Here is a 56,348-nt window from a genome sequence, read left to right as displayed (position 1 = left end):
CAGGCCGCGACCTGGCTGGACGACAACGGCGGCATGGACAACGAGTTCAAGGTCAACCTGTACGATGGCCAGGAAAACGCCTACCTGGACCTGACCTCCGGCCGCCTCGACGCCATCCTCGCCGACAAGTACGCCAACTACGACTGGCTGAAGTCTGCCGCTGGCAAAAACTTCGAGTTCAAAGGCGAACCGGTGAACGACAGCGACAAGGTCGGCATTGCCGTACGCAAAGGTGACGATGAGCTGCGTAACAAGCTCAATGCCGCACTGAAGGAAATTGTCGCCGACGGCACCTACAAAAAGATCAACGACAAGTACTTCCCGTTCAGCATCTATTGATTCGCCCCGACCGGCACGCCCTTGCGGCGTGCCGGTCCCTAGAACGACCCTACCCATGAATATCGACCTGCACGGATTCGGTCCGGCCCTGGCGGCTGGCACCTTGATGACCGTAAAACTGGCGCTCTGCGCCTTGCTGCTGGGGCTGGTCCTGGGCCTGCTCGGTGCCCTGGCCAAGACTTCCCCGGTCAAGCCGCTGCAATGGCTTGGCGGCTTCTACTCGACCCTGGTTCGCGGCGTGCCCGAACTGCTCTGGGTCCTGCTTATCTATTTCGGCACCGTCGGCCTGATGAACAGCATCGGCGAGGCGCTCAACATGCCGGGCCTTGAGCTCAGCGCCTTCGCTGCCGGCGTCATCGCCCTCGGCCTGTGCTTCGGCGCCTACGCCACCGAGGTGTTCCGCGGCGCCATCCTGGCGATCCCCAAGGGGCACCGTGAGGCGGGCCTGGCACTGGGCTTGTCCAAGGCGCGCATCCTCTCGCGCATCATCCTGCCGCAGATGTGGCGCATCGCCCTGCCCGGCCTGGGCAACCTGTTCATGATCCTGATGAAGGATACGGCGCTGGTATCGGTCATCGGCCTTGAAGAAATCATGCGCCACGCGCAAATCGGCGTGACCATGACCAAGGAGCCGTTCACCTTCTACATGGTTGCGGCCTGCATCTACCTGGGCTTGACCGTCGTCGCCATGACCGGCATGTACTTCATGGAAAAACGCGCCGCTCGCGGCTTTGCGAGGGCCGAACAATGAATTGGGAAGTCATCATCAAATGGCTGCCACGCCTGGCCCAGGGCGCGACCCTGACCCTGGAGCTGGTGGCCATCGCCGTGGTTGCCGGGTTGATCCTGGCCATCCCGCTGGGCATTGCCCGCTCGTCGCGGCACTGGTACGTGCGCGCCGTGCCGTTCAGCTACATCTTCTTCTTCCGCGGTACGCCGTTGCTGGTGCAGCTGTTCCTGGTCTATTACGGCCTGGCCCAGTTCGAGGCGGTGCGCAGCAGTGCGTTGTGGCCTTACCTGCGCGATCCGTTCTGGTGCACCGTGCTGACCATGACCCTGCACACGGCCGCCTATATCGCCGAAATTCTGCGCGGTGCGCTGCAGTCGATCCCCAAGGGTGAGATCGAAGCGGCACGGGCACTGGGCATGTCGCGCGCCAAGACCCTGATCTACATCATGCTGCCGCGCGCCACGCGGATCGGCCTGCCGGCCTACAGCAACGAGGTGATCCTGATGCTCAAGGCCAGCGCCCTGGCCAGTACCGTCACCCTGCTGGAGCTGACCGGCATGGCGCGTACCATCATTGCCCGGACGTACCTGCCGGTGGAGATCTTCTTTGCCGCCGGGGTGTTTTACCTGGTCATCTCGTTTGTCCTGGTGCAGGGCTTCAAACTGCTGGAGCGCTGGTTGCGGGTAGACGCCTGCCAAGGGCGCTAGACCTCACCCCCGCTCCGACCCTGTAGGAGCGGGCTTGCCCCGCGAAGGGCTGCACAGCAGCCCCAACCCCAGCCGACAACAACCATGACCCCACCCTCCATCCCCCACAGCGACCGCTTCCAGGCCCTCGACCAGTTCCTGACCGAGCACCAGCACCTGTGGAAACCCAGGCCATTCACCGCGCTGCGCCTGGATTGGGAAGCCGAACACCCCGCACTCTCCGCCCACTTGCGCCAATGCAGCCTGAGCGACGCCGAAGCCGAGCGGGTGACGCAAGGCGTGCCCGCCCCCTTCCCCCAACTGGCCCAACAAGCCCAGCAACTCTGCACCCTCGACGCACTCCCGGACGCTGGCCTGCCAGCCGCCGCCCACCGCCTCGACGTTGGCGTGCCCGGCCGCAAATGGCAGCAGATCGAAGCCTTCACCCGCCGGCTGGCCTTCAACGCGCCAACCCGGCACTGGCTGGACTGGTGCTCTGGTAAAGGCCACCTCGGCCGCCGCCTGCTGCAACCCGGCCAGCACCTGACCTGCCTGGAATACGACACCGAACTCGTGACCGCAGGCCAGGCCCTGAGCGACCACCACCACCTGCCTGCACACCATGTGCACCAGGATGTCATGGCCGCAGACAGCGCCGGCCACCTGAATAGCGACAAGACCGTGGTCGCCCTGCACGCCTGCGGCGACCTGCACGTACGCCTTCTGCACCTGGCCAGCGAGCAAGGCTGCCGGCAAATGGCCGTGGCCCCTTGCTGCTACAACCGCATCCAGGCCCAGCAGTACCAGGCGTTATCCACCGCCGCGCAAGCCTCCAGCCTGCACTTGTCGCTGGACGACCTGGGGTTGCCGTTGAGTGAAACCGTCACCGCGGGCGCCCGCGTGCGTCGCCAACGCGACACCTCGATGGCCCGCCGCCTGGGCTTCGATCTGCTGCAACGCCAGCAGCGCCAGTGTGATGATTACCTGCCCACTCCCTCGCTGCCGGTGGCCTGGCTGGACAAGCCTTTCGAGGCGTACTGCCGGGGCCTGGCCGAGCTCAAGCACGTGCCCCTGAGCGGCACGCCGGACTGGGCTGCCCTGGAAGCCGCCGGCTGGCAGCGCCTGGCCGAAGTGCGCAACCTGGAACGTGTGCGCAACCTGTTCCGCCGCCCGCTGGAACTGTGGCTGATACTCGACCGTGCGCTGTTTCTGGAAGAACAGGGTTATGCCGTACGCCTCGGATTGTTCTGTGACTACCCCCTCACCCCGCGCAACATCCTCATCCTGGCAGAACGCGACCGTTAGCCGCAGCACAACCTGTGGATAACTCTGTGCACAAGCTTTTGATGAATGGTTGGATCCAAGCGCTATTTCAAGCGTTTGGCTTATTCCTTCGTACAGCTCAAGGCCAGCAAAAACAGGCGTTTGCGCAAAGACCAGCGGTGTAGCAGCTCGGCATGCCTTTCGCGCAAGTTGGCAATGCTACTTGTGCATAAACTTTTCTTGTGCGCCCGCCTAGGGCCGCAAAGCGGCCCTGTGGGTCAGCGGAATTTGTTCTTGGCCAGCTCGATATCGTTCATCAATGCCTTGGCCATCGCCGTCAGGTAATCGGCCGCACCCAACAGCTTGTGGTCGTCTTCCATATCACCCTCCCTGAGCAGATGCTTGATGTAGCTGAGCAGCACAGAGACCTGTTCATAGGCATCGTCGATCGCAATACCGGGCTGCACCCGCAACAGGCCAACGGGTGGGTCGCCGACGTCCAGGAAGGTTTCCAGGCCGGCTGTGGTGATGGGCTTGGGGTTATCGTTCATGCGATTTCCCCCTCCGCGCTCATGCGTTCACTGGCGTGCTGCAGCAATATTGCTGCCGACTCGGCGGCCTGAGCGGTGTGGGCCAGCCGGCTAATGCCAGGTTCGCCGGCGTGGGCGCGGCAGTGTTCGTCGAGGGTTTGGGCCACAGCGCGGATGAGCTCGCGGGCCTGGGTGAGTGCGTCGTGTGGGGAGATGTCGCTGTGGATAGAGAAGTAGGGGGTGTGGATGAGCGGGCGTGGTGGGTCGGGGACGATCTTGATCATGGCGAACTTCCATTTTTTCTCAAAAAGGAACTACCACCCGATCTTTCTCACGGATTGAAGGTGGCAGCCGTACGCGGGGTGAGAAACCGAGGAGAAAAAACGCGAAAAGACTCGGCCAGACCGAAGTCTGCCCGCGTACGGCCACCATTACAGTGCCGCCATTTCTCAATCGGGTTCTCACACCCGGTCGCCGAAGCGACCCAGAAACGGTATCCGTGAGGCATTTCCCCGACAACAGCGATACTTCAGCAGCGCGCGTAGGATAGGTCCGAAGCATGCAAACCCGGAAGCATTTGGTTTCAGGTTCAGAAATGCCCTACAGCTGATAGCTGCCTTGATTGTAGGAGCGGCCTTGCGTCGCGAAAGGGCTGCGAAGCAGCCCCAGCAATGTGTGAACAAACGTCGATACCTGCGTTGGTTCGCAAACCTGGGGCTGCTTCGCAGCCCTTTCGCGACGCAAGGCCGCTCCTACACACACACGCACGCAGCACGCGCGACGGTTGAAGACGGTCGATCAGCGCCCGCAAAGCTCGCACTGCACACCTCCCCACGGTGTATCATTCACCCCCACATCATTAAAAAGAGACGTCGCGCGCTGCCCGCCAGCCCCGCGACCTTCTGGCGTTGCGCCAGAACCGACAATGGACTAACGGACTTCCTCATCGTGACCCAAGCCAAACCCCTAGCCCTGTTGACCTTCGCCATGGCCCTGACCGCCTGCGCCAGCGACACCCCAAGCCACCCTTCCAGCCACCTGGGCTGGGACACCCCCGGCATGCAACTGGGCGGCGACAGAGGCCTGCCCCTGCGCGTCGAGAGCCCTTGCCGCAAGCGCGGCTGCGACAACGACAAGCTGTTCTTCAACCCCGGCAAAACCGAACCAAGCGTCAACACGATCCACCGCGGCTGGTAAGAAAAATCTCCTTTTAAGCCGGTGACTTAGGTCATTTGCAAACAATCGCAAGGAAGTGGTTTACAGGCGCCAAACGATCGTTATAATGACGCCCCATTGCCGGTATAGCTCAGATGGTAGAGCAACTGACTTGTAATCAGTAGGTCCCGGGTTCGATTCCTGGTGCCGGCACCATACGCAGTATCAAAGAAGGCTCACCGAAAGGTGGGCCTTCTTTGTTTGTGTGTTCGCTCCCCCGCCCCGCAATTACCCCAGGGGGAAGCAAGCGTGACCTGTCAGGCTGCCTTTCTGCTCCAACGTCTCCCAGCCCAGACAAGCCAACGCCAGTGTGCGTGGTACCGCTTCACGACCGCTACTGTAACGGCTGATACTGCGCGCACTGACGCCCAGTGCTTCGGCAGCCTGGTCGAGCGTCATCCGATGCCGCAACCGCCAGCGAATGAATATCCGGGTGTTCTCATCCGGGGCGTTCTGGGCAAGCGCGTCCAGCAGTAGGGTGTCGGCACCGATCTGAATATCCAGCGCCGGCCATTCCACAAACCAGCCTCCATCCCCTAACGTTACGTCTTCGAACGCTTTGCGCTTAGCCAGTGGCGCCAACCCCGGATACGCTTTAAGCGCGTCGCTCATATCCAGGGTAAACCGCTGCCCATTGGTAAAAGTCAGCTCAAGGCTAGCGCCCGACCGAGGCTGAACCGCCCGCAGGCGGGGACGTTTCATCAATGCCATTTCATCCACTCCTTCTTGTGTCAGATAGCGCCCCTATCACCTCCAGTCAGTGATACTGCTCGGACCGACTTTCGCGATCACATGCCGATCGCAGAAACGATAAGTTGAAACCTTACCGCAGACGCAGCCCGCCTTGATTTCAATCAAGGCTGAAAGCGCTGGAAGGCATAGCTTGGGCTCAGCACCCCACTTGCGAGAATGGACGCTATGGCCAAGAAATTCCCCACCAACCCCAGCCACCCTGAACGCATCTGCTGGGGGTGCGACCTGTATTGCCCCGCCAAAGCGGTGGCCTGCGGCAATGGAGCCGATCGCACTATGCATCCGGTGGAGTTGTTCGGGGAGGACTGGGACCGTATGGAGGACCGGTTGGACAAGCCGGTTCGCGAGGCTCAGCAGGCGCAATCCAACTGACCGCAGGGGGCCGCTTTGCGGCCCATCGCAGGCAAGCCAGCTCCTACACAAAACGCGCAACACCACAGGCACAGCGCTGGCCTGCGATGGGCTGCGCAGCAGCCCCAGGTGCCTCCGTCAGAACGCCGTACTCACCGTCAACGACAGGTTCCGCGGATCCCCATAGATCGCCCCCGCGTAGAACCCATAGCGGGTGTAGTAGTGCTTGTCGAACAGGTTATTGGCATTGAGGCTGACACTCGTATCGTCAGTCAGCTGGTACTTGGCCATGGCATTCCAGATCGCATACCCCGACCAGTTGACGTCGGTAGCACCTGTGCTAACACCATTGCTCGGCTGCCCAGCCGGGCTGGATACCGCGCGAATGTTGCTCTGCGCGGTAACCCCTGCGCCAAGGGTCAAGCGGTCCAGCAGGCCAGACAGTCGATACGTGGTCGAAGCCTTGAACAGGTGCGACGGGTCGCTGCGGCCATCACTGTCGATACGGCGGAAGTGCAGGTACGTGTAGCCCGCGTAAACGTTCCAGTTCGGGGTCAGTGCACCGGCGATTTCCAGGTCGATGCCGTCGGTTTCCTGGCCAGAGCCGGCTTTGTAGGCGTCGTTACCGGTCGGTGTGGTCAGGTCGCCGTCCAGCACGGCCTTGTTTTCCTGCTTGGTGCGGAAGTACGCCGCCGAGGCATTCAGGCGGCCATCGAACCATTCGCCCTTGATGCCGGTTTCGTAGCTTTGCCCGCGAATCGGCTCGACCTTGCTGCCGCTGCTGGTCTCGGCAGTCTGCGGGGTGAAGATGTCGGTGTAGCTGGCGTATAGCGAGTAGGTGTCGTTGAGGTCGTACACCGCGCCCAGGTAGGGGGTGACGATGCCGTTTTCTTCCTGGCTGGTGCGCACGCCCGCATTGCTGCGGGTGATTGCGGAGTAGTTGCTGGTGCGCACTCCGACGATCACCGACAGCGGGTCGGTGATGCTCAGGCGAGTAGCTGCATACATGCCCTGCAAGCGGGTGGTGGTCTTGCTGTGGCGGCCGGTGCGCGAGGCGATCATGTCGTAGTCGTCATCCACGCCATTGCGCCAGTCGGTCAGCGGGAAACCGTTGTTGGCGCGGAACTGGCAACCCAGCGCCGCAGCACTGACGCGGCCGTCGCTGACCATGTTGCAGGTGTATTCCGGTGACCAGGCCACGGTGCGGCTGTCGTTGTAACCGACCATCGCCTGATGGGTACGGCCGAACAGCTGGAACGGGCCGGACAGGTCGATCTGCGCCGACTGCTGGGTGGTGTCGCTGCCGCTGTGCAGGCCGTTGAGCACGGCGCCGCTGCCGTCCTGGTCCCAGTAGCCGCCGAAGGTGCCGCGGCCCGCCGAGTTGACCTTGGCCAGGCCGCGGTGGTTGAGGGCCTCGGCGGTGCTTTGGGCGGCCTTCAGGTCCAGCGTCCAGTCGTCGTCGAAGCGATGCTCGAGCGAGCCAAACGCCGTGCGGGTGGTGTACTCGCCAAAGCTCCAGCTGGGCACCACGTTGGTGCTGCGCGGCAGGTCGGTCTTGCTGCCGTCGCGGTACCAGATCGGGATGTTCGCACCCCAGCCGCCGCCGACGACCTTGTTGTATTCGTACTGGTAACCGGCACCCAGGGTGGTGGCGTCGTCGAGGTCGAATTCGAAGTTGGCCAGCGCAGCGCGGGCGCGCTCGGACTGATTGTCGCGGAACGAGTTGGCGTCCTGCTGGGTCATTACAAACCGCGAACGCAGGCGGCCGTCCTCGGACAATGGCAGGTTCAGGTCGGCGCCGAGGCGGCGTTTGTCCCAGCTGCCGTAGGTCGCATAAGCGCTGCCGCCGAAGGTCTTGGTCGGGGCCTTGCGGATCAGGTTGACGGTGGCCGAGGGGTCGCCGGTGCCGCCCAGCAGGCCGTTGGCGCCACGCACGATGTCGATGCGCTCGTACAGGTCCATGTTCAGCGCGTTACCACCGCCGCTGAAGTCGGAGCCACCCTGAAACTGCAGGCCATCGACCTTCCAGTTGCTGATCGAATAACCTCGCGCCCGGTAGTCGGTGCGCCCGCCGACTTCGGCTTTGCTGGCCGTCACCCCTGGCGTGGTTTCCAGCGCCTGCTCGATGGTGTGGATGGCGCGGTCGTCCATCTGCTGGCGGGTAATGGTGGTTACCGACTGCGGCGTTTGCCGCGGCGTCAGCTTGAGGCCGGTTGAACTGCGGCTGCTCTCGACCGTGTACCCTAGCTGGCCGGCTTCATCGGCAGGCACCAGCGCGCTGTCCTCGATCTGCGTGGCATCCAGCTCCAGTGGCTTGCTGTCGGCAGCCATGGCGCTGCCGCTGATGGCCGCGGCGATGAAGAAGGCGAGCGGGGTGAGGTGACTTGCGCCTCGGCCGATGGAAGAGAAGTCGTTCATGATGCTCCGAGGTTTCATTTGGGAAGGTTTCGTATTCGCAGATGATTTTTTGTTACGATTCTAGGGATCCGCCCTTGGGGCTCCAGGCCCGGCTTGTACGGGGATGTAATTGAACGTAACGAGCGCCTCCGGCCCTCACCGAACAGGTGTTTTTAGCAATGAGTACAACGCTGCTGGTTGTCGACGATGACGACGAAATCCGCGAACTTCTCTGTGATTACCTGACAGATGCCGGTTACACCGTACTGGCCGCCCCTGATGGCGAGCAGATGCGTGAGCAACTGGCTGCGCACAAAGTGGAGCTGGTGGTGCTGGACCTGATGCTGCCCGGCGAGGATGGCTTGAGCCTGTGCCGTCAGTTGCAAGCCACCCCTGGCCTGGCGGTGATCATGTTGTCTGCCAAAGGCAGCACGCTGGACCGCATCATTGGCCTGGAAGTGGGCGCGGACGACTACCTGGCCAAGCCCTTCGAGCCACGCGAGCTGATTGCCCGGATCAAGGCCGTGCTGCGTCGCCCCCAGCGCCTCGATACACCGGCGGCAAAACCGGCTGTCGAAGCGCAGCAATTTGCCGGTTTTCGCCTCGACCACGTGAAGCGCCTGCTCACCCGCCCGGACGGCGAGACACTGACCCTGCCCCGCTCCGATTACCGCGTGCTGCGTGAGCTGCTTGAAGCCAACAACCGTGTGGTGTCGCGCGATCATCTGACCCGCAGTGCGTTCGGCCGTGACCACCTGCCCGATGACCGCTCGGTAGACATGTGCGTCAGCCGCCTGCGCCAGCAACTGCGCCGCGCGCCGGGCGCCGTCGCGCAGATCCTCACCATCCGCAACGAAGGCTACCTGCTGAGCCTCGCCCGCAGCGAGGCGGATGCCTGAGGTGCGCTGGCTCCGCCGGCTGTGGCCGCGCACGCTGTTTGGCCAACTGCTGCTGATCATGGTCAGCGGCACGCTGGTGATCCAACTGATGTCGAGCAGCATCTGGTTCGATGTGCGTTTCGCGCAGGTGCTCGAAGCCCCGGTGCGGCTGATCGCCGCCCGCAGCGCGCCCCTGATTGCCAAGGCCGACTGCCATGCCGGCGCAGTGCAGGCGCCAGCCCATTATCAGCTGCGCTGTGCCGAGGCCTTGCCCGCGCAGGAAGGGGACGAACGCAGGGGGCGCAAGCGCATTGAATTGCTGCTGCACCAGGCCCTCAAGTACGAACTTGGCCATGCTGTGGACGTGCGCCTGATGAAGGTGCAACTGACTGACGAACTGGGCCAGCCGATTGTCTGGCGCAGCCTGTTCGGCTTGCGCACGGCCCAGGCGCATATTCAGTTTGCCGTGCCGCTGGCCGATGGGCATTGGCTGACCATCGATGGCCAGGAGCTGCAGGGCTGGAGTGGCGAGTCTGCCTGGGCGTTGATCAGCGACTACCTGCTGCGGGTGTATGCCCTGCGTATCGTTGCCGTGCTGCTGGTGTGCCTGCTGGCGGTGCGCCTGTGCCTGCGCCCGCTGCAGCGCCTGGCGGACGCAGCGCGAGGGCTGGGCAGCAACCTGGAGCAGCCACCCTTGGCGCTGGATGGGCCGCAGGAAGTGCGCCAGGCGGCGCAGGCTTTCAATGCGATGCAGCAACGGTTGATTGCGATGGTCAACGACAAGGCCTACTTCCTCGCCGCCGTTTCCCACGATTTGCGTACCCCGTTGACCCGCATGCGCCTGCGCCTGGAGCGCCTGCCAGACGATGAGCAGCGCGAACGGCTGCGGCAGAACATCACGCAGATGGACGACATGATCGGCCAGGTACTCGACTACCTGCGCGCCGGCGAGCAGCAGAACCTGCAACAGGTGGACCTGGACCAGCTGGTGGCGCGCCAGTGCGCAGACTTGGCCACCGCCAGTGAGCCGCTTCCCGTTGAGGGCCAGGCTGGCACCGTGCGGGTCGATGCATTGCTGCTGCAGCGGTGCCTGCAGAACCTGCTGGTCAATGCCTTGCGCTATGGCAAAGACGTTTCGGTCACGCTTGAGCGCGTGGCCACGGGGGTTTTTATCCACATCGATGACTGCGGGCCGGGGATTGCACCCGGCTTGATGGCGACGGTTACCGACCCGTTCGTGCGGGGGGAAGGGTCGCGCAATCAGGCGTCTGGCGGGTATGGCTTGGGGTTGAGCATCGCCCAGCGCATCGCGGCCAGTCATGGCGGCGAGTTGCTGCTGTACAACCGCGACGGCGGCGGCTTGCGGGCCAGTGTGCGGTTGCCCGAATGACCTGCCATCACGGCCTTGCGTCGCGAAAGGGTCGCGCAGGGCAAACCTGCGATCAGGTAACAGTCTTTTACCGATTCACCAGGTTTTCCGCAGCCTGCCTTTGCCTATCCTAGGCCCGGTCATCCTGCCTGCGATGGACCCATGAAACATTCACTGCCCAGCCGCTACGCCTGCCTCGTCACCTGCCTGCTGTTCACCTTCGCCAGCCTGCCGCTACTGCCCCAACAGGCCTGGCTCTGGCCGTTCACCGTGCTCACCGCCCTGCTCAGCCTGGTCGGCCTCAATGACCTGCGCCAGAGCCACCATGCGGTGCGGCGCAACTACCCGATCCTGGGCAACATCCGCTACCTGATCGAAACCATCCGCCCGGAAATCCGCCAATACCTGATCGAAGGCGACGACGACAAGCTGCCGTTCTCCCGCTCCCAGCGCTCGCTGGTGTACGCCCGGGCCAAGAATGAAAGCGCCGAAAAAGCCTTTGGCACACTCAACGATGCCTACAAGCCGGGCTTCGAATTCATCAGCCATTCGATGCTGCCGGTGGTCACCCCCGATCCTGCTTCGTTCCGCATCGCCATCGGCGGGCCGCAATGCCGGCTGCCCTACTCGGCCTCGATCTTCAACATCTCGGCCATGAGCTTCGGCGCCCTCAGCGCCAACGCCATCGCTGCCCTCAACCAGGGCGCACGCCTGGGCCGCTTTGCCCATGACACCGGTGAAGGCAGCATCAGCCCTTACCACCGCGAACATGGTGGCGACCTGATCTGGGAGATCGGCAGCGGTTACTTTGGCTGCCGCACCGAAGAGGGCCTTTTCGACCCGCAACGTTTCGCCGAGCAAGCCCGCTCGGCGCAAGTGAAGATGATCGAGATCAAGCTCAGCCAGGGCGCCAAACCCGGCCACGGCGGCATCCTGCCAGGGCACAAGGTGAGCCCGGAAATCGCCGCGACCCGGGGCGTGCGCGAAGGCCAGGACTGCATTTCCCCGGCTGCGCACAGCGCCTTCCGCACGCCGGTCGAATTGCTCAAGTTCGTTGCCAGCCTGCGCGAACTGTCGGGCGGCAAGCCAGTGGGCTTCAAGTTCTGCCTGGGGCACCCGTGGGAGTTCATGGGCATTGCCAAAGCCATGCTGGCCACCGGCATCACCCCCGACTTCATCGTCGTCGACGGCAAGGAAGGCGGCACCGGCGCGGCGCCACGCGAGTTCAGCGACAACATGGGCGTGCCCATGCGCGAAGGGCTGATGTTCGTGCACAACACCTTGGTCGGCCTGAACCTGCGTTCGAGCATCCGTATTGGCGCAGCGGGCAAGATCGTCAGCGCCTTCGATATCGCCAGCGTGCTGGCCATTGGTGCCGACTGGGTGAATTCGGCGCGCGGCTTCATGTTCGCCATCGGCTGCATCCAGTCGCAAAGCTGCCACACCAACAAGTGCCCGACCGGGGTTGCCACCCAAGACCCGCTACGCCAGCGCGCGCTGGTGGTACCGGACAAGGCCCAGCGCGTGGCCAGCTTTCATCGCAACACGCTGCACACCTTGGCCGAGATGCTGGCGGCCGCAGGGCTGGAGCACCCAAGCGAACTCAAGCCCAAGCACCTGGCACGGCGTGTCAGCGCCAGTGAAATCGGCTTGTTCTCGGATTTGCATACGTTTCTCAAGCCTGGCGAATTGCTCAGTGGCTCGATTGAAAGCGAGTTTTATGCGCGGATGTGGCGGATGGCGCGTAGCGACAGCTTTGCACCGGAGACGGGGGAAGTTGCAGGGGTGGCGGCAGCGCCGGCTATACGCCGCAAAGAAACAGCGCCGGCTTGAACAACCGGGGCTGCAAAGCAGCCCCAGCGGGATCAGATCAGAAGATGCTGATCGGGTACTCGACGAATACGCGGACTTCGTTGCCGTCGTCGTTGTAGCCGTTCTGCTGTACCGCATTGTTGGTACGCACGAACGAGCTACGCAGCTTGATCGACAGGTCCTTGGCCGGGCCGTCCTGAACCACGTAACGGATCTGGTTGAAGATCTCGCGCTCTTTACCTTCACCGAAACCTTGCGGGTTGGCGACGTTGCGGGTGTTGATGTTGTCACCCACCACGTAGGCCAGCTTGTAGGTCAGGCCCGGAACGCCATAGGCGCCGAAGTCCAGGCCGTAGCCCAGCTGCCAGGAGCGCTCGTCTTCGGCGTTGAAGTCGGACCAGTACGAGTTGGCCAGGTAGATGGTCGAACCACCGTCACCCACGCCACCGGCGTTCTGGTAGAAGCCGTAGTTGTAGCCGGTGCTGCCGGTGCTGCGCTGATGCGCGAGGGTGAACGAGTGGGCACCGTACGCGTAAGTGGCAGCCAGGCTCCAGATGGTGTTGGAGTCGCCGTTCAGGCCAGCGGCCTGGACGTACTGCTTGTCGATGTCCGACTTGTAGCCGTTGAAGTCCAGGGTCAGCGACTGGTCGCTGGCGATCGGGAAGACGTAGTTCAAGCCCAGGTAGTGCTTCTTCATCACGTCTTCGTTGTCTGCGGTGTACAGCGAAGCGGTGAAGTTGTCGGTGAACTTGTAGCTACCGCCGAAGACGTTGATCGACTTCAGGCCACCACCGTCACGACGCTCGGCGCTCTTGCGCGCTTCCTGGGTGAAGCGACCGGCGTTCAGCTCCAGGCCCTCGATCTCTTTCGAGGTCAGCAGGGTGCCGGTGAAGCTTTCTGGCAGCAGACGTGCATCGTCGTACTGCAGCACAGGCAGTGCCGGCATCTGGTCACCGTACTTCAGCACGGTGTTGGAGATGCGGAATTTCACGGCAGCGCCGCCACGGGCAAGGTTATGCGGCGAGCTGGCGTTGCCCTCGGCATTGGTGGTTTCGTGCGGTTTGAAGAAGTCGACGCCGCCACCACCGTTGTGGCCCTTGCCGCCGTCCAGACGCACGGCATACAGGCCGAATGCGTCGACGCCGACACCGACGGTGCCCTGGGTGAAACCGGAGGAGAAGTTGGCGATGACGCCTTGGCCCCATTCGATCTGGTCATCGGTACCGTGCTTCTTGTCACGGTTGATGTAGGCGTTGCGCAGCAGCACATTGGCGTGGCTGTCTTCGATGAAGCCCTTGCTGTCGGCCTGCTCATTGGCCTGTGCCTGGGTCGCGGCGATCATCGCCAAGGCGACCAGGCTGATCCTGGTTTTCAACATGTTATTTTCCTTATTTCTTAATCAAAAACGCTCTGCAATATGACGCCAGGAACCAACGCCCCTTCGTAGGTTCGACGCTATGCGGATCCAAACTGGAAGGCTTTGCCGGCAAGCGCACGGTGGCCTTCAACAGCAGCATGGCCATGTCATGGCCAGCAGGCGTTGGCCGAATCCTAGCGGTGTGCGATTACAAATGTCAAAAAATCGTGAAATGCAGGTTGATATAACCAAAATAACCGGCAGGTCTGGTGCATTTCCATGCCTGTTCGCGCTATCGGTGGGCAATTTTTCTCTTGTCAGGTAAGTCACCTGACGTTGTGGGAGCAATCTTGGGCCGGGGGATCATACAAAGTGCCTAGTTACAAAGTGATACATATGTAAAGACAACCCTTTACAAATACCCAAGCAACAGTAAATAGCAAGCATTACCATTCGCACCTTCTTTTCACCTGCCTCGGTCCGGATGTGTCCATGCTTGTACCCTGCCGCCTTTCCCCCCTGTCGCTGGGCTTGTCGCTGCTGTTCAGCGCCAGCCTCGCCAACGCCGCCACCACTACCCTGCCGGAACTGTCGGTCACCGCCGAAAGCGAGCGTGAACAGGACAACCCGCGGGTAAAGGAGGTGAGTACCGCGACGCGCACCTCGACGCCGGTGCGCTATGTACCCCAGGCCATCGACACGGTGAAAACCGCCAACGTGCTGGATTACGGCAGCAACACCTTGGGCAAGGCACTCGAGGGTATCCCCAACGTCAGCAGCGGCGCCGACACCCGTTTCGACAGCGTGCGCATCCGCGGCTTCGATGCCAGCAACGACTTCTATCTGGACGGTGTTCGCGATGACAGCCAGTACATTCGCGACCTCAACAACATCGAGCGTGTCGAAGTGCTCAAAGGTCCGGCCGCAGTGCTGTACGGCCGTGGCAGCCAGGGTGGCATCGTCAACCGCGTCAGCAAGGCGCCCGAGCACGGCCGCCGTTCGAGCATCGAGGCGCAAGGCGGCAGCCAAGACCTGCGCAGCCTGTACGCCGACCTGAGTGCCGACCCCAGCGACACCATCAGCCTGCGCCTGAACCTGGGCAACGAGGACAGCAACAGCTTCCGCGATGGCATCGATGGCAGCCGCCAACTGTTCGCGCCCTCGATGAGCTGGCAACTGACGCCGGACCTGAACTGGCTGGTGCAATACGAATACAGCCGCTACAACCGCACGCCCGACCGCGGCATCCCTGGCGTCAACGGCCGCCCGGCAGACGTAAGCCGCAGCACCACCTATGGCGATACCCAGCGCGACTACATCGACGACCGCGCCCAGTCGCTGCGCTCGCGGTTGAACTACCAGCTAAACGAAGCCTGGCAACTGCGCCACACCCTTGGCCTGTTCAAGCTCGACAGCGAGTTCGACAACACCTACGCCACGGGCTACAACGCCAGCAACAACACCGTCACCCGCCAGCGCTGGCAGCAAGACCTGAACACCCGCAACCTGTTCAACAACCTGGAAGCCGAGGGCGACTTCAACACCCTGGGGCTGGAGCACAAACTGCTGGTGGGCCTGGAGTTCGGCAGCCAACGGCGTGACCCGACCCTGTACACCGCCCCGACGGGTACGGTGCCGAGCCTGGACGTGGGCAACCCCAACCGTAACCTGCAGCACAATGGGCCGCTGCTGGTGTCGAGCAACAACCACACCGTTGTCGAAAGCCGTGGCCTGTACCTTCAGGACCAAATCCGCCTGAACGATCAATGGCAAATCCTCGCGGGCGTGCGCTTCGACCAGTTCGAGGTGGAAACCACCAACAAGATCAAGGGCATTTCCGAGCCGCAGGACAGCAACACCACCAGCCCGCGCCTGGGTGTGGTGTATACGCCGTGGCGTGATCACTCGTTCTATGCGTCGTGGAGCAAGACCTTCTCGCCCGTGGGCGGTGGCCTGATCGGCATCACCCCGGGCGCGCCGGGCAACACCAACGACACCGGGCCAGAGATGACCCGGCAGAAGGAAATCGGGGTCAAGAGCGACTGGCTCGACCAGCGCCTGACCACCACCCTCGCGGTGTATGAACTGGAGCTGTACAACCGCCGCACGCGTGACGCCAACAACCCGGAAATCATTGTGCTCACCGGCTTGCAACGCTCGCGCGGCATCGAGCTGACCGCTACCGGCAACATCGTCGGCAACTGGTACGTGCGCGGGGGCATCGGCCTGCAGGATGCCACCATCGTCAAGGACAACAACAACCAGGAAGGCAACCGCATCAACGACGTGGCCAAGCGCAACGCCAGCCTGTTCGTGACCTGGAAGCCGGAGCTGGGCTGGTACGCCGAGACGGGGCTGACGCTGGTGGGTGACCGTTATGCCGACAACCAGAACACCACGGTAATGCCGGGTTATGGCCGCTGGGATGCGCTCGCCGGCTACCGCACGCACGATTGGGATGTGCGCGCGGCGTTGAACAACATTGCCGACAAGACCTACTACAGCTCGGCGACCAGCGCCGCGCAGATTCAACCGGGTGACCCGCGCAGCCTGGTGGTGACGAGCACTTACCGCTTCTGATGTTTACTGCCTGCACCGGTGTCAGGGCCGGTGCAGGCTAGCCCGATACGGTCAGTGCCACACCGCCATCAGCGCTTGCATCTCCGCGTCACTGATCAGCCCTTGGGGGTATCGCCCGGCAAGCAGACGTCGTGGGTCGGTCGTCCTGACCTGTTTGCTTCCATGGTGCTTCAACCACTGCGCCAGAACTTTGAGCGATTGATGATTCACTGCCGATGGGCACAAAGCCGACTCACTTGCTGCGTTCATTTCCACACGTACTCCCTTGCCCGTGAGCGGCTAATCTACGTAGATATTGTTACAGATCCAAGCGCCCGGCCAAGCCGAGCTATCTCGTTGAAAAACAATACAAAACATATGCCATTCGCGGCGCCGGACGTCGCCTGAAATAAAAAGCCCGTCAGATGACGGGCCTCTTCGTTCAGCGTGGCTTCAGCGCTTGAGCGGCGCGGGTTGCTGTTGGGTCAGGCAATGGATATTGCCCCCGCCCAGCAGCAGCTCACGGCCAGGGATCATCACCACTTCGTGGTCCGGGAAGATCTTGGCCAAGATCGCTCTGGCCTGGGCATCTGCAGGGTCATCGAAACTTGGCGCGATGATGCCACCGTTGACGATCAGGAAGTTCACATACGAGCCGGCCAGACGTACCGACGGGTCGCGCTCCTGGCTACCGGCCACCTGGTCGACACCGTCACATTCTTCGGCAGTGGCATACAGCGGGCCCGGAATCGGCATCTTGTGCACCACGAACTCACGGCCTTTGGCATCGCGGGTGTTTTTCAGCACCTCCAGCGCGGCGTGGCAGCGTGCGTAGTTGGGGTCGTTGGAATCATCGGTCCAGGCCAGTAACACTTCACCTGGGCGCACGTAACAGCAGAAGTTGTCGACGTGGCCGTCGGTTTCGTCGTTGTACAAGCCGTCCGGCAGCCAGACCACGGTGTCGACCGCCAGGTGCTCGCGCAGCACCGCCTCGATCTGTTCGCGGCCCAGGTGCGGGTTGCGGTTGCGGTTGAGCAGGCATTCCTCGGTGGTGATCACGGTGCCTTCGCCGTCCACGTGGATCGAGCCACCTTCCAGCACGAAGCCCTCGGTCTGGTAGCGCTGACAGCGCTCCATTTCCAGTACCTTGGCGGCCAGTTCCTCGTCACGGTTCCAGGGCGCGTAGAGGCCGCCCTCGAAACCGCCCCAGGCATTGAAGCCCCAGTCCACACCGCGCACTTCGCCGTGGTCGTTGATGACGAAGGTTGGGCCGGTATCGCGCACCCAGGCATCGTCATTGCTGATTTCCACCACGCGGATGTTCGGCAGGTCGAGTTGGCGACGGGCGTTTTCGTACTGGCCAGCGGAAACCCCCACGGTCACCGGCTCGAAGCGGGCGATGGCCTTGGCCAGCGTCACATGCGCAGCCTGCGCCGGTTTGCCACCCAGGCGCCAGTTGTCCGAACGCTCCGGCCAGACCATCCAGACTTGGGTCTGCGGCGCCCATTCAGCGGGCATATGGAAGCCGTCGGCACGGGGGGTGGAGTTGAGGGTTTTCATGGTTAACCTCTGCGTAGGCCCTGAGCCGATGTGCACTGGGGCGTTGGTAGTGTGTGTGTGTAGGAGCGGCCTTGCGTCGCGATGGGGCGCAAAGCGCCCCCGGCTATCGCAAATTTATAACCGATATATATCGGCATTAAAAGCAAAAAAGCCTGTCTAATTGAACCATCCAACCAATTACACCGATATCAATCGAAATAACCCCAAGCCTTCCCGCCAAACCCATGATATTTGTCTGCCACCACCCTAGCCGACGAGCTAGGCTGCATGCCATAGAACTTGGTTTTCCAGAGGCCATTTGAGATGCGCATACTCGTCACAGGCGGCGCCGGCTTCATTGGCTCGGCGCTGGTCCGCCACCTGATCGACAACACCGAACACGAAGTGCTCAACCTCGACAAGCTGACCTACGCCGGCAACCTCGAATCGCTGCAGAGCATCGCCAACAACACCCGATACGAATTCGTCCAGGCCGATATCGCCGACTCGGCAACCGTCAGCGCCGTGCTCGAACGCTTTCAGCCTGGGGCGATCATGCACCTGGCAGCCGAGTCCCATGTGGACCGGTCGATCGACGGCCCGGCCGCGTTCATCCAGACCAACATTGTCGGCACTTACGCCCTGCTCGAAGCCACCCGCGCCTGGTGGAGCCAGCTGCCGGCCGAGCAGCGCCGTGCGTTCCGTTTTCACCATATCTCCACCGACGAAGTCTATGGCGACCTGCATGGCGCCAACGACCTGTTTCACGAGACCACGCCGTATGCGCCCAGCTCCCCCTATTCGGCGAGCAAGGCCGCCTCGGACCACCTGGTGCGCGCCTGGCACCGCACCTACGGGCTGCCGGTGCTGATCACCAACTGCTCGAACAACTACGGCCCTTACCATTTCCCCGAAAAGCTGATCCCGCTGATGATCCTCAATGCCTTGGCCGGCAAGCCACTGCCGGTGTATGGCAATGGCCAGCAAGTACGTGACTGGCTGTTCGTCGAAGACCACGCCCGGGCGTTGCTTGAAGTAGTGAGCCACGGACAGGTCGGCGAAACGTACAATATCGGTGGCCACAACGAGCAGAAGAACCTCGACGTGGTGCACGCCATCTGCGCCCTGCTCGAAGAGCTGGCGCCGCAGCACCCGCAAGGCGTGGCCCGCTATGCAGACCTGATCAGCTACGTCCAGGACCGCCCCGGCCACGACCTGCGCTATGCCATCGATGCCAGCAAGATCGAACGGGAACTGGGCTGGGTACCGCAAGAAACCTTCGCCAGCGGGCTGCGCAAGACGGTGCAGTGGTACCTGGACAACCTGCAATGGTGCCGTCATGTCCAGGATGGCAGCTACCAGGGTGAACGCCTGGGCAATACCGACATCAAGGAGCTCATTGCATGACCAAGGGCATCGTCCTGGCCGGAGGATCCGGCACACGCCTGCACCCCATCACCCTTGGGGTTTCCAAGCAACTGCTGCCGATTTACGACAAACCGATGATCTACTACCCGATTTCGGTGCTGATGCTCGCCGATATCCGCGAAATCCTGCTGATCTCGACACCTCAGGACCTGCCCCAGTATCGCCAGCTGTTCGGCGACGGCAGCCAGTTCGGCATCCACATCAACTATGCCGAGCAGCCCTCGCCCGATGGCCTGGCCCAGGCATTTCTGATCGGCGAGCAGTTCATCGGCGATGACTCGGTGTGCCTCATTCTTGGCGACAACATCTTCCACGGCCAGAGCTTCACCGAACAGTTGCAGCGCGCGGTCAACCACCCGAGTGGCGCCACGGTATTCGGCTATTGGGTCAAGGACCCGGAGCGCTTCGGCGTGGTCGAGTTCGACGAGCAAGGCAATGCCCTGTCCATCGAAGAGAAGCCCCTCAAGCCCAAGTCCAGCTATGCGGTGACGGGCCTGTACTTCTACGACAACGACGTGATCGAAATTGCCAAGGGCATCCGCCCCTCCGAGCGGGGCGAACTTGAAATCACCGATGTCACCAATGCCTACCTCAAGCGCGGCGACCTGCGCGTGGAGCGCTTTGGCCGCGGCTTTGCCTGGCTCGATACCGGGACTCACGAGAGCCTGCTGGATGCCTCGCAATATGTGCAGACCATCGAGAATCGCCAGGGGCTGAAGGTGGCCTGCCTGGAAGAAATCGCCTTCAACAAGGGCTGGATCACCCGTGACCAGTTGCTGGCCAAGGCTGAAAAACTCAAGAAGACCGGTTACGGTCAGTACCTGGGCAAACTGGCTAACGAGTCTGCATGAACATCATCCCCACCGAGATCCCTGATGTACTGATCATCGAACCGACGGTATACGGTGACAGCCGAGGCTTCTTCTTCGAAGCCTTCAACGCCCGTGAGTTTGCCAAGCAGACCGGCGTTGCCGTGGACTTCGTCCAGGACAACCACTCCCGCTCCCTCAAGGGCGTGTTGCGCGGCCTGCACTATCAGGTGGAAAACACCCAAGGCAAACTGGTGCGCGTGGTACAGGGCGAGATCCGCGATATTGCCGTGGATGTGCGCAAGAGCTCGCCAACTTTCGGCCAGTGGGTTGCCGTGCACCTGTCGGCCGACAATCATCGCCAATTGTGGATTCCACCTGGCTTTGCCCACGGTTTTGCGGTGGTCAGCGAAACGGCCGAGTTCCTCTACAAGACCACCGACTACTACAACCCAGGCGCCGACCGTTGCATCCGCTGGGACGACGCGCAGCTGGCCATCGACTGGCAACTCGAAGGGCCGCCGGTGCTGTCGGAAAAGGACAAGGTCGGCGTACCGCTGAGTGAGGCGCAACTGCTGCCATGAAGATTGTCGTATGTGGCCGTAACGGCCAGGTAGCCCAGGCGCTGCAGGCGCAGCTGGTAGGCCTTGGCGAGCTTCACGTGCTCGGGCGCGAGCAACTGGACCTGGCCCAGCCCGAGGCCCTGCGTGGCCCGCTGCGCCAGCTGGCCCCCGACCTGATCATCAATGCGGGTGCCTACACGGCGGTCGACCAGGCCGAGCACGAGCCAGAGCGCGCCTTTGCGATCAATGCCCACGGCCCTGGCGTACTTGCCGAAGAAGCGGCACGGCTCGGCGCGCCGCTTATCCACTACTCCACCGACTACGTTTTCGACGGCAGCAAGGCCACGCCCTATACCGAACAAGACGCCCCCAACCCCCTGGGGGTCTACGGCCAAAGCAAACTTGCAGGCGAGCAGGCGATTGCCGCAGTGGCCGGCCAGCACTTGATCCTGCGCACCAGCTGGGTTTATTCGCTGTACGGGCGCAACTTTCTGCTGACCCTGCAGCGCCTGCTGCAAGAGAAGCCTCAACTGCGGATTGTCGACGATCAGATCGGCGCACCGACCTGGGCCGGCAGCATTGCCGCCAGCACCCGTGTATTGGTCGAACGTTGGCAGGCCGGGCAGGCGGGCGCCTGGGGCACCTACCACCTCACCGCGCAAGGCGAGACGTCCTGGTTCGGCTTCGCCCAGGCCATCGCCGAGCAACTCAAGGCCCAAGGCCTGCCCTGCGCCGAACTGCTGCCAATCCCGTCCAGCGACTACCCCACGCCGGCCCGCAGGCCGCTCAACTCACGCCTGGACTGCTCACGCCTGGCCCACGAATGGCACATCCGCCTGCCGCACTGGCAGCAGGCGCTGATCGACTGCCTCAAGTAGCGCATAATTGCGTCAGACTTTTCTGGCGCACTTACGTGATGATTGCAAAACCCACGCCCCCACGCCGTCCCCGCTGGCGCAGCCTGGCCCTGCTGGCCCTGTGCCTGGCCCCGCTGCTGTGGCCGCTGCATCACCTGGCCGAGCGCTACTACCAGGAAGAACTGGCCTCACAGAACCGCCAGACCCTCGACCTGTACGTCGCCAACCTGCTCGGCACCCTGCACCGCTACGAAACCCTGCCGCAGATCCTCGGCGACCTGCCGGCCCTGCGCGGCGTGCTGGCTGACCCGTTCCGCCTGGAAGCGGTGACCAACGCCAACCGCCTGCTCAAGAACATCGTCCAGCAGACCGGTGCCGAGGTCATGTACCTGATGGACGTCAGCGGCAACACCCTGGCCGCCTCCAACTGGGACAAGCGCGACAGTTTCGTCGGCCGTAACTTCGCCTTCCGCCCTTACTTCAACGAGGCCATGGCCGGCCACCTGGGGCGCTTCTTCGGCCAGGGCACCACCTCGGCCAAGCGAGGCTACTTCTTCGCCGCAGCGGTGCGGGACCGCGAGCGCATCGTAGGCGTGCTGGTGGTCAAGGTCGACCTGGACCACACCGAAACCCTCTGGGGCCGCACCCCAGAGCAACTCTTGCTGACCGACCATAACGGCGTGGTGATCCTGACCTCACGGCCCGACTGGCGCTTCCGTGCCACCCGCGCGCTGACCGAGGCCGAGCGCCAGGCGATCATCGCCATCCAGCCGTACCCAACCCAGGCCCCGCAGCCGCTGCTGCTCAGCCAGAATGCGTGGATCACCCAGACCCGCGACATCAAGGAAACCGGCTGGCAAGTCAGCATCCTCGCGCCACGCATGCTGGTCGACCGCTCGGTGCAGACGGTGATGGCCATCGGCGCCGGCACGCTGCTGGTGATGATGCTGCTGGCCGGCCTGGTGATGCAGCGGCGGCGCCACTACATCGACCGTATCGACTTCGAGGCCCGTGGCCGCCAAGAGCTGGAAAAGCGCGTGGCCGAACGTACCGCCGACCTCGAAGGCCTCAATACCCGCCTCAAAAGTGCCGTGCTGGAACGTGAAAATGCCCAGCAGGAAGCCGTGCGGGCCCAGGACGAACTGGTCCAGGCCGGCAAGCTGTCGGTGCTGGGCACCATGTCGGCGAGTATCAGCCACGAGCTCAACCAGCCGCTGGCGGCCATTCGCAGTTACGCCGAGAACGCCGAGATCTTGCTTGACCATCAACGCACCGACGACGCCCGCGGCAACCTCAAGCTGATCGGTGAACTGACCGGGCGCATGGCCTCTATCATCGCCCACCTGCGCGCCTTCGCCCGCCGCGACCGCCACGCCCCGGAGAGCGTGGCCCTGCAGCCGGCACTGGACGATGCCCTGGCCTTGCTGGCCAAGCGCCGCCGCGCGATGGCCGTCGAGCTGATCCGCGACCTGCCAGAGGCCACGTTGTGGGTACAGGCCGGCGAAACCCGCCTGCGCCAGGTACTGGGCAACTTGCTGGCCAACGCCCTCGACGCCCTGACCGAAAAGGCCAACCCGCGCCGTCTGTGGCTGAGTGCCGAACAGCGCGATGGCTACGTCTACCTGTTCATCCGCGACAACGGCCCTGGCTTCAGCCGCCAGGCGCTGGAGCATGCCAAGGAGCCGTTCTTCACCACCAAGACCCGCACCCAGGGCCTGGGCCTGGGGCTGGCCATCTGCGAAAGCCTGATGCGCGCGCTGGGCGGTGAACTGCTACTGGCCAACCACCCTGAAGGCGGCGCCTTGCTTACCCTGCAACTGCGCGTGGCCGCACCCGGCGCTACCCTGCCCAATTCGGAGGACCCCTCGGCATGACCCCCGAGACACTGATCGACAGCCAAGCCCAGGTCATTCTGGTCGACGACGACCCCCACCTGCGCCAAGCGCTGAGCCAGACCTTGGACCTTGCCGGGCTCAAGGTGGTGGCGCTGGCCGATGCCCAAGGCCTGGCCGAGCGTATCGAAGCCGACTGGCCCGGTGTGGTGGTCAGCGACATCCGCATGCCTGGCATCGATGGCCTGCAACTGCTGGAGCAACTGCACGGGCGCGACAGCGAGCTGCCGGTGCTGCTGATTACCGGCCACGGCGATGTGCCGTTGGCGGTACAGGCGATGCGCGCCGGTGCCTATGACTTCCTTGAAAAACCGTTTGCCAGCGACGCCCTGCTCGACAGCGTGCGCCGCGCCCTGGCCCTGCGCCGCCTGGTGCTGGACAACCGCAGCCTGCGCCTGGCCTTGAGCGACCGCCAGCAACTGGCCACGCGCCTGGTGGGCCAGTCGCCGTCGATGCTGCGCCTGCGCGAGCAGATCGGCGCCTTGGCCGGTACCCGCGCCGATGTGCTGATACTGGGTGAGACCGGTGCCGGCAAAGAGGTGGTGGCCCGCGCCCTGCACGACCTGTCCAGCCGCCGTGACGGGCCATTCGTGGCGATCAACGCCGGGGCACTGGCCGAGTCGGTGGTCGAGAGCGAGTTGTTCGGCCACGAACCTGGCGCCTTCACCGGTGCGCAGAAGCGGCGCATCGGCAAGTTCGAATTCGCCAATGGCGGCACGCTGTTTCTCGATGAAATCGAAAGCATGAGCCTGGATGTTCAGGTCAAACTGCTGCGCATGTTGCAGGAGCGGGTGGTCGAGCGCCTGGGCGGCAACCAGCTGATCCCGCTGGATATCCGCATCATTGCGGCCACCAAGGAAGACCTGCGCCAGTCCGCCGACCAGGGGCGCTTCCGCGCCGACCTGTATTACCGCCTGAACGTGGCGCCGCTGCGCATACCCCCGCTGCGTGAGCGCGGTGACGACATCCTGGTGTTGTTCCAGCACTTCGCCGATGCCGCCAGCCAGCGCCACGGCTTGACGCCGCACACCCTGCAGCCCGCCCAGCGCGCCATGCTGCTGCGCCACGCCTGGCCTGGCAATGTGCGGGAGCTGCAGAACGCTGCCGAACGCTTTGCCCTGGGCCTTGAGCTTGCCCTCGACGGCCAGGCACCGGCTGCGACAACGCCGGCGCCGGTGGTAGTGGCCGGCAACCTCAGCGAACAGGTCGAGCAGTTCGAGCGCTCGCTGATTGCCGCCGAGCTTGCCCAACCCCACAGCTCCATGCGCAGCCTGGCCGAGGCACTGGGCATTCCACGCAAGACCTTGCATGACAAGCTGCGCAAGCACAGCCTCAGTTTTGACGGCGGCAGCGGCGGGCACGACGACCAGGAGGACAACCGTCCATGAGCACCGACAGCCAGTACCTGCAGGGCGTACTGCACAGCGACATCCCCCTCACGCGGGAAATGGGCCTGGAGGTCATCGACTGGCAGCAGCACACCCTGCGCCTGCAACTGCCGCTGGCGGCCAACGTCAACCACAAGAGCACCATGTTCGGCGGCAGCTTGTACTGCGCTGCGGTACTGGTGGGCTGGGGGTGGCTGCACCTGCGCTTGCGCGAGTTGGGCATCGATGACGGGCATATCGTCATCCAGGAGGGGCAGATCAGTTACCCGTTGCCGGTCACCGGTACGGCAGTGGCCCGCTGTGCGGCGCCGGATGAAAAGAGCTGGGCGCGCTTCGTGACGATGTACCAGCGCCGTGGGCGGGCGCGGCTGACGCTGGAGACTACCGTCAGCAATGCCGGCAGCGACGAACCGGCCGTGCAGTTCAGCGGGCAGTACGTTCTGCACCGCTGATTGCCTGCACGCACCCTAGTTGTTGTAGGCGCGGCGCGACAGGTCGATCAAGGCCTGGCGCCAGCTGGCAGCGCTGGGCAAGGCCAGGAAAAACGGGTTCAGCAGTGACTCACGCGGCGGATAGCGGAACGGCTGGCCGTCCAGCTCGATGACCTCGCCACCGGCACCTTCGACCACACCCTGCGCCGCAGCAGTGTCCCACTGCGAAGTCGGCGCCAGGCGCGGGTAGCAATCGGCGCTGCCTTCGGCCAGCAGGCAGAACTTCAGCGAGCTGCCGATATTGGCCAGTGCCAGGTCCCCCACCGCAGCCCCCAGCCCGGCCAGCAGCGCTTCTTGCTCCGGGCTGGAATGACGACGGCTGGCGACTACGGTGAAACGGCCATCGGCAGGCGGTGCATTGCGTACCTGGATCGGCTCGGCCGCTTCACCCGCCTCGGCACGCCAGGCACCCAACTGGCGGCCGCCAAAGTAACAGCGCCCGTTGGTCGGCATCGACACCACGCCAAACACCACCTCAGCGTTTTCGATCAGCGCGATGTTGACCGTGAACTCTTCACTGCCTGCAATGAATTCCTTGGTGCCGTCCAGCGGGTCGACCAGCCACCAGCGGCTCCAGCCCTGGCGCTCGGCCAGCGAGATGTCGCAGTCTTCCTCGGACAGCACCGGGATGTGCGGCGCCAGCGCCAGTAAGCCATCGGCAATGACCCGGTGCGCCGCCAGGTCTGCCGCAGTGACCGGTGAATCGTCGGCCTTGTTGCTGACCGCCACATCGGCGCGCCAGAACGGCAGAATCGCCTGGCCCGCCACCTGGGCCAGCTTGACCACTTCGTGCATCAGCTGCAGGTCGTTCATAGCTCCAGCAGCCCCCGCTGGCTCAGCAGGTCGCGCGCCAGGTACAGCGCCGCCAAGGCGCGGCCCTCGGTGAACTGCGGGTGCATGGCCAGGGCCGACAGCTCGCGCAGGTTGACCTTGTCGACCCGCATCGGCTCCGGCTCATCGCCTTCAAGCTGCTCTTCATACAGGTCGGTCGCCAGCACCACCTGGATCTTCTGGCTCATGTAGCCAGGCGACAGCGACAGTTCGGTCAGGTGCTCCAGTTGCCGCGCCCCAAAACCGGCCTCTTCCTTGAGCTCCCGGTCTGCCGCCGCCAGCACGTCCTCGCCCGGTTCGATGAGGCCCTTGGGCAACGACAGCTCGTATTCGTCCGTGCCGCCGCAGTATTCCTCGACCAGCACAGCATGTTCGGCGTCGAGCATCGCCACGATCATCACCGCCCCGTAACCGTTGCCCCGGCCGACCAGTCGCTCGTAGGTGCGCTCGGCACCATTACTGAAGCGCAATTGCACGGCCTCGACGCGGAACAGGCGGCTGCTGGCGACGATTTCGCGGTTGAGGACGGTGGGTTTCTGGCGCATGGGGCAGCTCCTGGGCGTGAACGGGTTACTATACCGTGGCTAGCCGACTGAACGAGAGTTTCCCATGTCTGTTCTTCCCTGGTCTGCCATCGATACCGTCCTGCTGGACATGGACGGCACGCTGCTCGACCTGCACTACGACAACCGATTCTGGCTGGACCACCTGCCCCAGCGCTATGCCGAGCTGCATGGCGTCAGCCGGGCCATGGCAGAAATGGAGCTGCAGCCGCTGTTCGAGCGCAATGCCGGCACGCTCAACTGGTACTGCCTGGACTTCTGGAGCCGTGAGCTGAAGCTGCCGATCCGCGAGCTCAAGCGCGAGATCGCCGACCTGATCGCCCTGCGCCCGGATGCCGACACCTTCCTGGCCGCCATCCGCCAGGCGGGCAAGCGCGTGGTGATGATCACCAATGCCCACCGCGATTCGTTGTCACTGAAGTTGGAGCGGGTAGAACTGGCGCCGTACTTCGAGCGGCTGATCAGTTCGCATGACTATGGCTACCCCAAGGAAAGCCCACAGTTCTGGGATGCGTTGCAGGCGGATATCGGCTTCGACCCGGCGCGCAGCCTGTTTATCGACGACACCCTGGCCATTTTGCGCAGCGCACGGCAGTTTGGGGTCGGGCACTTGCTGGCAGTGAGGCAACCGGACAGCCAGGCAGCGCCGCGCGATACCCAGGAGTTTGCCGCGGTAGAGGATTACCGGGATTTGTTGTCGGGTCTTTGAGGGCCTCTTCGCGGGGCAAGCCCGCCCCCACAGGTAAGCAAAACCCTTGAGCATTGCAGGGTGCCTGTGGGAGCGGGCTTGCCCCGCGAAAGAGCCAGCACGATCTATCAGTCCGGAATGCGCAACACCTGCCCCGGATAGATCTTGTCCGGGTGCGACAGCATCGGCTTGTTGGCCTCGAAGATCTTGTTGTACTGGTTGGCATTGCCATACACGACTACGGCAATGGCTGACAGCGTGTCACCCTTTTTCACGGTAACGAAGCGCGCCGCCTGAACGACCGGCCCTGTTACGGTGATCTGATCATCAACGCTGGCCACACCGTTGATGTTGCCCGCCGCCAGAATGATCTTCTCTTTCTCCTCCTGGCTGGCAACCTCGCCTTTGAGGATGATCGTGTCGCCCTCTACAGTGGCGGTGATGTCCGGATTACCCAGGCCGACGCTTTCCACGTGCTTTTTCAACTGGTCCTCGGCATTGGCATTACCGGGGGTCAGCAGGTCGATCAACTTCTCGCCGGCTTCCTTCACGAAACTGAACAGGCTCATTGCGTTCTCCTTGTTGATAAAACCTCGGAGCCAGGAGTCTAGGCCAGGATTACCCGATATGCCCCTGCCGCGGCCAATCGACGCGGTCTATCAAGGCATAGACCCTAGCGATTAGACGAGACCGTCCCACAGGCCTAGGCTTGGGCTATCAAATCGCCGCCGGTAGCCAGCCCCGATGAACAGCAAACCTCCGGTCTGCGCGGCCTCATCGCCTTTGGCCTTGCCCGCCGCCAGCAACACCTACGATTATGCCCAGCTCGGCGACGCCGAGCGCGCCAGTACGCCTCTGGCCGAAGAAGTGGCCTTGGCCATTGCCTACAACGGCCTCAACCAAGCGGTGATGCTGGTCAGCCCTACCGACCTTGAAGACTTTGCCGTCGGCTTCAGCGTCGGCGCCGGGCTTGTCGAAGGCACCCACGAGATCTATGACCTCAAGCTGTCCGGCAGCGGTTCGGCCCTGTACGCCGACCTGGAAATCTCCAGCCGGGCCTTCTGGAACCTGAAGAACCAGCGCCGCCAACTGGCCGGCACCAGCGGCTGCGGCCTGTGCGGGGTCGAAGCACTCGAGCAGGCACTGCCCGAGCTGGCCGAACTGCCCGGCGCGCCCTTGCCGCCTGCGCACTGGCTGGCAGGCCTGCGTGGGCGTATCGACGCCTTCCAGCCGCTCGGCCAGCATTGCGGCGCGGTGCATGCGGCACTGTTCATGGACCGTAACGGCGAACTGCTACTCGGCCGCGAAGACATCGGCCGGCACAACGCCCTCGACAAACTGATCGGAGCCCTGCTGCGCCAAGGCATCGACAGCACCGGCGGCCTGGCCATCGTCACCAGCCGCTGCAGCCTGGAGCTGATCCAGAAGGTGCTGCGTGCCGGCATCCAGACCCTGGTCAGCCTCTCGGCACCCACCGGCCTGGCCCTGCAATGGGCGCGCAAGCACAACCTCAACCTCATTCACTTGCCCAAACACAGTGCACCGCGGGTCTACAGCCCAGCGGCGGAGTCGTAACAGCCGTGACCTCGTACCAGCCCCTCCCTGACAACGCCCCAGCCGCCCCCCCTCGCTACAAGCCCTACCACGGCCCCGCCGGAGGCTGGGGCGCGTTGCGCAGCGTGGCCAAGGCTTGGGTCGGCAGCGATAACGCGCTGAAGAACATCCGCGCGCTGCTCAAGACCAACCAGAACGGCGGCTTCGACTGCCCCGGCTGCGCCTGGGGCGATTCGCCCGAAAGCGGCATGGTCAAGTTCTGCGAGAACGGCGCCAAGGCGGTCAACTGGGAAGCCACCAAGCGCCGCGTGGACGCCGCCTTTTTCGCCCGCTACAGCGTCAGCGCGCTGCGCGAGCAGAGCGATTACTGGCTGGAGTACCAGGGGCGCCTGACCGAACCGATGGTCTACGACGCACTACAGGACCGCTACCAGCCCATCAGTTGGGATGCCGCCTTTGCCCTGATCGCCCGCGAACTGAACAACCTGGCCACCCCTGACCAGGCCGAGTTCTACACCTCGGGGCGGGCCAGCAACGAAGCCGCCTACCTCTACCAGCTGTTCGTGCGGGCCTACGGCACCAACAACTTCCCCGATTGCTCGAACATGTGCCACGAAGCCAGCGGCGTGGCCCTGGGGCAAAGCGTCGGCGTCGGCAAGGGCACGGTCACCTACGACGACTTCGAGCATGCCGATGCGATCTTCGTCTGGGGCCAGAACCCGGGCACCAACCACCCACGCATGCTCGACCCGCTGCGCGATGCGGTGAAACGCGGCGCCCAGGTGGTGTGCGTAAACCCGCTGAAAGAGCGTGGCCTGGAGCGTTTCCAGCACCCGCAGAACCCGCTGGAGATGTTGACCAACAGCGACCGGCCGACCAACACCGCGTTCTTCCGCCCGGCCCTTGGTGGCGATATGGCGCTGCTGCGCGGCATGGCCAAGTTCGTCCTGCAGTGGGAACGTGAGGCCCAGGCCAACGGCGAACCTGCTGTGTTCGACCATGCTTTCATCGCCGAGCATGGTCACGGCGTCGATGACTACCTGGCAGTGGTCGATGCCACGCCGTGGGCGCATATCCAGACGCAATCCGGCCTGGCCCTGGCCGACATCGAGCTGGCCGCGCGCATGTATTGCCGTGGCAAGCGGGTGATCATGTGCTGGGCGATGGGTATCACCCAGCATCGCCATTCGGTGCCGACCATCCAGGAAATCGTCAACCTGCAGATGCTGCGCGGCAACATCGGCGCGCCTGGCGCCGGCCTGTGCCCGGTGCGTGGCCACAGCAACGTGCAGGGCGACCGCACCATGGGTATCAACGAGCGCCCGCCGCTGGCACTGCTCGACGCCCTCGAGAAGCGCTTCAACTTCCCCGTGCCGCGGCACAACGGCCACAACACCGTCGAAGCCATCCACGCCATGCTCGACGGCCGTGCCAAGGTGTTCATCGGCTTGGGCGGCAACTTCGCCCAGGCCACGCCAGACACCGCGCGTACCGCGCAGGCGCTGCGCAACTGCGAGCTGACCGTGCACATCAGCACCAAACTCAACCGCAGCCACCTGGTGCACGGCAAGCAGGCATTGATCCTGCCGTGCCTGGGCCGTACCGATATCGACCTGCAGGCCGACGGGCCACAGGCGGTGACCGTGGAAGACTCGTTCAGCATGGTCCATGCCTCCAACGGCCAGTTGAAGCCGCTGACGACGCAGATGCGCTCGGAGCCTGCGGTGGTTGCCGGTATCGCTGCCGCCACCCTGGGCAAGCAGCCGGTCGACTGGCACTGGCTGGTTGCCGACTACGACCGCATCCGCGACCTGATCGGCGACACCATTGCCGGCTTCAGCGGCTTCAACCAGCGCCTGCGCGAGCCGGGTGGCTTCTACCTGGGCAACAGCGCCGCCAACCGCGAATGGCAGACCAGCACCGGGCGCGCCAATTTCAAGGCCAACTTGCTGCCGGACACCTTGCTTGATGAGCGCGTGCGGGCCAGCGGCCAATTGCCCGACCTGGTCATGCAGTCGATGCGTTCGCACGATCAGTACAACACCACCATCTATGGCCTGGATGACCGCTACCGAGGCGTGCGCGGCCAGCGTGAGGTGCTGTTCGTCAACGAGGCCGACATCATCCGCCTTGGCTTCCAGCCGGGGCAGAAGGTCGACATCGTCTCGTTGTGGGGGGATGAGCATGTGCGCCGTGTGCACGGCTTCACCTTGCTGGCCTTCGATATCCCGGCCGGGCAGGCGGCGGCCTATTATCCAGAGGTGAACCCGCTGGTGCCGTTGGAGAGCATTGGCGATGGCAGCCATACGCCGACGTCCAAATTCATTGCCATCAAGCTGGAACGTGCGCGGGACGACGGGCGTATTCTGTAGCGCTCGAAAGGCTTACGGCAAAAACGAAAAAGCCCTGTTCCGTAACGGTTCAGGGCTTTGTCATAAGTACCTCTGACAGCCAAAAAACAATAAAGTTTCACCTAGAAAACAGTAACTTAGAGAATTGTGTACAACTCGTGCTACTCGTCGGATTTCAATTGCCAGCCGCCCTCCATAGCCTCAAATTCGCCTCGTCATCCTTATGAGGCTCTCTTGATGAAGAAGTACTCCTCGATTCTGTTGTTGTCTTTCAGCTTGCTCAGCGGCGTTGCCATGGCCGGTGGCAATACCGAGGCCGGCATTGGCGGCGCATTGGGTGGGGTACTCGGCTCCGTAGTGGGCAACTCCATCGGTGGTAGCACGGGCGGCGCTATTGGTGCCGGCCTGGGCGGCGCAGCCGGCGGTGCCCTGGGTGCCGACAAACGCCAGCGTGGCGAGGCCGCCATCGGTGGCGCGCTGGGCGCCGCAGGCGGCAACGTGGTTGGTCGCTCGGTGGGCGGCACCACCGGTAGCTATATTGGTGCGGCAGCCGGCGGCGGTGCCGGTGGCGCGCTGGGTAACTACATGGGCAACAAGGCCGACGACGACGAACGCCATGACGATCGCCGCTACCGCCGTAGCTACGACGACCGTCGTCACTATGACCGTGGCAACCATTACGGCCACCGCAAGCACAAGCGCCACTGGCGCCACTGATGCCTGAGGGCTTGGCCCTGGCAGCAAAAGCCCCGCCCCGCCCGGCGGGGCTTTTTTATGCCTGCGGGGCGAGCTGAAGGCCGCTGAGAATGGCCTGCAGCGCCTCAGGCAGCGGCACAGGCCGGCCGCTTGAGCGCTCGATGAACACCTGCACCACCGTCCCCGCCGCACACGCATCCCTTTCGCCAGGGCGATACAGCGCCAACCGGTATTCCACGGTACTGCCGGCCAACCGCGTCACCCCCAGGCCCACCTCAAGCACATCCGGAAAACCCGGCAGCGCGAAAAAGTCCGCAGCCGAACTGACCACGAACGCCGCCAGCGCACCTTCACGCAGGTCCAGCTCAGCTTGCTCGACGAGGAAGGCCTGGATGGCGGTTTCGAAAAAGCCATGCACGGTGGCACCGGCGATGTGGCCGTTCAGGTCGTTGTCCTGGGGGCGGGTGAGGATGGGATGGAAGTGGGCGAATGCACTGCGCTGTGGGGCTTCGGTCATCTGTCTGTCTCGCGAGGTCGCAATGGATGCTAACAGTGAAACAGAAAATCCAGACTGGAGGATGTCTTTACGTCCTTTTTGCGGGCAGCCCGCGAAAAGGCCATTAGTCATCGTGCAAAAGCTTCAGGCACAAAAAAGCCGCCATCTCAGGCGGCTTTTCTTTACAGCTAACGACAGCTTACAGCTGTGGGCCAGCAGCCTTGATGGCGTCGGAAACTTCGAACTTCTTGAAGTTTTCGATGAACAGCTTGGCCAGGCCTTTGGCGGCCTCGTCGTAGGCAGCTTTGTCAGCCCAGTTGGTGCGCGGGTTGAGCAGCTCGGTATCAACGCCCGGAACGGCTTTTGGCACGTCCAGGTTGATGATGTCCAGGTGCTCGGTGTCGGCACCTACCAGCGCGCCGCTCTGGATCGCAGCGATCACGGCGCGGGTGGTCGGGATGCTGAAGCGCTTGCCAACGCCGTAGCCACCACCGGTCCAGCCGGTGTTGACCAGGTAGACCTTGGAGTTGAAGCCGTTGATGCGCTTGATCAGCAGCTCAGCGTACTCGCCAGCCGGGCGCGGGAAGAACGGCGCGCCGAAGCAGGTGGAGAAGGTCGACTTGATGCCGCCGCCCGAACCCATTTCGGTGGAACCGACCAGCGCGGTGTAACCGGACAGGAAGTGGTAGGCAGCCTGTTCGTTGTTCAGGATCGAAACCGGAGGCAGAACGCCGGTCAGGTCGCAGGTCAGGAAGATGACCGCGTTAGGCTCGCCGCCCAGGTTCGCTTCGGAACGCTTGGCAACGTGCTCCAGCGGGTAGGCCGCACGGCTGTTCTGGGTCAGGCTGACGTCGGTGTAGTCGGCGTGCTTGTTGGCGTCGAGCACGACGTTTTCCAGCACTGCACCATGCTTGATGGCTTTCCAGATGACCGGCTCGTTCTTCTCGGACAAGTCGATGCACTTGGCGTAGCAACCGCCTTCCATGTTGAAGACAACGCCTTCGCCCCAACCGTGCTCGTCGTCACCGATCAGGTAACGGCTTTCGTCGGCCGACAGGGTGGTCTTGCCAGTGCCGGACAGGCCGAAGAACAGGGTCACATCGCCTTCTTCGCCGATGTTGGCAGCGCAGTGCATTGGCAGCACGTCGGCAGCCGGCAGCAGGAAGTTCTGCACCGAGAACATGGCTTTCTTCATTTCACCGGCGTAACGCATGCCAGCGATCAGCACCTTCTTCTGGGCGAAGTTGATGATCACGCAGCCGTCGGAGTTGGTGCCGTCACGCTCAGGCTCGCAAACGAAGTTGGCAACGTTGAGGATCTGCCACTGGTCACGACCAGCCGGGTTGAACTGCTCAGGGTTGATGAACAGGCAACGGCCGAACAGGTTCTGCCAGGCAGTCTGGGTGGTCATCTTCACCGGCAGGTAGTGCTCGGCGGCCGCACCTACGTGAACGTAGGAAACGAAGTGATCCTGGGCGTTGTTGAACGCCTCGACGCGGTCCCACAGGGCATCGAACTTGTCGGCCGGGAACTTGCGGTTGATCGGGCCCCAGGAGATGGCAGCCTGGGTGGAAGGTTCTTCGACGATGAAACGGTCAGCCGGCGAACGGCCAGTGCGGTGACCGGTCTCGACCACCAGTGCGCCAGTATCGGCCAGCACGCCCTCACCGCGTTGCAGCGCTTCTTCTACCAGCTTATCGACGCTCAGGTCGGTGTACACGGTGTTGTTGGCTTGCGTCATGAGATACCCCATCCGGCCCGAGGCCGAGTGCTCCAAACGTTTTGTAGTTGTCTGTAAAAAACTACTACAGCGAAAAAAGTGGCCGGATTATGCCAGAAACGCCCAAAAAAAGTAGGCCCCTCCTGTCGTTACTGCGCTTTTGCGCAATTCGACAGCAGAATTCCCTGTAGTTAATCGTTTCAGTGCCGAGTTTCTGACGCCGTGTCTGTCCCGCCACCGGCAAACAGTTGCGCGACATCGCTTGCATCGAAGAAATAGCGCTCGTTGCAGAACTGGCAATCGATTTCCACCGTGCCACCGCACTCTTCGACCAACTGCTCGGCGTCGTGCTGGCCGAGGCTTACCAGCGCATTGCCGGAGCGCTCGCGCGAGCAACTGCAGTGGAAGCGCAGCGGCTCGATATCGAACAGGCGCACGGCGTCTTCATGGTAGAGGCGGTGCAGCAGGGTTTCGTTGTCCAGCACCCACTCTTCGGCTTTGAGCGTGCTGGCGAGGGCCGTTACATGCTGCCAGCTCTCGGCGCGCTCTTCGTCGTCGCGCTGGCGGTCTACCGGCAACTGTTGCAACAGCAGGCCGCGCGCCTTGCCGTCCTTGGCATCGAGCCAGAAACGGGTATTGAGCTGCTGCGACTGAACGAAGTAGTTGGTGAAGCATTCCGACAGGTTGGCGCCGTCCAGGTCGACGGTACCTTGGTAACGCTGGCCTTTGACCGGGTCGATGGTCAGGGTCAGGTGGCCGTCGGGCATCAGCTGGGCCAGGGTCGCCTCTGCGCCGATCTGGTCCGCCTCGTAACGGGCAACGCCGCGAATCTCGCGATCACCGGAGCATTCCACCATCAGCAGCGGGATCGGCCCCTGGGAACGTGCCTGCAGGATCAGCAGGCCATCGAACTTCAGCGCGCCCACCAGCAATGCGGTGGCAGCCATCAGCTCACCGAGCAGCGCGGCCACAGGTTGGGGGTACGGGTGACGCGCCAGCACTTCGGCATAGCTGCGGTCGAGCCCCACCCACTCACCGCGGATATCGCGGTCGTCGAAGATGAAGCGTTGGGTGAAATCGGTATCCGGCAATTCGCTCATAGGTTCTGGCTATCTAAAAATGATGACAAAATGGTTACACGGGATTTCGAAACACTTGCGAAGCCCGTGACAGAGCGCTCACAAGGCGCTCCGATTCCTGTTGGCAATAGAGGTATCTTATGGACAATCGACCACTGTTCCAAGCAAGGTGGTCCTTGGGACCCTTGGCAGCCTGCACGCTGCTGCCCATCGCTCTACTGTGTTTCTGGTTATGGCCTATTGGCCAGATCCTGTGCCTGACTTTCGACGAATGGCTGTTTCACAGCCTCAATGCGCCGCTGGCCGACAACACCGCCTGGCGCTACATCTGGACCCTTGGCAGCCTGCGCCCGTTCGACATCGTGGTCGGGTTGATCCTGCTGGCAGTGCTGATCCGTGGCAACTGGGTGTTCAAAGCCTGCCAGGTGCGTGAGGCCTTTTTCGGTTTTTTGGTCACCCTGGTCCTATTAGTGGTGATTCGCGCGCTGTTTTCCAAGTGGGTCGATGCCGCTGGATGGCAACACAAGAGCCCGTCGATGATCTTCGATGACGTCGTGCACCTCAGTGACTACTACCCGAACCTGGAGGCTGCCTGGGAACTCAAGGACCGCTCCAGCAAGAGCTTCCCGGGTGATCACGCCTCGGTGTTGCTGATCTGGGCGTTGTTCATGAGCCTGTTCAGCCGGCGCCTGGTGCACTACCTGGTGGTCTGGGGGCTGGCGGTGGTGTTCATGCTGCCGCGTTTGGTGGCAGGCGCCCATTGGGGCCAGGATGACTACATCGGCGGGTTGCTGATGGCGATACTGGCATTGGGGTGGAGCTGCCATACACCGTTGGCGGCCAAGGGCAGTGCGGCATTGATGCGCTGGACGGCGCCGCTGTTCCGGTTGGCAGCCAAGCTGCCGTTGGTCGGGCGGTTGGCTGTGGTTCGCTGATGCTTGGGGCCGCAATGCGGCCCCGTTCACTCGAAGCTGCCGTGCAGCTGATGAATCTGCCGCCGCTGTTTCTTGTTAGGCCGGCCGTCGGTGGTCACACCCATCGCGCCGGCCTTGCGCAGCTCGGCAGCCTGTTCACGGCGCCGCACGCTCTCTTCGGTTTCGGCGTACAGCGCCTGCGCCTCCGGCGCCCCACGGCGCACTACCGACAGCGCCTTGACCACGACCGTACGCTCGTCGAACCCTGTGCGCAGGACGAACTCATCGCCCACCCTCGGTTCCTTGCCTGGCTTGCAGCGCTCGCCCCGGCAATGCACCTTGCCACTCTCGATCGCCGCCTTGGCCAGCGCTCGGGTTTTGTAGAACCGCGCCGCCCACAGCCATTTGTCCAGGCGAACCTTGTCGTCTTCTTCCGCCTTGTGTGCCATCCCGTTACCTCGAATTCAGTCTTTCATCGAACTGTACTACCGTATCTTGCGGATGCAAAAAGTCCACGCCGTGCTTACAGTTCACCACCTTATCCCCTGGGTGCGCTTCGTGAAGACATTTGACCATTTGACTGTGATCGGCCTGCGCGAGTGGGTGGCCCTGCCCGACCTCGGGCTGGCCGGGCTGCGCGCCAAGATCGACACCGGGGCCAGCACCTCAAGCCTGCACGCCACCGAGGTGGAACCATTCGAGCGTGACGGCCAGCCGTGGGTCCGTTTTACCGCGCACCTGGGCTCGGTGGTTCAGTTGCGCCACCGCCGTTGCGAAGCCCCGCTGGTGACCATGAAGACTATCAAGAGCTCCAACGGCCATGCCCAGGCCCGTTATGTGATCCGCACTTCGCTGGCATTGGGCGATGCTGTATGGGAAGTGGAGTTCACCCTGGCTTGCCGCAAGGACATGCGCTACCGCTTGCTGCTCGGCTCCAAGGCACTTATTCACGGCCAACTGGTGGTCAACCCTGGCCTGAAGTACGTACAAGACAAACCGGCCTTTCCGGCCACCCTTTCCCCTGTCACAGGTGCTGCATGAAGATCGCTGTGCTGTCGCGCAATCCGCGTCTGTATTCCACCCGCCGCCTGGTCGAAGCCGGTACCCAGCGTGGCCACGAAATGGTGGTGATCGATACCCTGCGGGCCTACATGAACATCGCCAGCCACAAGCCGCAGATCCACTACCGGGGCAAGCCGCTGGAAGGCTTCGATGCGGTAATCCCGCGCATCGGTGCCTCGGTCACCTTTTACGGGTGCGCGGTATTGCGCCAGTTCGAAATGATGGGCGTGTACCCGCTCAACGAGTCGGTGGCCATCGCCCGCTCGCGCGACAAGCTGCGCTCGCTGCAGTTGCTGTCGCGGCGCGGCATCGGCCTGCCGATCACCGGCTTCGCCCACTCGCCTGACGACATCCCGGACTTGATCCAGATGGTCAATGGTGCCCCCCTGGTGATCAAGGTGCTCGAAGGCACCCAGGGCATCGGCGTGGTGCTGTGCGAGACTACCCAGGCGGCCGAGTCGGTGATCGAAGCCTTCATGGGCCTGAAGCAGAACATCATGGTGCAGGAATACATCAAGGAGGCCGGCGGTGCCGACATTCGCTGCTTCGTGGTGGGCGACAAGGTGATTGCCTCGATGAAGCGTCAGGCCAAGCCTGGGGAGTTTCGCTCCAACCTGCACCGGGGTGGGGTCGCCAGCTTGATCAAGATCACCCCGGAAGAACGGATTACCGCGATTCGTGCGGCCAAGGTGATGGGGTTGAGCGTGGCGGGTGTGGATATACTGCGGTCCAACCATGGGCCGTTGGTGATGGAGGTGAACTCGTCGCCGGGCCTGGAGGGCATTGAAGTGACCACCGGCAAGAACGTGGCCGGGATGATCATCGAACACCTGGAGAAGAACGGCGGGCCGAATCAGACCCGGACCAAGGGTAAGGGCTGAGATTCGGGGCTGCTTTGCAGCCCATCGCGACACAAGGCCGCTCCTACAGGGGATCGCGTAACCCTTGTAGGAGCGGCCTTGTGTCACGATGGGCCGCAAAGCGGCCCCGGCAATCACACGGCATTACGCGGCAGCAAAAGCCCCAACGGCAACCTCACCCGCGCCTCGATCCCGCCACCGGACCGATTGCGCAGCTCCACATTGCCGCCATGCTGGGCCGCGATCCGCTTGACGATCGCCAGGCCCAACCCGGTGCCCTTGCCACCCCGGGCGCGGTCCCCACGAATGAACGGGTTGAAGATGGTCTCCAGCTCCGACTCGTCGATCCCCGTGCCCCGGTCCAGCACGCTGAGCACCACGTAAGGCGCGCTCTCGTCGCCCGAAACATAGGCGGCCACTTCGACCCCTTTGCCGGCATGGTGCAAGGCGTTGCCGATCAGGTTGCCCAGCATGCGCTTGAGCGAAACCCGCCGCAGCGGGAACGGCGGTATCGGCTCAAGGCACAGGCGTACCCGCTCGTGCGGCTGGTTGTAAGGCGCCACCACTTCGCGCACCAGGTCGGCCAGGTCGACCTCCTCCACCGGCTCGTCACGGCCATCGCGGATGAACGCCAGGAACTGGTCGAGAATCGCGTCCATGTCCTCGATGTCGCGAACCATGTCATCGCTCAAGTCGTTGTCGCTGTCCAACAGCGAAAGCGACAGGCGCAGCCGCGTCAGCGGTGTACGCAGGTCGTGGGAAACCCCTGCCAGCATCAACTCACGCTCACGCCCTGCCTGCTCGACATCCTCGGCCATCTGGTTGAACGCACGGTACACCTCGGTCATTTCGCTGGGAGTGTCGCTGATCGGCAAGCGCACGCTACGCCCCTGGCCCAGTTGCCGGGCGGCGAACACCAAGCGCTTGAGCGGCTGGTTCAGCTGGCGTACGAATATCCAGGCCGACGCGGTGGACAGCAGGCCGATGGCCAGGAACCAGCCGAGCACGTTCCAGATCTTCTGCCCACGCAGCGGATGCGGGTACAACGGCACCTTGAGCCAGCCAGGGCCGAGGCTCGGCGCATTGACCCACAACGCCGGTGGCGCGTGGATGCGCAGACGTACCTCGGTGTCTTCGCCCAGCTCGGCCTGCATCTGCCGCTGGTAAATCTCGCTGTAAGGCCAGTGTTGCTCGCCTTCGGGTACCCCAGAGCCGGTCACCCGGATCAGCCCTGCGGCTTCGGCGATCTTGTCGCGGTTTTCTTCATCGGCAGCCCAATAGGCGCGCAAGGTCAGTGCCACACCATGGCTGTACTGACGGTCGACCAGCACATCCTCGTTCATCAGCAGATAAACGAGGGTCAGCGCCTTGGAAAACAGGACGACGATCAGCACCAGCCACAGCGTGCGGGCGAAGAAGCTTTGCGGAAACCACAGCGGCGTTTTCATCGACGGCAAGGCATCATTTGCCGGCGTTTCCGTCTGGTACGAAGACGTAGCCCACGCCCCAGACCGTCTGGATATAACGTGGCTTGGACGGGTCCGGCTCGATCATGCGGCGCAGGCGCGAGATCTGTACGTCGATGGAGCGCTCCAGGGCGTCCCATTCACGGCCACGGGCCAGGTTCATCAGCTTGTCGCGGGTCAGCGGTTCACGCGCATGCATGACCAGCGCCTTGAGCACGGCGAACTCACCGGTGGTGAGCATGTGCACTTCGTCGCCGCGCTTGAGCTCGCGGGTAGCCAGGGACAGCTCGTAATCACCGAAGGTGACCGATTCGTCCTCGCTGCCCGGGGCGCCGGGCACACTCGGCGCCTGGCGGCGCAGCACGGCCTTGACCCGGGCCATCAGCTCGTCGGGGTTGAACGGCTTACCCAGGTAATCGTCGGCGCCCAACTCCAGCCCCTTGATGCGGCTGAGCTCGTCGCCCTTGGCGGTGAGCATGATGATCGGGATCTGGTTGTTCGACTGGCGCAGGCGCCTGCACGCGGTCAGGCCGTCCTCGCCAGGCAGCATCAGGTCGAGCACGACCAGGTTGAAGACCTCACGCGACAGCAGGCGGTCCATCTGCTCGGTATTGGGCACCGCGCGGGCACGGTAGCCCTTGCTGGTGAAGAAACGTTCCAGCAGGCTGCTCAGCCCGGGATCGTCGTCGACGATGAGAATCTTGTCACCTTCAGCGGTGTTTGCAGTGCCGGTCATGAATAACTCCTCTGGTATCGCCGCGCATTATGGCGTAGCCATTGCAACGCGTGCCGTGAGCATTGTTAGCAGATTTTTCCCCCAGCGCCAGTTCCGGGCCTCTCGGGCTGGCTTGGCGCCATCACCGCAAGCCGATCACGATGGGTATAATGCGCGGCTTTCATCCAGCGCCGTCAGGCTCCGAGCCCGCGCGCGGCCCCCGTATTCACAATTGTCAGGTGGTTTACATGGACAGCATCAACAGCCGTATCGCCGAGGAACTGGGCGTACGCCCACAACAGGTCGAAGCGGCCGTGGGCCTGTTGGACGAAGGCTCGACCGTGCCCTTCATCGCCCGTTACCGCAAGGAAGTGACCGGCAGCCTGGACGATACCCAGCTGCGCCACCTGGAAGAGCGCCTGCGCTACCTGCGCGAACTCGACGAGCGCCGCGCCAGCATCCTGTCCAGCATCGAGGAACAGGGCAAACTGACCCCGGAGCTGGCCCGCGAGATCAAGTTGGCCGACACCAAGACCCGCCTCGAAGACCTTTACCTGCCGTACAAGCAAAAGCGCCGCACCAAGGGCCAGATCGCCCTGGAAGCCGGCCTTGGCGAGCTGGCCGACGGCTTGTTCAACGACCCGCAGCTGGCCCCGGAAACCGAAGCGGCACGCTTCGTCGACGCCGAAAAAGGCGTGGCCGATGTCAAGGCGGCCCTGGAGGGCGCCAAATACATCCTCATGGAGCGCTTCGCCGAAGACGCCGCCCTGCTCGACAAGCTGCGCAACTTCCTCAAGCAGGAGGCCGTGCTCAGCGCCCGCGTGGTGGCCGGCAAGGAAGAAGAAGGCGCCAAGTTCCGCGACTACTTCGCCCATGACGAACTGCTGCGCAGCGCCCCGTCGCACCGTGCCCTGGCGATTTTCCGCGGGCGCAACGAAGGCATCCTCAGTGCCTCGTTGAAGGTCGGCGAAGAACTGCCCGGCACCCTGCACCCCTGCGAAGTCATGATCGGCGGCCACTTCGGCCTGGAAAACCGCAGCCGCCCGGCCGACAAGTGGCTGGCCGAGGTAGTGCGCTGGACCTGGAAGGTCAAGCTGTACACCCACCTGGAAACCGACCTGTTCGGTGAACTGCGCGACAACGCCGAGGGCGAGGCGATCAATGTCTTCGCCCACAACCTGCACGACCTGTTGCTGGCCGCCCCAGCCGGGCCGCGCGCCACCCTGGGCCTGGACCCGGGCCTGCGCACCGGCTGCAAGATCGCCGTGGTCGATGCCACCGGCAAGCTGCTGGACACCGCCACCGTCTACCCGCACGCACCGCGAAACGACTGGGACCGCACCCTCTCCGTGCTGGCCGCCCTGTGCGCCAAGCACTCGGTGGAGCTGGTGGCAATCGGCAACGGCACCGCCAGCCGCGAGAGCGACAAGCTGGTGGCCGAACTGGTCAAGAAATACCCGGCCCTGAAGGTCACCAAGGTCATGGTCTCCGAGGCTGGCGCTTCGGTGTACTCGGCCTCGGAACTGGCCGCCCGCGAATTCCCGGACCTGGACGTGTCGATCCGCGGCGCTGTTTCCATCGCCCGCCGCCTGCAGGACCCGTTGGCCGAACTGGTGAAGATCGACCCGAAATCCATCGGCGTCGGCCAGTACCAGCATGACGTGTCCCAGCTCAAGCTGGCCCGCGGCCTGGACGCGGTGGTCGAGGACTGCGTGAACGCCGTGGGGGTGGACGTCAATACCGCCTCGGTGGCGCTGCTGACCCGTATCTCGGGCCTCAACGCAACCCTGGCGCAGAACATCGTGGCGCACCGAGACGCCAACGGCCCGTTCGCCACCCGCGCAGCGCTGAAAAAGGTCAGCCGCCTGGGTGAAAAAACCTTCGAACAGGCCGCCGGCTTCCTTCGTGTAATGAACGGTGACAACCCGCTCGACGCCTCTGCCGTGCACCCGGAAGCCTACCCGCTGGTGCAGCGCATCGCCGCCGGCACCGACCGCGATATCCGCTCGCTGATCGGCGACAGCAGCTTCCTCAAGCGCCTCGACCCGAAGAAGTTCACCGACGACACCTTCGGCCTGCCGACCGTCACCGACATTCTCCAGGAGCTGGACAAGCCCGGCCGCGACCCACGCCCTGAGTTCAAGACCGCGACCTTCCAGGACGGCGTCGAAGACCTCAAGGACCTGGAGCCCGGCATGATCCTCGAAGGCGTGGTCACCAACGTCACCAACTTCGGTGCCTTCGTCGACATTGGCGTGCATCAGGACGGCCTGGTGCACATCTCGGCGCTGTCGGAAAAGTTCGTCAAGGACCCGCGTGAAGCGGTCAAGGCCGGCGACGTGGTCAAGGTCAAGGTCATGGAAGTGGACATCCCGCGCAAGCGTGTCGGCCTGTCCATGCGCATGGGCGATACCCCGGGCGAGAAGGTCGAAGGCAACCGGGGTGGCGGCCGTGGCAACGGTGGCAATCGCCAGCAGCAGGCGCCACGCCCGCGTGAAACCACCACCGCAGCACCGGCCAACAATGCCATGGCCTCGTTGTTCGCCAACGCCAAGCAACTGAAGAAGAAGTGATGGACGTCCCGCGCGAATACGTCGAAAGCGCCTTCAGCCAGTTGCTCGGCTGCCGCCTGCAACGCCTGGACACCGGCGTTGCCGAAGTGGCCCTGGCGCTTGCGCCGCAATTGCGCAACAGGGGGCAGAAACTGCACGGTGGGGCGATCTTCAGCCTGGTGGACATCGCCATGGGCCTGGCCTGCTCGGCCAGCCATGGCTTCGACCAGCAAAGCGTCACCATCGAATGCAAGATCAACTACATGCGCGCCGTCAGCGACGGCGAGGTCGTGTGCAGCGCCCGCGTATTGCACGCCGGGCGGCGCACACTGGTGGTCGACGCCGACGTAGTCCAAGGCGACAAGCTGGTGGCCAAAGCGCAAGGAACCTTCGCGGTTCTCTAGCTCACCAAGCACTATCTGCGGTATTTTCAGCAGTGCGCTGGCACTGCTGGAACCGCGTAAACCAGGCGACAACGCCAGTTCCTTTCTCCCTACCCTTGTAGACCGTTATCTCCACCCCCATATTGGGGCGACTGACGCGTGAAGGAATCCATCTTGAGCGACCTCCTCAACCGCCGCCTGAGCCTGCTCGGCGCCAATCTTCCCCTGCTCAAGCAGTGCCTGCACGGTATTGAGCGAGAATGCCTGCGCGTGACCGATGAAGGTCGCCTGGCCCAGACCCCGCACCCGGAAGCGTTGGGTTCGGCGCTGACCAATGAGCAGATCACTACCGATTATTCCGAGTCGCTGCTGGAGTTCATCACCCCGGCCCTCGCAGACCCGGCCCAGGTGTTGGAGAACCTCGAAGAGATCCACCGCTTCGTTTACACCAAGCTGGGTGACGAATACCTGTGGAGCCCGTCGATGCCCTGTGCGTTGCCGGCCGAGGAAGACATCCCGATCGCCGAATACGGCAGCTCCAACATCGGCAAGCTCAAGCACGTGTACCGCAAAGGCCTGGCCCTGCGCTACGGCCGCACCATGCAGTGCATCGCGGGCATCCATTACAACTTCTCGCTGCCAGAGACGCTGTGGCCCTTGCTGCGCGCAAGTGAAGGCAGCGAAGAAGACGCGCGCGACTATCAGTCGTCGGCCTACATCGCGCTGATCCGCAACTTCCGCCGCTACAGCTGGCTGCTGATGTACCTGTTCGGCGCCTCGCCGACACTGGACAAAGGCTTCCTGCGTGGCCGCCCGCACCAACTCGAAGAGCTGGACGCCGAAACCCTGTTCCTGCCCTACGCCACCAGCCTGCGCATGAGTGACCTGGGTTACCAGAGCAACGCCCAGGCCGGCCTCACGCCCTGCTACAACAACCTGGCCAGCTACACCGACAGCCTGCGCAAGGCGGTGGGCACGCCCTACCCGCCCTACGTCGAGGTCGGTACCCACGTGGATGGCGAGTGGGTGCAACTGAACACCAACATCCTGCAGATCGAGAACGAGTACTACTCGAACATCCGCCCCAAGCGCGTCACCTACACCGGCGAGCGGCCGATCCAGGCCCTGACCTCCCGTGGCGTGCAGTACGTCGAAGTGCGCTGCCTGGACATCAACCCGTTCCTGCCCGTCGGCATCGACCTGCCCGAGGCGCGTTTCCTCGATGCATTCCTGCTGTTCTGCGCGCTTGAAGAAAGCCCGCAACTGGACAACGGCGAGTGCGGCCAGTGCACCAGCAACTTCCTGACCGTGGTCAAGGAAGGTCGCCGCCCTGGCCTGCAACTGCAGCGCGATGGCCAACCGATCGGTCTGCAGGCGTGGGCCGGCGAACTGATCACGCGCATTCGCGCGCTGGCCGACCTGCTCGACCAGGCACACGGCAGTGACGAGCACGCCAAGGCACTGGATGCCCAACAGGCCAAGGTCGACGACGCTTCGCTGACCCCATCGGCCCAAGTACTGGCGCGCATGACCGAACACGACGAGAGCTTTATCCAGTTCTCGCTGCGCCAGAGCCGTGTCCATGCCGAGAGCTTGCGCGAACAACCGTTGAGCAGCGCGCGCCAGCAGGCCTTCGAAACGCTCGCCCGCGAGTCCCTGGCCAAGCAGAGCGAGCTTGAACAGACCGAAGTCGGCGACTTCGACCTGTTCGTCGGTGCCTACCAGGCCAGCATCCTGGCGATCAGCAACTGATGAGCCGCACCGCCTCCCTTCGCAAGCCGCGCGCCAGCAGCCAGGCCAGGATCGAAGCGATCCTGGCGGCGGCTCGCGAGCTTCTGGCAGAGCAAGGGGTCGCGGGGCTGTCGATCTACAGCGTTGCCGAACGGGCACAAATCCCGCCTTCGTCGGTGTATCACTTCTTCGCCAGCGTGCCCGCCTTGCTCGAGGCGTTGACCGCCGATGTGCATCGGGCCTTTCGCGAAGCCCTAAGCGCCCCCATCGACAGCGCTGCGTTCAATACCTGGCACCAACTGTCACGGCTGATCGAGCAGCGCATGCTCGACATCTACAACGAAGACGCCGCAGCGCGCCAACTGATCCTTGCCCAGCATGGCCTGAGCGAAGTGGTGCAGGCTGACCGCCAGCACGACATGGAGCTGGGCGAGCTGATGCACAGGCTGTTCGACCAGCACTTCCAGCTGCCGACAATGCCGACTGATGTGGATGTGTTTGCCTTGGCCATGGAATTGAGCGACCGGGTGTATGCCCGCTCGATGCAGCTGCATGAACAGATCACCCCGCGTATGGCCGAGGAAGGCATGCGGGTATTCGAAGCGTATCTGGGGCTCTACCTGCCACCGTTCCTGGGAAAACGCCACACACACTGAACGAGCAACATGTAACGCAGTTCGCCTCCGATCGAACGTTGAAATGGGCGCTCCTCTCCAGCACTCAGCCAACGTGGATCACGACCATGCCTCATTCTTTCGACTTGTCAGCCGACACCACGCCCATCGGCCTGGACGACTTCGCCAGCCCCCTGCCCCTGCCCACCACCCCCTGGATTATCGCCGGACGCGGTAATGCCCTCGGCAAGGCCGACCTGCGACGACGCCAGGCGGTCAAGGCACTGAATAGCGTGTTCAACCAGGCGCAGCTGCAGCCTTCACCTGGGCACGCCAGCTACTGGGACGCACGTATGCCCGGGCAGTCGATAGCACGCAGGGCCTTTGCCGAGCAGCAGTTGCACGCGCATTTCCAGAGCGCGCTGGAGCTCAACTACGGGTTTGACCGAATCGCAACGAAGGCCTGGAAGCTGGGCCAGCTGGACAGCAGCAGCCGGTATGCGCAACTGCACTGGCATCAGCCAGGCATCCCCGTAGGGGCCTGCCCCACTGCGCTACTGATCACGCCCCCTGGCGATGACGAGCCCTGGCTGCTGTACCGGCCCGACGGCCACAACCCGGTACGCGCCTTCCACAGCGAAGCGGCCCTGCTGCAGTGGGCCCACGAGCATCGGGACCGCCTGTGGCGCACCCCGCCCACCGCGCTGGCCAGCGACAGCGACAGCACGTTCATCGCCGTCATCGCGCTCCCGGGTGATGGCTTCGCCGGCCTGCTCAACAGCCTGCTGACCGGCCAGGGCATGCAACTGCAGGTCGAGCTGCCCGACGCATTGAGCGAGGAGCTGGCTCGGCTGGTCAGTGCCGATGAAGCGTTGGCGGAGGACGAGGTGCATTTCGATTCACTCGACGAACGCTTGCCACTCGGCTGGCGCAAGCAGCGCATCGACCGCCAGGAACAGCTGCTGGCCGCCTACCTGGGCAGCGATACCGGGCCAGGCTCTGCACGCCTGGCGGAGCTGCAGGCCCAGCAAGCCAAGCTCGATGCCCAGGACGCCCTACTGCAACAAGTGCTGGCTGCGCTTCCCGAGTCGCCCACGCCGGAAACCTGGGGGCAAATGTACGGCGAAAACAGTAGGTTCGAACACCTCAGCCAGCACTTTGCAAAGGCCTTGCTGCTGGAGGCCGAGTTCCAACAACACTTGGGGGACCTGAGCGAATCGCGCCTGCAATGGGTTCGCCAACTGGTGGAGCGGCCAAACCCCAGCCTGCAACGGCAGGTCGTGCCCAGCGCTCTGAAACTGGTGGTAGGCCCTCGCAGTTGGGCCCTGACGGGCTTCATCACCCTCCGGGCGATACCCCAGGACGCCACGGGTGAAGCAGACAGCGCCTTGCTGCTCTACAAACCCGGGCACGACGGTGGCCTGGCCTGTTACCCGGACCAGGCCCAACTGGCCGAACGACTGCTGAACACGTTGCAGGGCGCCTGGCCAGAAGTGCTGCTGGAAAGCGTCTGGCCGCAGGACATCGATGCGCTCCTTGAGCTGATCGACAGCGGCGAGCACATACCAGCCCTGATCAGCGAACCCATCACCACCCACGCTTTCGATTACCTGGCCTCGACCCACGTGGCCCTGCTGACCCAGGCCGCCCCCTCGTCGCGCCTGCAACTGCGCTGGAAACTGGGCGCCAGCAACAACGCCGCCAGGATCCAGGCGTTCGAACGGCTGGCCGAGCGTAACCGCACTGCCAACCTGCACACCCGCCTGCATTCACTGAGCCACCTTGATGCGCCCCAGCGCGAGGCACTGGCGGCGCAGTTCGACGCATTGCGCGTCAGCATGCTGGCTGCCAGCGGCTTACTGGCGAGGGACCTGCCTGAGCGCGGGGCGTTTTCACGCAACCTGATGAACGGGCACCTGCGCCAGTCACTCGGCCTGACGACGCTGCCCCAAGTCACCCTGGACATCGCCGACCGCACAGGCAAGCAGCGTATTCCGCTGCCGGAGTCCGGCTTCGCCAATGCCTACAAAGAGGTTACGACGTTCAGTGCCGAACGTAGCCACGTGCCCCTTGAGCAATTTCTGCTGTGGGCATTGGACGACGACCTGACCTTGCGCCTGGCCAACGCCAACATCGTAATCGAAGACACGACGGCGACGCCTGACCTGCAACAAAAGCTCAACCACAGCTACATTGCCACCCTGGTGCAGACACTGGATGTGGCTGGCGCCTACGAGCAGCAGATACGCGATACCTTCAAGGGCAACGCGGAGCAATCCGACTGGCAGGCACAATGGCGCCAGGAAACGCTCCGCGGGCCCTTCGAGCACCAGTTGAAGATCCTGCTGTTGAGCCGGCCCGATACCCTGGATGCACACGGCATGGAGGTATTCGAGCTGTTCTGCCGCGAACAGCAGGGCACCACGCTTACCCGCACCATCGATCACCATGCACTCGACCTGCGGCCTGGCGTAGCTGCGGACGGTAGCAGCGACCGCGTGACGCTTTCAGACATCTTCCTGCTCAAGCCGGCGAGCGGGCCGTGCCTGCTGTTGCTACCCGATGCCCCCAACGGCAAGGTCATCAGCCAGTACGAAAACAGCGAGCAGGCATGCCAGGCGCTGGAGGACATGGCCATCGACGAGGCCATGCGCACCTACCTCGCCAGCCGCCCGCTGGAAGGCGACACACGCACGCACCTGTCCTATATCAACCAGGCGCTGCTAAAGCGGTTCACCGGTTTCATCGGCGTGGGTAATGCCCGTTCAGAGCCGATCGCCCAGGTGCGAGCCAACCTGCAGATGGGCCGGCTGATCCTCGAACACCGCGCCTCGTCGCGCAGCCAGGTCGACCTGTACCTGGAAAGCGAAGCGATGCGCCACGGGCGGGTATACGACTACCTCAAACTGGCGCTGGGCTTCGTGCCCGGCGTAGGTACCGCGATTGCCCTCTACGATGGCTGGAGCGCCGCCAATGCCAGCGTCGAGGCATTTCTGCGGAGTGACCCTGGCGAGGGGGTCGAGCACCTGAACAGCGTGTTCCTGTCGTTGGTCGATGCGCTCTTCGATGTGGTGCCTGCCGCCTCTGTGTCGCGCTCGTCCACTGCACTTGCACGCACCCGCACCCACTTGCGCCAGCGCCTCGAAGGGTTGCGGCCCACCACCGTGACCCGCCGGGGGCGCACCGACCCCTTCAGCGGTTATGAAACCGAAGCGCCCTCGGGCCACTGGCGCGACCACCCCGAGGTTCACGGCAAGGGTGTCAACCGGCATGCCGAGACCGGCAACGACTTCATCGTCAGACAGGGGCTGCACTATCAGGTCGAGTGGGACGCGACCTATCGCACCTGGCGCCTCAAGGGCAGCGCAGCACGCAGCTACAAGCAGCCTGTGAAGCTCGACGAGCTGGGCTCCTGGCAGCCCCACGGCAGCCTGAGCGGGCGTATCGTCGACGGTGGGCTGGCAGGCGGTGGCGCCTACCTCGGCAGGCTGTACCAGCAGGGCTGGCAGCACCTGCGCGGCTACCTTGGCCAGCAGCCCGCGTTGCTATCGCCTAGGCAGGTGGTGCAAGACATCGAAAATGGCCGCGTTGCACACCAAGCCCGTCTCACCGAAAAAGTCTCGGCCTGGAACACCGCACGCGGAGTTGGCCCCAATGGCCCTCAAGGCACACCGGCGCCGTTGCCCGCCATCAGGCAGGCGCTACAGGAGTCCATCGAGCAATTGGAAGCCTTCGTGACATTTCATGAGCAAAGCCTGGAGCGACTGCACAGAATCAAGCCACAGCTGGGTCGCCACTACCAAGGCATGCACAACCAAATGGCCTATAACCTGGGCAGGCAGCACCCCACCTTGATCGTACAACTCAATCTGCGGATGCAGGATGAATACACCCGGATCAAACAGCTCGAACAAGCCTTGGACGCCGCCAGCGACAACTCCTTTGAGCTCCTGCGGCAGATGAGGGGTGCTCAGGAGCGCTTCTGCCACACACTCGGCAAGCTGGAATACGAATTCCATCGAGTGGCAAGGGTCACCCAAAAACTGCGCGGCAATGAGCTCACCGTTTACCAACAAACACTCGATAAACTGCAGATGCCGATGCACCCTCATGAGTACCGAACCGTAAGACTGGCCATCGAACTGAGCCACATCGTCCCGCTGCCAAGCCGGCCAAGCTATGACTACCTGTTGATGCAACGTCAGGTGAGGCAGGAAATCACCGACCTGAGGAGCCTGTTGTTCAGCCATCAAGATCTGGCGACTGCGGGCCTGAGCCGCACCCAGGAGCACCGCTTCCTGCGCCAGCTCAAAGACCGCTATCAGCGCTTTGGCAACTACATGACCAGTTGGCAGGACGACTTCCCTGATTACATCACACCGCAAAGCACCCAGCGAATGCGCCATTCGTTGGCCCAACTGATCGCCGAAGTCGAGGCAGGCATCGACGCCTCAGCCCCCATCACGCGAAAGCCAAACCGTCATCGCGGGCCGAGCAGGCCCCGTCTGTTCGAAACCGTGGACCAACAGTTGTTGATAGGCAGTGAGATCACCATCGACGGCCAGCCGCAGATGCAGGTCAGCAACAGACTGAACCAGGAAACACACATCACCTTCACCCGTACCGCCGATAACTTGTGGCAACCCAGAAGTGTGCAGCCTGCCGCGGCCGCAGCCGACCTGATGGTACTGGTGGCCGCCGCGCGCAAGCGATTGGGCAATGTCGCCGCGCAGCAAGCCAAGCTACAGCAGTACAAGGCCCTGAACATGGCCCCTGCCAGCCTGCAAGACCTGGCCATTGGTTATGCCACGACGCTGGAGGACCTGGCGCGGGACATCGCCCGCCGGGGAGGGAGCGCGCTGACCGAGGCTCAGCGCCAGCTTACAGGCAGTGTCGAACAGGCTGCAGGCGAATTGCGCAGGGTGGGTCGGCAATTGCGCATCGACCAGACCAAAGCCACACAGCGCCCTGAGCCTGGTCATCTGGATTACCTGCAAAGCCAAGGTGAGGTGCGGATCGGTTGGTCACGCGTGCTGGAGCCGGCCAAGAACAGGCAGGGCCAAGCTATCGAGTATCTGGAGGAGTACCGCATCGACGATGCGGCCACTAGCAGCCCTCTGTGGTATGCGCACTTCCACTTCAAGCGCAGGCCAGCACAAGGCTTTGCACGGCTCGAGGCCGGTCACATCAAGCTTGCCCACGAACGCAATCTGGGCGCGGGCGCCTGGCGCGGCGCCCTCACGGAAAGCCAGGCCAACAAACTGTTTGGCGGGTTGCGACCCGCTTAGGGCTAAAGGGTACGGGCCGCCTGGCGGCCCATTCGCGGATCAAGCCCGCGACTGGGTCGCACAGCGCCGCCACTGCCATTACAGCTTGGCGATGGACACTTCGGTGGATTTGACGAACGCGATCACTTCACTGCCCACCTGCAGCTCCAACTCTTTGACCGAGCGGGTGGTGATCACCGAAGTGACGATGCCGGAGGCAGTCTGTACGTCGATTTCCGACAGTACCGGGCCTTCGAGGATTTCCTTCACGGTGCCTTTGAACTGGTTGCGGACGTTGATGGCTTTGATAGTCATGGCTTGATTCCTTCTCTTCGGCTTCAGTGAGGTAAGTGGGTCATTCAGTGCGCCCAACGCAGTTGCGTGGGCAAAGGGGCTACAGGGTCCGGCTCGGGCGCAGTGCCCGGTACCGACAGAACACGGTTGAGCACTTCGCTTTCCAGCGCCGCCAGGCGGTGCGAACCCCGCGCCCTTGGCCGGGCCAGGTCAACAGTGAGGTCGAGTCCGACCTCGCCGTCTTCGATCAAAATCACCCGGTCAGCCACGGCAACCGCTTCGCTGACATCGTGGGTAACCAGCAACACGGTAAAACCGTGCTGACGCCAGAGGCGTTCGATCAGTTGCTGCATCTCGATACGGGTCAGCGCATCCAGGGCTCCCAGCGGCTCATCGAGCAGCAACAGGCGAGGCTGGTGGATCAGTGCCCGGGCCAGCGCTACACGCTGCTTCTGGCCGCCGGAAAGTGCCGCCGGCCATTCATTGGCGCGGTCAGCCAGGCCAACCGCCTCCAATGCGTCCAGCGCACGCGGGCGCCAGTTGCCAGACAGGCCCAGGCCGACGTTGTCGATCACCTTCTTCCACGGCAGCAGCCGAGCGTCCTGGAACATCAGCCGCGTTTCCTCGCGGGCTTCGGCCAACGGCGCAGCACCGGCCAGCAGTTGACCGGCGCTTGGCTGGTCGAGCCCGGCCAGCAAGCGCAACAAGGTGCTCTTGCCGCAGCCGCTGCGGCCGACGATGGCGACGAACTGGCCGGCCGGGATGTGCAGGTCGATGCCTTTGAGCACTTCACGCTGGCCAAAGGTCTTGCGCAGGCCGTTGGATGCCAGGGGGATGCCACGCAGCAGGCGTGGCGGCTGTTCCTTGAGCACGGTCATGCGCCCTCCTTCCTGGCAACTTGATAAGCCGGGTGCCAGCGCAGCCAGACGCGCTCCAGGCCGCGGGCGGCGAGGTCGGCCAACTTGCCAAGCACGGCGTACAGAACGATGGCCAAAACCACCACGTCGGTCTGCAGGAACTCACGGGCGTTCATCGCCAGGTAACCGATGCCGGCATTGGCCGAAATGGTTTCTGCCACGATCAGGGTCAGCCACATGAAGCCCAGGGCAAAGCGCACGCCGACCAGAATCGAGGGCAGCGCACCGGGCAAGATCACCTGGCGGAACAGGCCGAAACCGGACAGGCCATAGCTGCGCGCCATCTCCACCAGCGCCGGGTCAACGTTGCGGATACCGTGGTAGGTGTTGAGGTAGATCGGAAACAGCGTGCCCAGGGCGACCAGGAAGATCTTTGCCGACTCGTCGATACCGAACCACAGGATCACCAGTGGGATCAGCGCCAGGTGCGGCACGTTGCGGATCATCTGCACCGAGCTGTCGAGCAGGCGTTCGCCCCAGTTCGACAGGCCAGTGATAAAGCCCAGCACCAGGCCGATGCTGCCGCCAATGACGAAACCAAGCCCGGCACGCCAGCCACTGATAGCCAGGTGGGTCCAGATCTCGCCGCTGCGCACCAGCTCGACACCCGCGCTGACCACCGCGCTGGGTGCCGGCAGGATGCGGGTCGACAGCCAGCCCGCGCTGACCGCCAACTGCCAGGCTGCCAGCAGCAGTACCGGCAGGGCCCACGGCGCCAGGCGCTGAGCCAGGGTGGAAGAAGTTGCACGACTCATGGTCCGGCCCTCAGCTCTGCGACACGGACTTGGGCAGGATGTCGTTGGCCACCATCTCGCCGAACGGGCTCACGTAACCACCGGCTTTCGGTTGCTCCGGGCGCTGCACGTCGAGATGCGGGAACAACAGCTCGGCCACGCGGTAGGACTCTTCCAGGTGTGGGTAACCCGAGAAGATGAACGTATCGATGCCCAGCTCGGCGTATTCCTTGACCCGGGCCGCCACGGTCGGGCCATCGCCGACCAACGCAGTACCGGCACCACCACGCACCAGGCCGACACCCGCCCACAGGTTGGGGCTGACTTCCAGGTTGTCGCGATTGCCGCCATGCAGGGCTGCCATGCGCTGCTGGCCAACCGAATCGAAGCGCGCCAGCGAGGCCTGGGCACGGGCGATGGTGTCATCGTCCAGGTGCGAAATCAGGCGGTCGGCTGCGGCCCAGGCTTCTTCGTTGGTTTCACGCACGATCACGTGCAGGCGGATGCCAAAGCGTACTTCACGGCCTTGAGCGGCAGCCTTTTCGCGCACCTGGGCGATTTTTTCAGCCACGGCGGCAGGTGGCTCGCCCCAGGTCAGGTACAGCTCGACCTGTTCGGCAGCCAGGTCCTGGGCCGCTTCGGACGAACCACCGAAATACAGCGGCGGGCGTGGTTGCTGAATCGGCGGGTACAGCAGCTTGGCACCCTTTACCTGAATGTGCTTGCCGTCGTAATCGACGCTTTCGCCTTCCAGCACCTTGCGCCAGATGCGAGTGAACTCGACCGAGGCTTCGTAGCGTTCTTCATGGCTCAGGTGCAGGCCGTCACCGGCCAGTTCGTCCGGGTCGCCCCCGGTCACCAGGTTGAACAGTGCACGGCCATTGGACAAGCGGTCCAGGGTCGCGGCCTGGCGCGCCGCCACGGTCGGCGAAATGATGCCGGGGCGCAGGGCAACCAGGAATTTCAGATGCTGGGTCACTGGAATCAGCGACGCTGCCACCAGCCAGGAATCCTCGCAAGAACGCCCGGTAGGGATCAGCACCCCACCAAAACCGAGGCGGTCGGCAGCTTGGGCAATCTGCTGCAGGTAGCCATGGTCGACTGCGCGCGCGCCGTCGGACGTGCCCAGGTACTTGCCGTCACCATGGGTCGGGAGGAACCAGAAAATGTTAAGGCTCATTGGAGTTGTCTCCTCAAGGGTGGCTCAAGCCGGAGCGGCGCCCCGGCGCAGGCAAATCAATCAAGGCGCACTGGCGACCTTGGCCGGGGGTGTCCAGATCACGTCCTTGATGCTCAGCGGCTTGGGAATAAGCTTGAGTGCCTGGAATGTGTCGGCGATCTTCTGTTGTGCGGCCACCACCTCAGGGGTGAGCGGCGCGGCGCCGTAGCCTTGGCGCTTGACCGAGGTCAGGGTGATGTCGGCAGGCAGCCCCAGCAGCGATGCGACCTGGTCGGTGACCTCCTGCGGGTTGGCCTGGGACCACTCGCCCACAGCGCGCACTTGCTCGATCAAGGTGCTGATCACAGCCGGGTGCCGAGTGGCGTAGTCACGGGTGGCGAGGTAGAACTGATGGTTGTCGACCAGGCCCTTGCCGTCACGCAGGGTGCGTGCCTGCAGCTGCTGCTCGGCGGCAGCCTGGTAAGGGTCCCAGATTACCCAGGCATCGACGCTGCCGCGCTCGAACGCAGCACGGGCATCGGCTGGAGGCAGGTAGACCGGTTGGATGTCGCTGTACTTGAGGCCGGCGTCTTCCAGCGCACGCACCAGCAGGTAGTGAACGTTCGAGCCCTTGTTAAGCGCGACCTTCTTGCCTTTGAGTTCTTTCACCGACTGGATCGGCGAACCCTTGGCTACCAGGATCGCTTCGCTGTGCGGCGCAGGCGGCTCGTAGGCGACATAGAGCAGGTCGGCACCGGCGGCCTGGGCGAACACGGGCGGTGTTTCGCCGGTGACGCCGAAGTCGATGGAGCCGACGTTCAGCCCTTCGAGCAGCTGCGGGCCACCGGGGAATTCGGTCCATTGCACGTGCACGCCCTGTTCGGCCAGGCGCTTCTCCAGCGTGCCCTTGGCCTTGAGCAGCACCAGTGTGCCGTATTTCTGGTAACCGATGCGCAGGCTCTCGGCCTGGGCTTGGGTGATGGCGCCGAAGGACACAGCCGCCGCAAACAGGGCGACCAGACCACGACGCAAGAAGACTGTGCGCATGGCGCTCTCCTGTGCGAATAGGGTTCGGGTTGCACCTGCTGGCCTCGTTGACGGGCGAGTAAGGTGGTACAGCAGTAAGGCGGGTCAGATGCTCCAGCGGGCGCTGATCAGCCGTTCATTCAATACACCGGGCGCTACCGGCCGCGGCCGACGAGCCAGGGCAACGTGGAACGTTTCCAGCGAGTCATGCAGACGTTCTTGCAGGGCGCTCGCCAGCTGGGCTGGCTTGCTGCCTTCTGCGTAGGCGACCTGGCTGTCGTCGGCGAAGATCCCTTGCAGGGTCTCTTGCGCCTTGAGTGCCGAAAGCACCGGTTTCAACGCGTAATCCACCGCCAGCATGTGTGCGATGCTGCCGCCGGTGGCAATTGGCAACACGATCTTGTGCTCCAAGGCGCGTTCGGGCAGCAGGTCGAGCAACGTCTTCAGCGCACCGGCAAACGAGGCCTTGTACACCGGGGTGGCGACGATCAGGCCATCGGCTTGAGCCACCAGTTGCTGAAAGTGCTGCACCTGCGGGCTGTCGAAGCGTGCATGCAGCAGGTCTTCGGCGGGGAAGTCACGGACCTGGAACGTCACCACTTCAACGCCGCGGTCCTGCAGCCACTGGCGCGAGCGCTCGAGCAGCACGCCAGAGCGTGAACGGGTACCAGGGCTACCACCGATTGAGACGACCAGCATTGCAGCGCTTCCTTGTGTTCTGTTGGAGTGACATTAACAGCCTGCTTATATATCTAGAAATCATATTTTTTCATTTGTTTATTCCTTATTGTTATTTATAGGGTTTGCGGTTTTGAGGCTGCTCTGCGGCCCCAAGCTGCACAAATCCCAGGCAAAAAAAAGGGCCGTCGAAACGGCCCGAAAAACCCTGCATGGCTAAGAGCAATACAACGAGGATCCTTTAACGATTAGGCTGCGGCGTCAGGCGCAGGTAGGGCTTCACCGCTCGATACCCTTTGGGGAAGCGCTGCTTGATCTCTTCCTCATCTTTGAGCGAAGGCACGATCACCACTTCGTCACCGTCCTGCCAGTTACCTGGCGTGGCGACCTTGTAGTTGTCGGTCAGCTGCAGCGAATCGATCACCCGCAAGATTTCGTTGAAGTTGCGCCCGGTACTGGCCGGGTAGGTAATGGTCAGGCGCACCTTCTTGTTCGGGTCGATGACGAACAGCGAGCGCACGGTCAGGGTGTCGTTCGCATTCGGGTGGATCAAATCGTACAGGTCGGAAACCTTGCGGTCGGCGTCGGCGATGATCGGGAAGTTGACCACGGTGTTCTGGGTCTCGTTGATGTCATCGATCCACTTGTGGTGCGAGTCGACCGGGTCCACCGACAGCGCGATGGCCTTGACCCCACGCTTGGCGAAGTCGTCCTTGAGCTTGGCGGTCAGGCCCAGTTCGGTGGTGCACACCGGGGTGAAGTCGGCCGGGTGAGAGAACAGCACACCCCAAC

52 protein-coding genes and 1 tRNA gene (2 of these 53 cut by a window edge) are annotated in these 56,348 nt (G+C 63.3%); 30 read left to right on the top strand and 23 right to left on the bottom strand.

Annotated features, from left to right (window positions below):
• From HU770_RS20485 to HU770_RS20470, 4 genes are all read left to right on the top strand, one after another.
• Positions 1 to 339, top strand: the 3' portion of a protein-coding gene (locus HU770_RS20485) for an ABC transporter substrate-binding protein (protein ID WP_033703190.1). The gene continues 423 nt to the left of window position 1, outside the view; 339 of the gene's 762 nt are visible here — the last part of the coding sequence; the start codon falls outside the window, past its left edge; its stop codon occupies positions 337 to 339.
• A gap of 55 nt (positions 340 to 394) precedes the next feature.
• Entirely contained in the window at positions 395 to 1,090 is a 696-nt protein-coding gene (locus tag HU770_RS20480) for an ABC transporter permease (RefSeq protein ID WP_033703191.1), read from the top strand.
• Positions 1,087 to 1,776, top strand: a complete 690-nt coding sequence (locus HU770_RS20475) for an ABC transporter permease (RefSeq protein ID WP_033703192.1) — start codon at positions 1,087 to 1,089, stop codon at positions 1,774 to 1,776. The genes HU770_RS20480 and HU770_RS20475 overlap by 4 nt, the downstream gene beginning before the upstream one ends.
• 84 nt (positions 1,777 to 1,860) lie before the next feature.
• Positions 1,861 to 3,060 (top strand): methyltransferase, encoded by a 1,200-nt coding sequence (locus HU770_RS20470; RefSeq protein ID WP_186665209.1) that lies wholly within the window; start codon positions 1,861 to 1,863, stop codon positions 3,058 to 3,060.
• A gap of 236 nt (positions 3,061 to 3,296) precedes the next feature.
• Here the strand turns inward: HU770_RS20470 and HU770_RS20465 are convergent, their stop codons facing one another.
• Positions 3,297 to 3,569 (bottom strand): DUF3077 domain-containing protein, encoded by a 273-nt coding sequence (locus HU770_RS20465; protein WP_186665205.1) that lies wholly within the window; start codon positions 3,567 to 3,569, stop codon positions 3,297 to 3,299.
• Positions 3,566 to 3,832, bottom strand: coding sequence for a hypothetical protein (locus tag HU770_RS20460; RefSeq protein ID WP_186661664.1), 267 nt, complete (start codon positions 3,830 to 3,832; stop codon positions 3,566 to 3,568). The genes HU770_RS20465 and HU770_RS20460 overlap by 4 nt, the downstream gene beginning before the upstream one ends.
• A gap of 664 nt (positions 3,833 to 4,496) precedes the next feature.
• Between HU770_RS20460 and HU770_RS20455 the strand changes: the two genes are divergently transcribed.
• Both HU770_RS20455 and HU770_RS20450 read left to right on the top strand, forming a co-directional pair.
• Entirely contained in the window at positions 4,497 to 4,745 is a 249-nt protein-coding gene (locus tag HU770_RS20455) for a hypothetical protein (protein WP_033703195.1), read from the top strand.
• Between the two features lie 98 nt (positions 4,746 to 4,843).
• Positions 4,844 to 4,919, top strand: a tRNA-Thr gene (locus tag HU770_RS20450).
• 72 nt (positions 4,920 to 4,991) lie between these two features.
• Here HU770_RS20450 and HU770_RS20445 read toward each other — a convergent pair.
• The gene (locus HU770_RS20445; RefSeq protein ID WP_186665204.1) at positions 4,992 to 5,474 is read right to left on the bottom strand and encodes a DUF2442 domain-containing protein; all 483 of its coding nucleotides are present in this window, start codon (positions 5,472 to 5,474) and stop codon (positions 4,992 to 4,994) included.
• A gap of 207 nt (positions 5,475 to 5,681) precedes the next feature.
• On the opposite strand from HU770_RS20445, the gene HU770_RS20440 reads away from it, so the two are divergent.
• Positions 5,682 to 5,888 carry a DUF3079 domain-containing protein gene (locus HU770_RS20440; RefSeq protein WP_186665203.1) on the top strand — a complete coding sequence of 69 codons (207 nt, stop codon included), beginning with the start codon at positions 5,682 to 5,684 and terminating at the stop codon, positions 5,886 to 5,888.
• A 117-nt stretch (positions 5,889 to 6,005) separates the two neighbouring features.
• Here the strand turns inward: HU770_RS20440 and HU770_RS20435 are convergent, their stop codons facing one another.
• The gene (locus HU770_RS20435) at positions 6,006 to 8,303 is read right to left on the bottom strand and encodes a TonB-dependent siderophore receptor (RefSeq protein ID WP_186665201.1); all 2,298 of its coding nucleotides are present in this window, start codon (positions 8,301 to 8,303) and stop codon (positions 6,006 to 6,008) included.
• Positions 8,304 to 8,443: 140 nt separating this feature from the next.
• Between HU770_RS20435 and HU770_RS20430 the strand changes: the two genes are divergently transcribed.
• The 3 genes from HU770_RS20430 (at position 8,444) to HU770_RS20420 (ending at position 12,344) form a co-directional block, all read left to right on the top strand.
• A complete protein-coding gene (locus HU770_RS20430) occupies positions 8,444 to 9,163 on the top strand; it encodes a response regulator transcription factor (RefSeq protein ID WP_186665199.1) in 720 nt (239 codons plus the stop codon).
• On the top strand, positions 9,156 to 10,532 hold the full coding sequence (locus HU770_RS20425; RefSeq protein WP_186665197.1) for an ATP-binding protein: 1,377 nt from the start codon (positions 9,156 to 9,158) through the stop codon (positions 10,530 to 10,532). Before HU770_RS20430 ends, HU770_RS20425 begins: the two co-directional genes overlap by 8 nt.
• A gap of 141 nt (positions 10,533 to 10,673) precedes the next feature.
• On the top strand, positions 10,674 to 12,344 hold the full coding sequence (locus tag HU770_RS20420; RefSeq protein ID WP_186665195.1) for an FMN-binding glutamate synthase family protein: 1,671 nt from the start codon (positions 10,674 to 10,676) through the stop codon (positions 12,342 to 12,344).
• Between the two features lie 37 nt (positions 12,345 to 12,381).
• On the opposite strand, the gene HU770_RS20415 is transcribed toward HU770_RS20420, so the two are convergent.
• Entirely contained in the window at positions 12,382 to 13,701 is a 1,320-nt protein-coding gene (locus HU770_RS20415; protein WP_033703209.1) for an OprD family porin, read from the bottom strand.
• A 471-nt stretch (positions 13,702 to 14,172) separates the two neighbouring features.
• Here HU770_RS20415 and HU770_RS20410 point away from each other — a divergent pair, with 471 nt between their 5' ends.
• Positions 14,173 to 16,260 carry a TonB-dependent siderophore receptor gene (locus HU770_RS20410; RefSeq protein ID WP_186665193.1) on the top strand — a complete coding sequence of 696 codons (2,088 nt, stop codon included), beginning with the start codon at positions 14,173 to 14,175 and terminating at the stop codon, positions 16,258 to 16,260.
• Positions 16,261 to 16,311: 51 nt separating this feature from the next.
• On the opposite strand, the gene HU770_RS27140 is transcribed toward HU770_RS20410, so the two are convergent.
• On the bottom strand, positions 16,312 to 16,509 hold the full coding sequence (locus HU770_RS27140) for a hypothetical protein (RefSeq protein WP_238338693.1): 198 nt from the start codon (positions 16,507 to 16,509) through the stop codon (positions 16,312 to 16,314).
• 183 nt (positions 16,510 to 16,692) lie between these two features.
• Positions 16,693 to 17,799 (bottom strand): agmatine deiminase, encoded by a 1,107-nt coding sequence (gene aguA, locus HU770_RS20405; protein ID WP_033703211.1) that lies wholly within the window; start codon positions 17,797 to 17,799, stop codon positions 16,693 to 16,695.
• A 303-nt stretch (positions 17,800 to 18,102) separates the two neighbouring features.
• Between aguA and rfbB the strand changes: the two genes are divergently transcribed.
• The 7 genes from rfbB to HU770_RS20370 are packed head-to-tail and all read left to right on the top strand — an operon-like array spanning position 18,103 to position 25,167.
• Positions 18,103 to 19,185 (top strand): dTDP-glucose 4,6-dehydratase, encoded by a 1,083-nt coding sequence (gene rfbB, locus HU770_RS20400; RefSeq protein WP_033703212.1) that lies wholly within the window; start codon positions 18,103 to 18,105, stop codon positions 19,183 to 19,185.
• Positions 19,182 to 20,057, top strand: a complete 876-nt coding sequence (rfbA, locus tag HU770_RS20395) for a glucose-1-phosphate thymidylyltransferase RfbA (RefSeq protein WP_033703213.1) — start codon at positions 19,182 to 19,184, stop codon at positions 20,055 to 20,057. Before rfbB ends, rfbA begins: the two co-directional genes overlap by 4 nt.
• A complete protein-coding gene (rfbC, locus tag HU770_RS20390) occupies positions 20,054 to 20,599 on the top strand; it encodes a dTDP-4-dehydrorhamnose 3,5-epimerase (protein ID WP_033703214.1) in 546 nt (181 codons plus the stop codon). Before rfbA ends, rfbC begins: the two co-directional genes overlap by 4 nt.
• Positions 20,596 to 21,456 carry a dTDP-4-dehydrorhamnose reductase gene (gene rfbD, locus HU770_RS20385; RefSeq protein WP_186661470.1) on the top strand — a complete coding sequence of 287 codons (861 nt, stop codon included), beginning with the start codon at positions 20,596 to 20,598 and terminating at the stop codon, positions 21,454 to 21,456. Before rfbC ends, rfbD begins: the two co-directional genes overlap by 4 nt.
• 38 nt (positions 21,457 to 21,494) lie before the next feature.
• Complete coding sequence (locus tag HU770_RS20380; protein ID WP_186665191.1) at positions 21,495 to 23,309, top strand: ATP-binding protein; 1,815 nt, start codon at positions 21,495 to 21,497, stop codon at positions 23,307 to 23,309.
• The gene (locus HU770_RS20375; RefSeq protein WP_186661465.1) at positions 23,306 to 24,715 is read left to right on the top strand and encodes a sigma-54 dependent transcriptional regulator; all 1,410 of its coding nucleotides are present in this window, start codon (positions 23,306 to 23,308) and stop codon (positions 24,713 to 24,715) included. The genes HU770_RS20380 and HU770_RS20375 overlap by 4 nt, the downstream gene beginning before the upstream one ends.
• Entirely contained in the window at positions 24,712 to 25,167 is a 456-nt protein-coding gene (locus HU770_RS20370; RefSeq protein WP_033703219.1) for a YiiD C-terminal domain-containing protein, read from the top strand. The genes HU770_RS20375 and HU770_RS20370 overlap by 4 nt, the downstream gene beginning before the upstream one ends.
• Before the next feature lie 15 nt (positions 25,168 to 25,182).
• Here HU770_RS20370 and cysQ read toward each other — a convergent pair whose 3' ends face one another.
• Positions 25,183 to 26,019: a 3'(2'),5'-bisphosphate nucleotidase CysQ gene (gene cysQ / locus HU770_RS20365; RefSeq protein ID WP_186661461.1), complete on the bottom strand. Its 837-nt coding sequence runs from the start codon at positions 26,017 to 26,019 to the stop codon at positions 25,183 to 25,185.
• The gene (gene nudE, locus HU770_RS20360; protein ID WP_033703221.1) at positions 26,016 to 26,582 is read right to left on the bottom strand and encodes an ADP compounds hydrolase NudE; all 567 of its coding nucleotides are present in this window, start codon (positions 26,580 to 26,582) and stop codon (positions 26,016 to 26,018) included. Before nudE ends, cysQ begins: the two co-directional genes overlap by 4 nt.
• 64 nt (positions 26,583 to 26,646) lie before the next feature.
• On the opposite strand from nudE, the gene yrfG reads away from it, so the two are divergent.
• Positions 26,647 to 27,309 (top strand): GMP/IMP nucleotidase, encoded by a 663-nt coding sequence (yrfG, locus tag HU770_RS20355; RefSeq protein WP_047582917.1) that lies wholly within the window; start codon positions 26,647 to 26,649, stop codon positions 27,307 to 27,309.
• Positions 27,310 to 27,416: 107 nt separating this feature from the next.
• On the opposite strand, the gene lysM is transcribed toward yrfG, so the two are convergent.
• The gene (gene lysM / locus HU770_RS20350) at positions 27,417 to 27,857 is read right to left on the bottom strand and encodes a peptidoglycan-binding protein LysM (protein WP_186661459.1); all 441 of its coding nucleotides are present in this window, start codon (positions 27,855 to 27,857) and stop codon (positions 27,417 to 27,419) included.
• 175 nt (positions 27,858 to 28,032) lie between these two features.
• Here lysM and fdhD point away from each other — a divergent pair, with 175 nt between their 5' ends.
• From fdhD to HU770_RS20335, 3 genes are all read left to right on the top strand, one after another.
• Entirely contained in the window at positions 28,033 to 28,863 is an 831-nt protein-coding gene (fdhD, locus tag HU770_RS20345; RefSeq protein WP_186661457.1) for a formate dehydrogenase accessory sulfurtransferase FdhD, read from the top strand.
• Positions 28,864 to 28,868: 5 nt separating this feature from the next.
• Positions 28,869 to 31,214 carry an FdhF/YdeP family oxidoreductase gene (locus HU770_RS20340; protein ID WP_186661456.1) on the top strand — a complete coding sequence of 782 codons (2,346 nt, stop codon included), beginning with the start codon at positions 28,869 to 28,871 and terminating at the stop codon, positions 31,212 to 31,214.
• 216 nt (positions 31,215 to 31,430) lie between these two features.
• Positions 31,431 to 31,910, top strand: coding sequence for a glycine zipper domain-containing protein (locus tag HU770_RS20335; RefSeq protein ID WP_033703227.1), 480 nt, complete (start codon positions 31,431 to 31,433; stop codon positions 31,908 to 31,910).
• 55 nt (positions 31,911 to 31,965) lie between these two features.
• On the opposite strand, the gene HU770_RS20330 is transcribed toward HU770_RS20335, so the two are convergent.
• The 3 genes from HU770_RS20330 to hslO form a co-directional block, all read right to left on the bottom strand.
• Entirely contained in the window at positions 31,966 to 32,406 is a 441-nt protein-coding gene (locus tag HU770_RS20330; protein WP_033703228.1) for a thioesterase family protein, read from the bottom strand.
• A 178-nt stretch (positions 32,407 to 32,584) separates the two neighbouring features.
• Positions 32,585 to 34,126 carry a phosphoenolpyruvate carboxykinase gene (locus HU770_RS20325; protein ID WP_186661453.1) on the bottom strand — a complete coding sequence of 514 codons (1,542 nt, stop codon included), beginning with the start codon at positions 34,124 to 34,126 and terminating at the stop codon, positions 32,585 to 32,587.
• A gap of 179 nt (positions 34,127 to 34,305) precedes the next feature.
• Positions 34,306 to 35,205: an Hsp33 family molecular chaperone HslO gene (gene hslO, locus HU770_RS20320; RefSeq protein ID WP_186661451.1), complete on the bottom strand. Its 900-nt coding sequence runs from the start codon at positions 35,203 to 35,205 to the stop codon at positions 34,306 to 34,308.
• Between the two features lie 119 nt (positions 35,206 to 35,324).
• Between hslO and HU770_RS20315 the strand changes: the two genes are divergently transcribed.
• Positions 35,325 to 36,119, top strand: coding sequence for a phosphatase PAP2 family protein (locus tag HU770_RS20315; RefSeq protein WP_186665189.1), 795 nt, complete (start codon positions 35,325 to 35,327; stop codon positions 36,117 to 36,119).
• Between the two features lie 26 nt (positions 36,120 to 36,145).
• Here HU770_RS20315 and HU770_RS20310 read toward each other — a convergent pair whose 3' ends face one another.
• A complete protein-coding gene (locus HU770_RS20310; RefSeq protein WP_047582909.1) occupies positions 36,146 to 36,547 on the bottom strand; it encodes a S4 domain-containing protein in 402 nt (133 codons plus the stop codon).
• Positions 36,548 to 36,656: 109 nt separating this feature from the next.
• On the opposite strand from HU770_RS20310, the gene HU770_RS20305 reads away from it, so the two are divergent.
• Positions 36,657 to 37,139 (top strand): ATP-dependent zinc protease, encoded by a 483-nt coding sequence (locus HU770_RS20305; protein ID WP_047582975.1) that lies wholly within the window; start codon positions 36,657 to 36,659, stop codon positions 37,137 to 37,139.
• A complete protein-coding gene (gene rimK, locus HU770_RS20300) occupies positions 37,136 to 38,041 on the top strand; it encodes a 30S ribosomal protein S6--L-glutamate ligase (RefSeq protein ID WP_012316721.1) in 906 nt (301 codons plus the stop codon). The genes HU770_RS20305 and rimK overlap by 4 nt, the downstream gene beginning before the upstream one ends.
• Before the next feature lie 113 nt (positions 38,042 to 38,154).
• On the opposite strand, the gene HU770_RS20295 is transcribed toward rimK, so the two are convergent.
• Both HU770_RS20295 and ompR read right to left on the bottom strand, forming a co-directional pair.
• The gene (locus HU770_RS20295; RefSeq protein WP_033703234.1) at positions 38,155 to 39,468 is read right to left on the bottom strand and encodes an ATP-binding protein; all 1,314 of its coding nucleotides are present in this window, start codon (positions 39,466 to 39,468) and stop codon (positions 38,155 to 38,157) included.
• Between the two features lie 13 nt (positions 39,469 to 39,481).
• Positions 39,482 to 40,222 (bottom strand): two-component system response regulator OmpR, encoded by a 741-nt coding sequence (gene ompR / locus HU770_RS20290; RefSeq protein WP_033703235.1) that lies wholly within the window; start codon positions 40,220 to 40,222, stop codon positions 39,482 to 39,484.
• Between the two features lie 227 nt (positions 40,223 to 40,449).
• On the opposite strand from ompR, the gene HU770_RS20285 reads away from it, so the two are divergent.
• From HU770_RS20285 to HU770_RS20265, 5 genes are all read left to right on the top strand, one after another.
• Complete coding sequence (locus HU770_RS20285) at positions 40,450 to 42,774, top strand: Tex family protein (RefSeq protein WP_186665187.1); 2,325 nt, start codon at positions 40,450 to 40,452, stop codon at positions 42,772 to 42,774.
• On the top strand, positions 42,774 to 43,157 hold the full coding sequence (locus HU770_RS20280; RefSeq protein WP_186660445.1) for a PaaI family thioesterase: 384 nt from the start codon (positions 42,774 to 42,776) through the stop codon (positions 43,155 to 43,157). Before HU770_RS20285 ends, HU770_RS20280 begins: the two co-directional genes overlap by 1 nt.
• Positions 43,158 to 43,310: 153 nt before the next feature.
• Positions 43,311 to 44,888, top strand: coding sequence for a glutamate--cysteine ligase (gene gshA / locus HU770_RS20275; protein WP_186665185.1), 1,578 nt, complete (start codon positions 43,311 to 43,313; stop codon positions 44,886 to 44,888).
• Complete coding sequence (locus HU770_RS20270) at positions 44,888 to 45,523, top strand: TetR/AcrR family transcriptional regulator (RefSeq protein ID WP_095064969.1); 636 nt, start codon at positions 44,888 to 44,890, stop codon at positions 45,521 to 45,523. Before gshA ends, HU770_RS20270 begins: the two co-directional genes overlap by 1 nt.
• 86 nt (positions 45,524 to 45,609) lie before the next feature.
• Entirely contained in the window at positions 45,610 to 50,769 is a 5,160-nt protein-coding gene (locus HU770_RS20265; RefSeq protein WP_186665183.1) for a DUF6543 domain-containing protein, read from the top strand.
• A 78-nt stretch (positions 50,770 to 50,847) separates the two neighbouring features.
• Here HU770_RS20265 and HU770_RS20260 read toward each other — a convergent pair whose 3' ends face one another.
• The 7 genes from HU770_RS20260 to HU770_RS20230 form a co-directional block, all read right to left on the bottom strand.
• Positions 50,848 to 51,063, bottom strand: coding sequence for a molybdopterin-binding protein (locus tag HU770_RS20260; RefSeq protein ID WP_008095172.1), 216 nt, complete (start codon positions 51,061 to 51,063; stop codon positions 50,848 to 50,850).
• A 44-nt stretch (positions 51,064 to 51,107) separates the two neighbouring features.
• Entirely contained in the window at positions 51,108 to 51,920 is an 813-nt protein-coding gene (gene ssuB, locus HU770_RS20255) for an aliphatic sulfonates ABC transporter ATP-binding protein (RefSeq protein ID WP_186660451.1), read from the bottom strand.
• A complete protein-coding gene (gene ssuC / locus HU770_RS20250) occupies positions 51,917 to 52,714 on the bottom strand; it encodes an aliphatic sulfonate ABC transporter permease SsuC (protein ID WP_033703241.1) in 798 nt (265 codons plus the stop codon). Before ssuC ends, ssuB begins: the two co-directional genes overlap by 4 nt.
• Positions 52,715 to 52,724: 10 nt before the next feature.
• A complete protein-coding gene (ssuD, locus tag HU770_RS20245) occupies positions 52,725 to 53,873 on the bottom strand; it encodes an FMNH2-dependent alkanesulfonate monooxygenase (RefSeq protein WP_186665181.1) in 1,149 nt (382 codons plus the stop codon).
• 60 nt (positions 53,874 to 53,933) lie between these two features.
• A complete protein-coding gene (locus HU770_RS20240; RefSeq protein WP_186665179.1) occupies positions 53,934 to 54,899 on the bottom strand; it encodes a sulfonate ABC transporter substrate-binding protein in 966 nt (321 codons plus the stop codon).
• Positions 54,900 to 54,983: 84 nt separating this feature from the next.
• The gene (gene ssuE / locus HU770_RS20235; protein WP_186660457.1) at positions 54,984 to 55,577 is read right to left on the bottom strand and encodes an NADPH-dependent FMN reductase; all 594 of its coding nucleotides are present in this window, start codon (positions 55,575 to 55,577) and stop codon (positions 54,984 to 54,986) included.
• Between the two features lie 220 nt (positions 55,578 to 55,797).
• Positions 55,798 to 56,348, bottom strand: partial view of a peroxiredoxin gene (locus HU770_RS20230; RefSeq protein WP_033703245.1) — the 3' portion only. The gene runs 88 nt beyond the window's last position; the window shows 551 of its 639 coding nt (coding positions 89-639); the start codon falls outside the window, past its right edge; it ends in the stop codon at positions 55,798 to 55,800.

It is taken from the genome of Pseudomonas sp. SWRI68 (assembly GCF_014269165.1).
Taxonomy (GTDB): domain Bacteria; phylum Pseudomonadota; class Gammaproteobacteria; order Pseudomonadales; family Pseudomonadaceae; genus Aquipseudomonas; species Aquipseudomonas capeferrum.
This window is presented reverse-complemented; position numbering and strand designations above follow the sequence as displayed.

What these genes read in the sequence shown, in the direction of transcription:
- HU770_RS20480 (WP_033703191.1), top strand. Translation starts at nt 395, where the DNA reads ATGAATATCGACCTGCACGGATTCGGTCCGGCCCTGGCGGCTGGCACC.
- HU770_RS20475 (WP_033703192.1), top strand. Translation starts at nt 1,087, where the DNA reads ATGAATTGGGAAGTCATCATCAAATGGCTGCCACGCCTGGCCCAGGGC.
- HU770_RS20470 (WP_186665209.1), top strand. Translation starts at nt 1,861, where the DNA reads ATGACCCCACCCTCCATCCCCCACAGCGACCGCTTCCAGGCCCTCGAC.
- HU770_RS20465 (WP_186665205.1), bottom strand. Translation starts at nt 3,569, where the DNA reads ATGAACGATAACCCCAAGCCCATCACCACAGCCGGCCTGGAAACCTTC.
- HU770_RS20460 (WP_186661664.1), bottom strand. Translation starts at nt 3,832, where the DNA reads ATGATCAAGATCGTCCCCGACCCACCACGCCCGCTCATCCACACCCCC.
- HU770_RS20445 (WP_186665204.1), bottom strand. Translation starts at nt 5,474, where the DNA reads ATGGCATTGATGAAACGTCCCCGCCTGCGGGCGGTTCAGCCTCGGTCG.
- HU770_RS20440 (WP_186665203.1), top strand. Translation starts at nt 5,682, where the DNA reads ATGGCCAAGAAATTCCCCACCAACCCCAGCCACCCTGAACGCATCTGC.
- HU770_RS20435 (WP_186665201.1), bottom strand. Translation starts at nt 8,303, where the DNA reads ATGAAACCTCGGAGCATCATGAACGACTTCTCTTCCATCGGCCGAGGC.
- HU770_RS20430 (WP_186665199.1), top strand. Translation starts at nt 8,444, where the DNA reads ATGAGTACAACGCTGCTGGTTGTCGACGATGACGACGAAATCCGCGAA.
- HU770_RS20425 (WP_186665197.1), top strand. Translation starts at nt 9,156, where the DNA reads ATGCCTGAGGTGCGCTGGCTCCGCCGGCTGTGGCCGCGCACGCTGTTT.
- HU770_RS20420 (WP_186665195.1), top strand. Translation starts at nt 10,674, where the DNA reads ATGAAACATTCACTGCCCAGCCGCTACGCCTGCCTCGTCACCTGCCTG.
- HU770_RS20415 (WP_033703209.1), bottom strand. Translation starts at nt 13,701, where the DNA reads ATGTTGAAAACCAGGATCAGCCTGGTCGCCTTGGCGATGATCGCCGCG.
- HU770_RS20410 (WP_186665193.1), top strand. Translation starts at nt 14,173, where the DNA reads ATGCTTGTACCCTGCCGCCTTTCCCCCCTGTCGCTGGGCTTGTCGCTG.
- HU770_RS27140 (WP_238338693.1), bottom strand. Translation starts at nt 16,509, where the DNA reads ATGAACGCAGCAAGTGAGTCGGCTTTGTGCCCATCGGCAGTGAATCAT.
- aguA (WP_033703211.1), bottom strand. Translation starts at nt 17,799, where the DNA reads ATGAAAACCCTCAACTCCACCCCCCGTGCCGACGGCTTCCATATGCCC.
- rfbB (WP_033703212.1), top strand. Translation starts at nt 18,103, where the DNA reads ATGCGCATACTCGTCACAGGCGGCGCCGGCTTCATTGGCTCGGCGCTG.
- rfbA (WP_033703213.1), top strand. Translation starts at nt 19,182, where the DNA reads ATGACCAAGGGCATCGTCCTGGCCGGAGGATCCGGCACACGCCTGCAC.
- rfbC (WP_033703214.1), top strand. Translation starts at nt 20,054, where the DNA reads ATGAACATCATCCCCACCGAGATCCCTGATGTACTGATCATCGAACCG.
- rfbD (WP_186661470.1), top strand. Translation starts at nt 20,596, where the DNA reads ATGAAGATTGTCGTATGTGGCCGTAACGGCCAGGTAGCCCAGGCGCTG.
- HU770_RS20380 (WP_186665191.1), top strand. Translation starts at nt 21,495, where the DNA reads ATGATTGCAAAACCCACGCCCCCACGCCGTCCCCGCTGGCGCAGCCTG.
- HU770_RS20375 (WP_186661465.1), top strand. Translation starts at nt 23,306, where the DNA reads ATGACCCCCGAGACACTGATCGACAGCCAAGCCCAGGTCATTCTGGTC.
- HU770_RS20370 (WP_033703219.1), top strand. Translation starts at nt 24,712, where the DNA reads ATGAGCACCGACAGCCAGTACCTGCAGGGCGTACTGCACAGCGACATC.
- cysQ (WP_186661461.1), bottom strand. Translation starts at nt 26,019, where the DNA reads ATGAACGACCTGCAGCTGATGCACGAAGTGGTCAAGCTGGCCCAGGTG.
- nudE (WP_033703221.1), bottom strand. Translation starts at nt 26,582, where the DNA reads ATGCGCCAGAAACCCACCGTCCTCAACCGCGAAATCGTCGCCAGCAGC.
- yrfG (WP_047582917.1), top strand. Translation starts at nt 26,647, where the DNA reads ATGTCTGTTCTTCCCTGGTCTGCCATCGATACCGTCCTGCTGGACATG.
- lysM (WP_186661459.1), bottom strand. Translation starts at nt 27,857, where the DNA reads ATGAGCCTGTTCAGTTTCGTGAAGGAAGCCGGCGAGAAGTTGATCGAC.
- fdhD (WP_186661457.1), top strand. Translation starts at nt 28,033, where the DNA reads ATGAACAGCAAACCTCCGGTCTGCGCGGCCTCATCGCCTTTGGCCTTG.
- HU770_RS20335 (WP_033703227.1), top strand. Translation starts at nt 31,431, where the DNA reads ATGAAGAAGTACTCCTCGATTCTGTTGTTGTCTTTCAGCTTGCTCAGC.
- HU770_RS20330 (WP_033703228.1), bottom strand. Translation starts at nt 32,406, where the DNA reads ATGACCGAAGCCCCACAGCGCAGTGCATTCGCCCACTTCCATCCCATC.
- HU770_RS20325 (WP_186661453.1), bottom strand. Translation starts at nt 34,126, where the DNA reads ATGACGCAAGCCAACAACACCGTGTACACCGACCTGAGCGTCGATAAG.
- hslO (WP_186661451.1), bottom strand. Translation starts at nt 35,205, where the DNA reads ATGAGCGAATTGCCGGATACCGATTTCACCCAACGCTTCATCTTCGAC.
- HU770_RS20315 (WP_186665189.1), top strand. Translation starts at nt 35,325, where the DNA reads ATGGACAATCGACCACTGTTCCAAGCAAGGTGGTCCTTGGGACCCTTG.
- HU770_RS20310 (WP_047582909.1), bottom strand. Translation starts at nt 36,547, where the DNA reads ATGGCACACAAGGCGGAAGAAGACGACAAGGTTCGCCTGGACAAATGG.
- rimK (WP_012316721.1), top strand. Translation starts at nt 37,136, where the DNA reads ATGAAGATCGCTGTGCTGTCGCGCAATCCGCGTCTGTATTCCACCCGC.
- HU770_RS20295 (WP_033703234.1), bottom strand. Translation starts at nt 39,468, where the DNA reads ATGAAAACGCCGCTGTGGTTTCCGCAAAGCTTCTTCGCCCGCACGCTG.
- ompR (WP_033703235.1), bottom strand. Translation starts at nt 40,222, where the DNA reads ATGACCGGCACTGCAAACACCGCTGAAGGTGACAAGATTCTCATCGTC.
- HU770_RS20285 (WP_186665187.1), top strand. Translation starts at nt 40,450, where the DNA reads ATGGACAGCATCAACAGCCGTATCGCCGAGGAACTGGGCGTACGCCCA.
- HU770_RS20280 (WP_186660445.1), top strand. Translation starts at nt 42,774, where the DNA reads ATGGACGTCCCGCGCGAATACGTCGAAAGCGCCTTCAGCCAGTTGCTC.
- HU770_RS20270 (WP_095064969.1), top strand. Translation starts at nt 44,888, where the DNA reads ATGAGCCGCACCGCCTCCCTTCGCAAGCCGCGCGCCAGCAGCCAGGCC.
- HU770_RS20265 (WP_186665183.1), top strand. Translation starts at nt 45,610, where the DNA reads ATGCCTCATTCTTTCGACTTGTCAGCCGACACCACGCCCATCGGCCTG.
- HU770_RS20260 (WP_008095172.1), bottom strand. Translation starts at nt 51,063, where the DNA reads ATGACTATCAAAGCCATCAACGTCCGCAACCAGTTCAAAGGCACCGTG.
- ssuB (WP_186660451.1), bottom strand. Translation starts at nt 51,920, where the DNA reads ATGACCGTGCTCAAGGAACAGCCGCCACGCCTGCTGCGTGGCATCCCC.
- ssuC (WP_033703241.1), bottom strand. Translation starts at nt 52,714, where the DNA reads ATGAGTCGTGCAACTTCTTCCACCCTGGCTCAGCGCCTGGCGCCGTGG.
- ssuD (WP_186665181.1), bottom strand. Translation starts at nt 53,873, where the DNA reads ATGAGCCTTAACATTTTCTGGTTCCTCCCGACCCATGGTGACGGCAAG.
- HU770_RS20240 (WP_186665179.1), bottom strand. Translation starts at nt 54,899, where the DNA reads ATGCGCACAGTCTTCTTGCGTCGTGGTCTGGTCGCCCTGTTTGCGGCG.
- ssuE (WP_186660457.1), bottom strand. Translation starts at nt 55,577, where the DNA reads ATGCTGGTCGTCTCAATCGGTGGTAGCCCTGGTACCCGTTCACGCTCT.